This is a genomic window from Methylophaga sp. F-2 (assembly GCF_056859315.1).
Window position 1 is genome coordinate 57672 of record NZ_JBSXOF010000011.1, and the last position, 40972, is coordinate 98643.

42 protein-coding genes (1 of these 42 running past the window's edge) are annotated in these 40972 nt (G+C 39.6%); 10 read left to right on the forward strand and 32 right to left on the reverse strand.

Annotation, left to right across the window (positions count from 1 at the left end; all coding sequences use genetic code 11):
* The 8 genes from traD to AC13DA_RS01410 all read right to left on the reverse strand — a co-directional run.
* A protein-coding gene (gene traD, locus AC13DA_RS01375; RefSeq protein WP_482945817.1) for a type IV conjugative transfer system coupling protein TraD crosses the window boundary here: on the reverse strand, positions 1–313 show its 5' portion. Its footprint begins 1745 nt before the window's first position; the window shows 313 of its 2058 coding nt (coding positions 1–313); it begins with the start codon at positions 311–313; its stop codon lies beyond the left edge, outside the window.
* A complete protein-coding gene (locus AC13DA_RS01380) occupies positions 310–792 on the reverse strand; it encodes an integrating conjugative element protein (protein WP_482945818.1) in 483 nt (160 codons plus the stop codon). Before AC13DA_RS01380 ends, traD begins: the two co-directional genes overlap by 4 nt.
* Positions 792–1406, reverse strand: coding sequence for a transglycosylase SLT domain-containing protein (locus AC13DA_RS01385; RefSeq protein ID WP_482945829.1), 615 nt, complete (start codon positions 1404–1406; stop codon positions 792–794). The genes AC13DA_RS01380 and AC13DA_RS01385 overlap by 1 nt, the downstream gene beginning before the upstream one ends.
* Positions 1297–1773 (reverse strand): hypothetical protein, encoded by a 477-nt coding sequence (locus AC13DA_RS01390; RefSeq protein ID WP_482945830.1) that lies wholly within the window; start codon positions 1771–1773, stop codon positions 1297–1299. The genes AC13DA_RS01385 and AC13DA_RS01390 overlap by 110 nt, the downstream gene beginning before the upstream one ends.
* A gap of 27 nt (positions 1774–1800) precedes the next feature.
* On the reverse strand, positions 1801–2577 hold the full coding sequence (locus AC13DA_RS01395) for a TIGR03759 family integrating conjugative element protein (RefSeq protein ID WP_482945819.1): 777 nt from the start codon (positions 2575–2577) through the stop codon (positions 1801–1803).
* Entirely contained in the window at positions 2561–3442 is an 882-nt protein-coding gene (locus AC13DA_RS01400; protein ID WP_482945820.1) for a hypothetical protein, read from the reverse strand. The genes AC13DA_RS01395 and AC13DA_RS01400 overlap by 17 nt, the downstream gene beginning before the upstream one ends.
* The gene (pilL2, locus tag AC13DA_RS01405) at positions 3442–3951 is read right to left on the reverse strand and encodes a PFGI-1 class ICE element type IV pilus protein PilL2 (protein ID WP_482945821.1); all 510 of its coding nucleotides are present in this window, start codon (positions 3949–3951) and stop codon (positions 3442–3444) included. Before pilL2 ends, AC13DA_RS01400 begins: the two co-directional genes overlap by 1 nt.
* A gap of 83 nt (positions 3952–4034) precedes the next feature.
* Positions 4035–4859, reverse strand: a complete 825-nt coding sequence (locus tag AC13DA_RS01410; protein ID WP_482945822.1) for an STY4526/YPO1902 family pathogenicity island replication protein — start codon at positions 4857–4859, stop codon at positions 4035–4037.
* Between the two features lie 764 nt (positions 4860–5623).
* Here AC13DA_RS01410 and AC13DA_RS01415 point away from each other — a divergent pair.
* Positions 5624–6319, forward strand: a complete 696-nt coding sequence (locus AC13DA_RS01415; RefSeq protein WP_482945823.1) for a ParA family protein — start codon at positions 5624–5626, stop codon at positions 6317–6319.
* A complete protein-coding gene (locus tag AC13DA_RS01420) occupies positions 6312–6668 on the forward strand; it encodes a hypothetical protein (protein ID WP_482945824.1) in 357 nt (118 codons plus the stop codon). Before AC13DA_RS01415 ends, AC13DA_RS01420 begins: the two co-directional genes overlap by 8 nt.
* 125 nt (positions 6669–6793) lie before the next feature.
* Here the strand turns inward: AC13DA_RS01420 and AC13DA_RS01425 are convergent, their stop codons facing one another.
* Entirely contained in the window at positions 6794–7441 is a 648-nt protein-coding gene (locus AC13DA_RS01425) for a nuclease-related domain-containing protein (RefSeq protein ID WP_482945825.1), read from the reverse strand.
* A gap of 388 nt (positions 7442–7829) precedes the next feature.
* A complete protein-coding gene (locus tag AC13DA_RS01430) occupies positions 7830–8984 on the reverse strand; it encodes a tyrosine-type recombinase/integrase (protein WP_482945826.1) in 1155 nt (384 codons plus the stop codon).
* Positions 8985–9932: 948 nt separating this feature from the next.
* Between AC13DA_RS01430 and AC13DA_RS01435 the strand changes: the two genes are divergently transcribed.
* The 7 genes from AC13DA_RS01435 (at position 9933) to AC13DA_RS01465 (ending at position 19553) form a co-directional block, all read left to right on the forward strand.
* Positions 9933–11222 carry a TolC family protein gene (locus AC13DA_RS01435; RefSeq protein WP_482945827.1) on the forward strand — a complete coding sequence of 430 codons (1290 nt, stop codon included), beginning with the start codon at positions 9933–9935 and terminating at the stop codon, positions 11220–11222.
* A 20-nt stretch (positions 11223–11242) separates the two neighbouring features.
* A complete protein-coding gene (locus tag AC13DA_RS01440) occupies positions 11243–12328 on the forward strand; it encodes an efflux RND transporter periplasmic adaptor subunit (RefSeq protein ID WP_482945828.1) in 1086 nt (361 codons plus the stop codon).
* A gap of 14 nt (positions 12329–12342) precedes the next feature.
* Positions 12343–15471, forward strand: coding sequence for an efflux RND transporter permease subunit (locus AC13DA_RS01445; RefSeq protein WP_474567599.1), 3129 nt, complete (start codon positions 12343–12345; stop codon positions 15469–15471).
* On the forward strand, positions 15468–15929 hold the full coding sequence (locus AC13DA_RS01450; protein ID WP_050797561.1) for a GtrA family protein: 462 nt from the start codon (positions 15468–15470) through the stop codon (positions 15927–15929). The genes AC13DA_RS01445 and AC13DA_RS01450 overlap by 4 nt, the downstream gene beginning before the upstream one ends.
* Positions 15916–16917, forward strand: a complete 1002-nt coding sequence (locus AC13DA_RS01455) for a glycosyltransferase family 2 protein (protein ID WP_007146231.1) — start codon at positions 15916–15918, stop codon at positions 16915–16917. The genes AC13DA_RS01450 and AC13DA_RS01455 overlap by 14 nt, the downstream gene beginning before the upstream one ends.
* 8 nt (positions 16918–16925) lie before the next feature.
* Positions 16926–18386, forward strand: a complete 1461-nt coding sequence (locus AC13DA_RS01460) for an ArnT family glycosyltransferase (protein ID WP_158005173.1) — start codon at positions 16926–16928, stop codon at positions 18384–18386.
* 201 nt (positions 18387–18587) lie between these two features.
* The gene (locus tag AC13DA_RS01465) at positions 18588–19553 is read left to right on the forward strand and encodes a cation diffusion facilitator family transporter (RefSeq protein WP_007146229.1); all 966 of its coding nucleotides are present in this window, start codon (positions 18588–18590) and stop codon (positions 19551–19553) included.
* Positions 19554–19654: 101 nt separating this feature from the next.
* Here the strand turns inward: AC13DA_RS01465 and AC13DA_RS01470 are convergent, their stop codons facing one another.
* The 22 genes from AC13DA_RS01470 to AC13DA_RS01575 form a co-directional block, all read right to left on the reverse strand.
* Positions 19655–20629 (reverse strand): ATPase, T2SS/T4P/T4SS family, encoded by a 975-nt coding sequence (locus AC13DA_RS01470; RefSeq protein WP_007146228.1) that lies wholly within the window; start codon positions 20627–20629, stop codon positions 19655–19657.
* 54 nt (positions 20630–20683) lie between these two features.
* The gene (locus AC13DA_RS01475) at positions 20684–21736 is read right to left on the reverse strand and encodes a type II secretion system protein (RefSeq protein WP_007146227.1); all 1053 of its coding nucleotides are present in this window, start codon (positions 21734–21736) and stop codon (positions 20684–20686) included.
* Between the two features lie 8 nt (positions 21737–21744).
* Positions 21745–22797 (reverse strand): type II secretion system protein, encoded by a 1053-nt coding sequence (locus AC13DA_RS01480; protein WP_007146226.1) that lies wholly within the window; start codon positions 22795–22797, stop codon positions 21745–21747.
* Between the two features lie 3 nt (positions 22798–22800).
* Positions 22801–23292 (reverse strand): type II secretion system protein, encoded by a 492-nt coding sequence (locus AC13DA_RS01485; protein ID WP_007146225.1) that lies wholly within the window; start codon positions 23290–23292, stop codon positions 22801–22803.
* Complete coding sequence (locus tag AC13DA_RS01490) at positions 23293–24447, reverse strand: type II secretion system F family protein (protein ID WP_007146224.1); 1155 nt, start codon at positions 24445–24447, stop codon at positions 23293–23295.
* Positions 24447–24887 (reverse strand): type IV pilin protein, encoded by a 441-nt coding sequence (locus tag AC13DA_RS01495; protein ID WP_050797559.1) that lies wholly within the window; start codon positions 24885–24887, stop codon positions 24447–24449. Before AC13DA_RS01495 ends, AC13DA_RS01490 begins: the two co-directional genes overlap by 1 nt.
* Positions 24888–24900: 13 nt before the next feature.
* Positions 24901–26538 (reverse strand): GspE/PulE family protein, encoded by a 1638-nt coding sequence (locus AC13DA_RS01500; RefSeq protein ID WP_158005172.1) that lies wholly within the window; start codon positions 26536–26538, stop codon positions 24901–24903.
* Positions 26539–26549: 11 nt separating this feature from the next.
* Positions 26550–27065, reverse strand: coding sequence for a hypothetical protein (locus tag AC13DA_RS01505; RefSeq protein WP_040576547.1), 516 nt, complete (start codon positions 27063–27065; stop codon positions 26550–26552).
* Between the two features lie 9 nt (positions 27066–27074).
* Positions 27075–27551, reverse strand: a complete 477-nt coding sequence (locus tag AC13DA_RS01510; RefSeq protein WP_007146220.1) for a hypothetical protein — start codon at positions 27549–27551, stop codon at positions 27075–27077.
* Positions 27541–28428, reverse strand: coding sequence for a hypothetical protein (locus AC13DA_RS01515; protein WP_007146219.1), 888 nt, complete (start codon positions 28426–28428; stop codon positions 27541–27543). The genes AC13DA_RS01510 and AC13DA_RS01515 overlap by 11 nt, the downstream gene beginning before the upstream one ends.
* Positions 28425–30059 (reverse strand): hypothetical protein, encoded by a 1635-nt coding sequence (locus AC13DA_RS01520; RefSeq protein ID WP_040576546.1) that lies wholly within the window; start codon positions 30057–30059, stop codon positions 28425–28427. Before AC13DA_RS01520 ends, AC13DA_RS01515 begins: the two co-directional genes overlap by 4 nt.
* Positions 30056–30619, reverse strand: a complete 564-nt coding sequence (locus tag AC13DA_RS01525) for a hypothetical protein (RefSeq protein WP_007146217.1) — start codon at positions 30617–30619, stop codon at positions 30056–30058. The genes AC13DA_RS01520 and AC13DA_RS01525 overlap by 4 nt, the downstream gene beginning before the upstream one ends.
* Positions 30616–31182, reverse strand: a complete 567-nt coding sequence (locus AC13DA_RS01530; RefSeq protein WP_007146216.1) for a hypothetical protein — start codon at positions 31180–31182, stop codon at positions 30616–30618. The genes AC13DA_RS01525 and AC13DA_RS01530 overlap by 4 nt, the downstream gene beginning before the upstream one ends.
* Positions 31175–31600, reverse strand: a complete 426-nt coding sequence (locus tag AC13DA_RS01535) for a CFI-box-CTERM domain-containing protein (protein ID WP_050797558.1) — start codon at positions 31598–31600, stop codon at positions 31175–31177. The genes AC13DA_RS01530 and AC13DA_RS01535 overlap by 8 nt, the downstream gene beginning before the upstream one ends.
* 129 nt (positions 31601–31729) lie before the next feature.
* Positions 31730–33568 (reverse strand): vWA domain-containing protein, encoded by a 1839-nt coding sequence (locus AC13DA_RS01540; RefSeq protein ID WP_007146214.1) that lies wholly within the window; start codon positions 33566–33568, stop codon positions 31730–31732.
* Positions 33569–33579: 11 nt separating this feature from the next.
* Positions 33580–34587 (reverse strand): DUF3150 domain-containing protein, encoded by a 1008-nt coding sequence (locus tag AC13DA_RS01545; RefSeq protein WP_007146213.1) that lies wholly within the window; start codon positions 34585–34587, stop codon positions 33580–33582.
* Positions 34588–34804: 217 nt separating this feature from the next.
* Entirely contained in the window at positions 34805–36082 is a 1278-nt protein-coding gene (locus AC13DA_RS01550; protein ID WP_040576545.1) for a DUF1173 family protein, read from the reverse strand.
* A gap of 131 nt (positions 36083–36213) precedes the next feature.
* A complete protein-coding gene (locus AC13DA_RS01555) occupies positions 36214–37005 on the reverse strand; it encodes a hypothetical protein (protein WP_040576544.1) in 792 nt (263 codons plus the stop codon).
* Entirely contained in the window at positions 36998–38014 is a 1017-nt protein-coding gene (locus AC13DA_RS01560; protein ID WP_007146210.1) for an AAA family ATPase, read from the reverse strand. The genes AC13DA_RS01555 and AC13DA_RS01560 overlap by 8 nt, the downstream gene beginning before the upstream one ends.
* A gap of 85 nt (positions 38015–38099) precedes the next feature.
* The gene (locus AC13DA_RS01565) at positions 38100–38387 is read right to left on the reverse strand and encodes a hypothetical protein (protein ID WP_473795720.1); all 288 of its coding nucleotides are present in this window, start codon (positions 38385–38387) and stop codon (positions 38100–38102) included.
* An 11-nt stretch (positions 38388–38398) separates the two neighbouring features.
* Positions 38399–39250, reverse strand: coding sequence for a PD-(D/E)XK nuclease family protein (locus AC13DA_RS01570; protein WP_007146208.1), 852 nt, complete (start codon positions 39248–39250; stop codon positions 38399–38401).
* Positions 39247–39522, reverse strand: coding sequence for a hypothetical protein (locus tag AC13DA_RS01575; RefSeq protein WP_040576543.1), 276 nt, complete (start codon positions 39520–39522; stop codon positions 39247–39249). Before AC13DA_RS01575 ends, AC13DA_RS01570 begins: the two co-directional genes overlap by 4 nt.
* A gap of 576 nt (positions 39523–40098) precedes the next feature.
* On the opposite strand from AC13DA_RS01575, the gene AC13DA_RS01580 reads away from it, so the two are divergent.
* Positions 40099–40233: a hypothetical protein gene (locus AC13DA_RS01580; protein WP_272941595.1), complete on the forward strand. Its 135-nt coding sequence runs from the start codon at positions 40099–40101 to the stop codon at positions 40231–40233.
* Positions 40234–40972: the final 739 nt, after the last annotated feature.

Consider the following 40972-nt stretch of genomic DNA (forward strand, 5'->3'; position numbering starts at 1 on the left):
CATGTTTTTGTCCCCATCTAAAACCAAGTCCATAAAACAAATATTTTTTACTCACTGGAATGTCATTTGGCGCCATCTTAAAAAGTGTTTGACGCCGGAGTCCTTTTTGATACTTATAAAGTCGAACAAAGTCTCTGAAATTACGGAACGCATTGTATGTCAGTACACCCCCTACTCCATAAGCAATGGATGGGGTCATCATTATTGACCAGGGGGCTACATAGGAAAGAACAGCACCAGTGGCAGATATGCCTGCAGACCATATCTCAACTTTTGGTCGAAGAAGAACTTCTAGTGTGTGTTTTTGTTTCATTGGGCAATCTGCGTTCGAGTGATAAGAATAGGGTAATGTTTAAGGTTCAGCTGTTTTGACAGTTCACTACCTGACGCGGGAGTAACTTGAAGACCTTCAGATGCATTAATCACATGTTTTAAATCCGAAGGTGAAGTTGAATTCACTATTAAGCCTACCGCTCCGACTTTAATAAGTGCCTGTCTGTGATTCGACACCCATTGGATTGATACTGCATCTGTTCCTATCAGGAATAATGGACTTGGAAGATAAGGGAGTGAAACATTACGCTTAACCACTTTTCCCACAGACATTTCAGGAGTTGTGGGTGTAACAAGACTAGTAATGCTTGGCTTAGGTTTCGTTGAGAGAGCTTTCTGATCAGAAGATAAATATTTATTTGCGTTAATGGTTCTTCCTGAATCAAATAATACTTTCGGTTCAGAGAGAACATTTGTTGAGCTTAACAATAGCAAAACAGCTAAATATAAAGCTCTCATTATTTTGTTGCCCTTATATAGCTAAGTACATTCTGCTGATAACGTTTTGCTCGTGCTGCTCGCTCAGGCGTATTACTTTTTGTGTGATATTCACCAGCACAATAAAACCAGTCTTGTTTTCGTTCGTAACACTCCCTTAATATCCTTGCTCCAATTTGGATATTGTACTCAGGTGATAATGCCATCCAGGGATCTTTTAGTTTGTCTTTGTGCCAATACCAATTTGTTTGCATTAGTCCTATATCTACTAATGTGATGTCATTTTTTAGTAACAGCATAATTGCGGCGTATGCTTTCTTTCTGGTTGGGAAGTAATAGCCTTTACCTCGAACATTGATTGTCCACGGCCAGACTTTTTTTATTTTTGGATTTGTACTTTCTGCACGAGATATTGCATAGAGTAGGTTAGCTGGAACACCCTCCCGCTTTGCTACCTTCGTATATAGAGCGGGAATGGTCTTATTTGAATAGCTTGTTGCGTGAGCTGGAGATACTAAACCAAGGCTAAAGGTTAGAATTATTGATATTACTAAGAATTTCGGGAATATCTTTGTTGAGGATATGCATATGAACCCAGATTCTATTTTTATATTCGTGTTGCATTGGTGATGCAATGATGAAGGCATCATCTTTAATACCAAGGAATATGCACTTGTCATGAAGACTTGCCACCAATATGGCGTGTTCAGATGTATGATCGGGATGTTTGGATTGCAGATACTTAAATATCTGTTGTTGAAAATATATTTTCTCGCCATCAGTTCTTTTGGCAAGAGTAGATAATTGAAACTTCCAGATAAAAAACTCACCTGAAAGCTGTTCGACTATTTTTCCCCAACTAAAACTATATGTTCCAATGTTTACAGCATTAACAATGCTTGTACCATTATTGATTTTTGTGTCTGTGGCATGTTTCTCGACTTCACCATCAAGAAATTTTTTAAAACTATTCAAATCAATAGGTGTCGTATTGGAAGTCATATTGGGTAATTTAATATAAGTCAAATATTATTCTACCCTTTTTACCCCTCCATTGTTATCCACTTTAAATGTTGCAGGTAATTGTCCTTCATCAAGTTGGTATTTCTTCATGAGGGATTGGCCATGATTAAGCGTTAGGCGTCGATTTTTAAGCAGCTCCATATCTACTCTGTTAGTTAATGCCCATTGACGAATAACACTGTTTTCTTTATCACTTGAGTCACTGAAATAGACATCTAAGTGAAGTGTTTTATCAACCAGCATCGATGTAAGTAATTGTTGAATTTTCTTTTCGCACAACTCACATCCTTCTATTTTTGTGACGATGAGCATTTTTCTTTGTGCTAGCCCTGAAGAAATATTTGTTGTCAGATTGTTGTCTATCTGACTACTCGTTTGTAGCTTGCTAATATCTATTAGTGGTTTATCTCCTTTATCTCGCCATGCTTGGTCATATGCACGCTGGAAAGCAAGGACACGTTGAGTATCTTCTTCCATCATATCCGCCCAAAGTCGTGCATACTTTCTACGTTCCATCTCGTTCTGAGCATGGATACCCAAAACTTCAATGGGTGAAATCGTGTCTGGGCTTATGCTACCTCTAATGCCTTTCATCAGCTCCTCATAGCGTGCGTACTCAGCTGCTGATATTCCCCACTTTAGATGCTTTTGCTCACTTTGAGTTATCGTGCTTTCTGTATTTTTTGTACTTACTTCTTTGCTAGATATAGTATCAGCAGCAAAAGTAGTATTAGTTGCCAAAAAAAATACTAGAGCTAAATGTTTGTTAAATGCTGAGTTCAAAACTCTCCCCTTCTTGGTTTCTAACCATGATTCTTTCTTTGCTCACGCTAACTACTTTCCACTCTCCAATCATTTCATTAGTGGCTAGCAGGTGTATCTGGTTTTTATATTCAACCTGGGCGAAAAGCTCACCCCCCCATACGTCGATACCTAATAGTTTTAGTTGATCGATTCTGCTTCTTGTTTTAGGTTGATTTTTTTGAATGGATTCGGGTTGGTTTTTGTTACGATCTGATTGGCTAACTTGAGTCTGTTTATTTGACTTTAGGGTTGCAGCCTTCAACGTTGCAAGTTCATTTTTTAGCGTTCCTAATGAACCTATTAAAGAATTTAATTTATTTATGCTTTTTTCATGCAGCTCTAACCCGCTTTCAATGACTGTGATTTTATCTGCATCTCTATTTTCTATTTCTTTGAGCCTATTGGATAAGAGGTCTACCTCTTCATTAATATCTGATATTTGAATTGAATAACCTTCATCATTCTTAGTTATATTTTTCCTATCAGCAGAAATAATTGTTATTTCGTTTTCAGGCTCTTCACTTACTAAACTGTCTAACTGTCCACTCTCTATATCTTCATATCCATTAGATACAAACTCATCATTCGAAACTTTCAAAATGTCATTTTCATGACTTTCAGTACTCTCCGATGAAAGGCCATTTATTACTTCATCGTTTAAGTTTAAACCTGGTTCAACATCATAATCTTTGCTTGTTTCAAGATATAACGCAGCCGTACCAAGTAGACCAACGAGGATTACTAAACCAACTAATTTTAGCCATACCGGAGGGTTTTTCTTTTTACCAATATCTTTCGGTATCTCTCCATCAAAAACATCATGGTTTTTTGCTTTATCCGTCATTATTTGAACTCTTCTACTGTGTCGAAAGCGATTAATCTATGTACCGGATCGACCTTCATCCAGTAGGCCTTACCTACTAGTACCATTAGTGCATCTTTGAGCATTACTGGCCCTATTCTTCTGTGTATTTCTGGTAAAGGTTTACTTAGGAGTTGTTTTACGTGTTGACCCTGAATTTCAGGTAAAGCCAATGTATATCCACTTCTCAGTAGTAAGAAGTCTATTGCTTGACCAACTGTTTTTTCTTGGACTGGTATTTCAGTATCGACGACAACTTCGAGCAAGTTCTCCTGTTGTCTTGTATTTACTGCATCAGCACTTGAGTATCTGCCCACCCGTATTTGAGTTTCTTTAGGAGGCTCATAGTTGTATCGTTCGATAAAAATATCAGGTACTACAACCTGCGCATCAGATTTCTCAACAGGTTGTGTTTGTTGTTGAAAACTAGGAAGTGTTATACAGCCAGTGATGATTACTGGCAGTACTGCAATGAGTAGTTTTGTACGCAAGATGTATCTCCATCAAATTTGCGTACATCTTCGTTTTCACTGCTAATAAAGGCAATGAATAACCGGATATTGGTCCAAGCCGGTTATGAAACTAAACTTTTATACTTTTCGTCTGATTCTTTTTTCAACCATTCAGACAGTGTTGGCCATAGATGTCGTAAACCAATACTATTTAGTCTTTGGCTCACCACTATACAACGTTCTAACGGTGATTTACCAGTAGCATCAATCCATGAATTCCAAGCAATAATCTCTTCTTCTTCCGTAAGTCTTCTTGGTGGTCCCCCTAGTGTTTTCGGAGCATTTAATGATTTCCTCATTTCTTGAAATAATGCTCTACTCATACCTGTAAGTGTGTGAACCATTGGCCAGGATGCATCTTTTACGATTAGTTGATTTATAGCTTCTTCTTCTCGACGTGACTCTTGAATAAATTCTAATGCCATTGCTAATTTAATTTCATTAGCTGTAATGTCATAAAAGACGATTCCCGTTCGAGCTATTGCTAATGTATTTTGAATGCTCATTTTTGAGAGCTGTGTAATTGTCTTGTTCGAGATTTTAAACAACTGATTAAGTGTTTTACTCTCGGTCTCATGTGCAGCTAATGTAGAAAGATTTCTTAGTAGTTTATGAGTGATATCTATATTCTGGATATCTCCATGTATACGAATACCTTGCTTTCCTTGATTGATTGCTTTTTCTAACAAGATTTCATCGATTGAAATATCGACCAGGTTATAAATTCTAGAAAGCTTAAATAAATCGCTATGAGGGAGACCAGATATCGTTTTTACCTGTGAAGGTGTGAATCCTAATTCAGTAATTCTCTCTTGATCAACTGTTAAAGACGCATCCATTAGCTTAATTAAAAAACTATACGTCATATCCGTGTATAGGCTTTGCACTGCCCTACTCCTCAACTAATTTTTACCTTTTTACTTATATCCTTGGATCTAAGCTGCATTTTCACGCCTTCATTTAACAAATATATGTTTCATTTTTCAATCACAAATATTTCACAAATACTTCTTTTGTGACGAGGTTCTCATATAGTCCTTTCATATTTTCTTCAGACATATATAAGTATCTCTATGTGACTTATCTTCTTATGTTTTTCTATTTTAAATAGCTGTATTAGTTTTATCTGCGCACTTCTTTACAAGCAGGTCGGGAATGCATCCCCTATTGCTGTGGGACTATTTCCTCTCTCTTTGCTTTTCCTTTAATTATATCTATATAGTTAATAATTAGATAGCTATCAGATATCATCTAACTAACTAACAGATAGCTATCCAGATAGTAGAAGGATATCTGCAAGATATCTGAAGGATATTACAAAGATATCTAGTAGATATTTACAATAACCTATGCCGTTTTTATATAGCAATCAAAATGGATATCTATTAATAATAAAAGTGGGCCAGGAAATCTGAGTGAGATATTTATTCACTTCAAACTAATTAGATATTAAATAGATATTAAGATGGTATCAGATAGCTATCTGATAGCTATCGTAAAACTAACAAGCTGATATCGGAACGATATCTGATAGCTATCTATATAAGTGTGGAATTGTAGGTGGATATGAACTAGAATGATTTAAATGGATAGTATTCCGCTATCTAGATAGCTATCTGATAATGATGAAATAGAAGTGAGGATTATGCTTATGCCAACAATAGTAATGGCAAGTTCAAAAGGTGGAGCAGGTAAAACAACTGCAGCGATTACACTAGCTTCTGAATTAGCACGGCAGGGGCAAGACAAAGAAGTTGATATAGCATTGGTTGATGCTGACCCAAATAAGCATAGTGCTAAGTGGGCGAAGAAAACAGGATGTCCTGAAAACTTAAATCTTTATGAATCAGATGAGGCAAGTATTATAGATGACATCGAAAAAGCAGAAGAAGACAATGCATTTGTAATAGTAGATCTTGAAGGAACAGCGAGTATCGCAGTAGCCAACGCTGTAAGTAGAGCAGACTTAGTGATAATTCCATGTCAGGGATCACAAGACGATGCAGATGAAGCTGTGAAAACAATTAAGTTATTACGGCAACAAAGTAAGGCTTTTAGAAGAAAGATTGCTTATTCTGTCTTATTTACAAGAACAAGTGCTGCTATTGTACCTAGAACACTGAAGTATATTGTTAGCCAGTTTAAAGATGCCGGTGTCGATGTATTTAATGTTTCACTTATTGAGAAAGATGCTTATAAAGCAGTGCGTTCGTATGGTGGAATTGTTAATAACCTAGATCCAAAGGAAGTATCAGGAATTGAGGTTACAGCATCAAATGCAAAAGCTTATGCTGAAGAAGTAAAACGCAAGCTAAAAGAAATATTATCAGGAGATAATGATGGCTGAGAGAGCTGGATTAGATTTAGATGACCTTGATGATGAGCTTGATATAGCAGCCTTCGCAGGAACAAAACAAAGCAAACCTAAGGTAAATGAAAAAGAGCTGAGCAAAGTATCGGAAGAGGCCGGGTTTGTTAGTCGACAGCCTAAGAAGAGAAGGCGAAGAGGTGGAAGAACTCTTTATACACAACAAAAGAATTTTAAAATGAGGCCTGATATGCCTGACCTTATTGCTGATGTTGCAGATGAGTTGGGCATAAAGGATTATGAATTGCTTGAACTGGCTCTTGAAGCCTTGCTTACGAAAAAGAAAATGAAGGAAGAGTTAGACAGATATAGAGAAATAACATCCTAATCAGATTCCCTTGATAGAGGGGAGGGCGACACAATAGAGTATGTAGGTGAACATAAGTGAGTACATACTAACAATAAGCGTGTATTGCTAGAAACATATAATGGGAAGTTATTAAAGGCTGCATGTTATGCAGCCTTTTTATTATGTTTAGAATTTAGATAAGCGATATGTCTTTTATCTGTCTCTGGTGTCTCAGATAAACGGTGTACTTGTAACTTGCCTGCAAGAGTATAAACATCATTTATTGAAAGAACATCAGTGGAGAAGGACTCGATATATGCCTTGAGCTCATTGCAATTGAGAACACCTGGAGGCCGCTCCGACTTGAAATCGGCATTACCACTAAAAGAAACTACATTATGCATGAGATGTGTTGGGTAACCTGTGACTGATTCAATCGCTTTCATGTGACTGTAATTTTGTAAAAGTGGGTTTTGAAATGAATGTTTATCAAAATGGGTATATTGATACCACACATTAGAATCCACACTCGCCACAATGGAACCACGATAATATTTTGTCTCAATAACAAACAAACCACGAGTAGTAATTAGAACATGGTCAATTTGACTTGTACCATTTTGATTGTCTTTATCAATTATTGGAAGAGTCAGGTTTGAGAGGAGGGCATAGCATTTATCGGACAATGAAAGTTGGAGCACGTCATTAACAATCTGCTCACCAATATGAACAGCATATTTATTCATTTGATATTTCTTAGTCAAATAAACACCGACAACTAATCCTACAAATAAGAAAGATATATAATCCATTAAACGACCTTTTTGATTTCTTATACACCAGTAATATCATGAAATATGATTGATGCAAGTAATTGCAGTAATAAATTAAGAAACCGCTTTGCGTCGATATGAAACAACGTTTAGTGCTGAAGCTGATGCAGTTGATGTGGCATTGTGAGGTATCATTCGGATTCTACCACCATGATTAAATTGACCTGATTCAATCATCTTTCGAAGATTTTCTTCATTTGTAGGTTGAAAACTATCGTTGCCATTTAGTGTGAAAACATACATTCCAGTCATAGGACCTCTTTGGTATTTATAAGGATGGCAAATGGCACCCTTTGAATTTTTTCCGATGACATCTAGTAAAATTTCGATCATATTGAAGTAATTAGAATAGGTGATACATAGGAGTTTATATTACCTGATTTCGTTTGTGCAGCTGAGCCATTGCACCTTTCTTTGTTTCAGCATGACGAGAATAGCGAGCCGGCATGACGGCAGATTTCCAACCACCTTCATTCATTAGCTGAACCGTCGATGCACCATTTAATGCAAGCGCCTGTGCTGCAGCTACTCTTGTAGAATGTGCAGATATCTCAGTTGGTTCAATTTGTTTTTGAGACAATAATTTATTTTTAGGATCTTCTGAATAGAAACTGGCCAATCTTCTACCAAGACGTTTAAAAATAACACCCACCCGGTCTTTATGCATAGCTTCTAACTGTGTATTGTTTTTAGAAACAGAACGAAATAGCCGACCAGAGGTTATATTACTTTCCTGCAAGTATTCTTTTAATAATGTGACAGTTGTAGGGCTAAGATACCGGGTTTGTCCTTTTCCCTCCTGATCTGTTTTTGACCAGTGAAGCTCGACAACACCATCAAGACTTATAGGATCAAATACTAGATCTTCAATGTTCACTCTTACTAATTCTGAACATCTCATCATGGTGTCAAAAGCAAATGAGAGTAGTGTGATTTCTAGCTTATCTCTAAGAGAACCATCATGAAGTGAAATAACATCTTCAATAAGATGCAAATTAAATGGTTGTGCTTGTTTTTGTGAGTTATCACGATATAAGGCTCTGACTTTTTGAAGTGCAGCCTTAACTCTTCTGACAGATGCAGGGTTCACAAATCCTGAACTAAGTTGGTAGTTGTTGGTAATGTCCATGATCGCATCCAGGTACAATTTGTTTTTATATGAAAGTGAAGCAAGATATCTTTCTATTGTACTTAGAGCTTTAAGTCGATGTTTTATAGTTTTATCAACCAATTCACCATTTATATTTTTAGTAGAAATAGTCTCTGTTATCTCAACAGACATATCATTTAAGAATCTCTCGATATGCTCTGGCGAAGATGGAATAGCTTTGAAATTTGATCCGTAAACATTTTTTCCCCATGCAGTATAGACGGCCAGGTCTGCATCACGAGCCCGTTTACTGTTTGCCGGCACACCTTGTTCGAAGTTTTCCATAACATCTTCTATAAGGTCTCTAAATTCAACTGGTGGTTGATTGACATCAAAAACTGGAATAGGGGCGTTGGAGATTTCTTCTTTCATCTGCAGTAATACCTGGCATCTGCCATTTAATTTCTAAACCTTACTTCAGAATTTAAAATCTGAGTAGTTGTGTGAGGGATAACCGGTCAGATTTTAAATTTCGAACATCAGAGTTTTATTGGCCACAAAAATCACATTAATTTTGATTATACGTAGATTTTTAAAATTATCCACCTGATAAGTGTAATTATCAGGTTGGTATTGGCTGATGGCGCGTAAAAGGGGAACATTTCAGTTAAAATTAAGAGAAGGAAAGATTGAAATAGAACTATGACAGTAAGTCTAACCAATTACTTGAACTCTAGAATACCTATACGAAATTTTATGAAATTATCATCAGTTCATTTTTTATATTGAGTTTGAAAAAATTTAACTGTGCAACGATGGCAAAGAAATTGATTAGTATTTATTACTGATTGAGAGGCTGGCTTGTTCAAAAGCCATTTTTTTCTTGAATTTTGTATTAATTTCTAAATGAGTGTGTTAGTATTAAAATAATAATCAATAGTCCGATTGAACGAATCTGCATTTTTAAAATACTTTATGAAATTTAGAAGTCTTCTATGCTTGCTCATATTCACGATTGCTATGCAGTCGGGCATAGTATTGGCTGAAATTCATAATATCATTCCTGATAGCAGCCCAGAACATACGCACACCCATCAAGATACAGATGCATCATCTGATGCTCTTTCTGATACACAACAAGCTTCTTTTGATGATTGCAGTGGATGTTGCCATAATCATTGCTCACATTTCATCGCGCTGAGTTTTGTGAATGAAAGCTCTATAAATGCTCTCTCAAATCCATCCCCTTCTTGGGAAAATGCTCCTTCCATAACCAGCTCCCCTAGATCACAGTACAGACCGCCTAAATCCTGAACAGATTCCATTCCTCACAATCACTGTGTGATTGTGTGATTATTTATCTGTTACAGGACCATTATCATGTCTATTCAAAAAGGACTTGGTCATGCAATTTCTACGCATGTTCCAAAACTATCCTTGGTTTTACTTGTGGGCCAATTATTCTTTGCTCCTCATGTTTTTGCCAAAACATTATTACTTGACCAAGCTGTCAGTAACACGCTCAAAAATAACCCATCCTTGAGGGTCTTCCCATTACGTCAACAAGGTTTAGTCGGTGAGAAAAAAACTGCCTCTCTGAACCCGGCTATGAATGTTGGTGCAGAAATTGAGAACTTTTCCGGCACTGGCGAGCTAAGTGGCATAAAAGGCTTAGAAACAACGGTATCTCTCTCCTCTGTTCTAGAACTCGGAGGGAAGCGAGCAGCCCGAATGTCACTGGTAGATGAAAAGGCCAACAATGTCGACATTGAAAGTGAAATTGAGTCTCTTGATTTGATTGGTGAGGTAACTCGCCGTTTCACCGAAGTGCTTAATGTCCAGGCTCGTTTGGATCTAGCTATAGAATCCTTGAACTTAGCTAATGAAGCTCTTGAAGAAGTCACTAAACGTGTGAATGCCGCTATAGCTCCAGCTGCAGATATGGGCAGGGCAAAAGCAGCTGTTCAACAAGCTGAGCTAAATATTTCATCAATCAAACAACAACTAAGCGCTTCTAGAATGGCATTAGCCAATTTATGGGGTAGCCTTCAACCAGAATTTTCCGACGTAGCAGGCTCACTATATACGTTCAAACAAGCTAAGCCGTTTGAGCAGTTATTTGAGCTTGTAAAGCAAAATCCATCTATTCGCTTTTATGCAGCTGAATCACGTATTCGTGATGCTGAAATTAGGTTGGCAAAGACGCAAAGTGTCGCTGATCTCAGTTGGTCGGTCGGCATTCGAAGAAATGAAGAGATTAATCAATCGGCATTAGTTGCTGGGTTCTCTATGCCATTATTCAGCGGAAAGAGAGCACAGGGCCAAATTGAATCAGCTCTTGCTGCAAAAAATGAAGTCATTTTCAGAGAAGAAAGTACCTTGCTTTCTTTACATACGCAGCTCTTCAAAGCCTACACCGGGCGCGAGCAATCAATAGTGGCTGTAAACCAACTCAAGAGCGAAATCATCCCTAACTTAAGATTGAGTCTTGAGCAAACACAAACTGCATACCGTCGAGGACTATATAGCTACCTAGATCTTCTCAGTGCTCGGCGCGAACTTCTTCAAGCAAAGCAAGCATTGATTGATTCTGCAACAGCAGCGGTTCGATATGGAATTGAAGTCGAGCAACTAACAGCTGTCCCACTAACAGCAGAAGCCAGTCTTTAGATAAGAGCATAGGAAATACAATGAATACAAAAACTTACAGTTTGTCGAAATTATCTGCAGTTGTGTTATTTGCCTTAGGTCTAATAGTTACGAATCAAAATAGCCTGATGGCAGCTGAGTCACATCAACAAGAAGACAATCACTCACATAATGAGGCAGGACAAAAAGCTCCTTCAGCACATGCCAAAGATGGGGATGATTCAGTCACTGAAGGGCATGATTCAGAGACTGAAGCGCATGATTCAGAGACTGAAGGGCATGGCTCAGAAGAAAACGAACATGATCATGAAGGAGAAAAAAAAGAAGCAGTAAATATGGACAGTGAAATGGCTAGAGCTAACTCCATAGAAACTCAACAAGTTGGACCAGGGACGATTAGTCAAACTACCCGTATCTATGGAACAGCTAAAATTTCTCCCGACGCAGTAAGTCATGTGACTGCTCAATTTCCTGGAAGAGTTACTTCCGTAAAAGTTTCTTATGGGGAGTATGTTAAGAAAGGACAAGTCTTAGCTACCATCGAATCTAACTCTAGCTTGCAATCATACTCTGTCAGGGCACCAATATCTGGCACTATTACTGCCAAGCATGCCTCATCTGGTGAAATAGCTAATACAGAAACACTATTCACTATTACAGATAGCCAATCTCTCTGGGCGGAACTAAAAGTATTTCCATCACAATCTAGTTTAATTAAACCTGATCAGGAAGTTATCTTAAGTTATGGTGACGAAACCTTTATTTCTAATATCCATCAACTCATACCCAATGCAGTAAACGAGCCCTATATTCTGGCGCGAGTCCCTATCAAGACTAAATCAACACAGTTATTTCCAGGAATGCTTCTTCGTGGTGATGTAGTTGTAAATCAAAAGCAAGCTGCATTACGTATCCCGAACACTGCACTTCAAGAATATGAAGGCAAAAACGTAGTGTTTATCAAGGATGCCGAATCGTTTGTACCCAGACCAGTGGAGCTTGGCGTCAACGATTACTCACATGTGGAAGTTTTAACTGGACTAAACCTCGGTGATGTAATTGTTGTTGCCAATAGTTACTTACTAAAAGCTGACCTTGAAAAGTCAGGTGCAGCACACAGTCACTGAGCCCGGAGTATTTAATGATTGATTCAATATTGCAATTTTCGATTGCGAGACGAGGCCTTGTCTTGTCTCTGATTTTTTTGATTTTAGGTATGGGGATTTGGAGTTACCAAAAACTTCCAATAGACGCTGTTCCTGACATCACTAACGTTCAAGTACAAATTAATACAAAAGCACCGGGTTACTCCCCTTTAGAAGCAGAACAGCGGATAACCTACCCGATTGAGAGAGCGTTGTCCTCTCTGCCGAAATTGGATTACACACGGTCAATATCTGCTTATGGCCTTTCTCAGATAACCGTTGTGTTCGAAGAGGGAACAGATCTCTACTTTGCGAGAGATCGGATCAATAACATTCTTGTATCCGTCAAAAGTGATCTGCCAGATGGTCTGGAACCAGAAATGGGACCGATTGCTTCAGGATTAGGGGAAATATTTCAATATACCGTGTCAGCATTGCCAACAGCCTTGCAAGAAAACGGTCAGGAATATGATGAAATGGCCCTGAGAGAAATACAAGATTGGATTATTTCCCCCAGACTTGAACTCGTGCCAGGAATAACTGAAGTCAATACGATGGGGGGGTATGAAAAACAATATCATGTCCAACCATTCCCCGAAAAAATGCTGACCTACAAAATCAGTATGGCTGACATACAGCAAGCTCTAGCTGCCAATAATAACAATCGTGGTGCTGGATACATTGAACGTAATGGTCAACAACTTCTGGTTCGCTCTCCTGGCCAACTGAAGTCTATAGAAGATATTCAGAATGTTGTAATTAAAACGTATCAGAACTCACCTGTAACCATATCTGCTGTAGCTGATGTTGATCTTGGGAAAACATTAAGAACTGGTGCGGCTACTCGAGATGGTAAAGAGACTGTTTTAGCCACAGCAATGATGCTGATTGGTGAAAACTCTCGAGAAGTAGCTGATAGTGTTGCCAGAGAACTGAAAGAAATACAAAAGTCTCTTCCAGAAGGCGTTATTGCTGAACCAGTATATGAAAGAACAATCCTTGTAGATAAAGCAATTGCAACCGTTCAAAAGAATCTAGTGGAGGGTGCACTATTAGTTATCGTTATCTTGTTCTTGCTGTTAGGCAATATTCGAGCAGCATTGATCACTGCTGCTGTTATTCCTATCACAATGTTAGCAACTATAAGTGGAATGGTTGAATTAGGAATCTCCGCCAATCTGATGAGCCTTGGAGCACTTGATTTCGGATTGATTGTCGATGGCGCAGTGATAATCGTCGAAAATGCTGTCAGAAGATTAGCCATTGCACAACATGATAACAACGGCTTATTACCTCTTAAAGAGAGGCTTCAAGTAGTCTTCGAGTCTACGAATGAAGTTATCAGACCAAGCTTGTTTGGTGTGATGATCATCACTGTGGTCTATATCCCTCTTTTCACTTTAAGTGGTGTTGAAGGAAAAATGTTCCAACCCATGGCAGCAACAGTAGTAATAGCTCTACTTGCTGCAATGCTCTTTACACTGACAATTGTACCAGCTGCTGTAGCCATGTTCATGCAAGGGAGGGTCACAGAAAAAGAGAGTCCATTTATTGTTGCTGTGAAGTTTGCATACAAACCGCTACTTTTGTTCAGCATTAAATTTCGCTGGTTCATTGTACTAGCCAGTATGGCATTGATGGCGCTTGCTATTCAGACTGCTAGCAAAATGGGTACGGAATTTATTCCTCAACTCGATGAAGGCGACATTGCCCTGCATGCGCTTCGTATAACAGGAACAAGTTTGAAGCAATCAATCGAAATGCAGGAGTTGTTGGAGAATAAATTAAAGTCATTTCCTCAAGTTGATAAAGTATTTGCCAAGATAGGCACACCAGAAGTAGCAACAGATCCGATGCCACCCAATGTGGCAGACAACTTTGTCATGCTTAAACCTCGCAGCGAGTGGCCAAATCCAGACCTGAGTAAGGAAGACCTTGTTAAACAAATGGAGTCTGCAGTCGAATCATTGCCAGGTAACAATTATGAGTTTACACAACCAATAGAAATGCGCTTTAACGAGTTAATTTCAGGGGTGCGGGCTGATTTAGCAATCAAAGTGTTTGGTGATGATTTGGATACGATTCGCCAAACAGCAGAGAATGTCCTACAAGTCGTACAATCGATTGATGGCAGTGCAGATGCTCGAGTCGAGCAGGTAAGTGGACTACCTCTACTTTCTGTAGAACCAAAACGAACGGAACTCGCTAGGTATGGATTGTCTGTTGACTCGATTCAAGATCTACTGGCATCTGCAATTGGTGGTACAGATGTCGGCTTGATATATGAGGGAGACCGACGCTTCAATCTAGTTGTTCGCTTGCCCGAGTCTATTCGATCTGATATTGCAATGCTTGGTTCTTTACCTGTAACACTTGATAGTGGCGAGTATGTGCCTCTTTCAGAGGTGGCAACTATCAAAATCACTGATGTTCCAGCTCAAATATCTCGTGAAAGTGGAAAGCGACGCGTCGTAGTTTCATCGAATGTTCGAGGTAGAGACTTAGGTGGCTTTGTAAGTGAGGTTCAGGCTGAGGTAACAGAAAAAGTCAAACTTCCGAGCGGATATTGGATTGAATACGGTGGAACGTATGAGCAATTGCAATCGGCTAGCCAACGGCTCTCAATTGTAGTTCCAATCACTTTGTTACTGATTTTTGGTTTGCTAGTAACGGTGTTCAGTTCGTTCAAAGATGCTGCAATTATTTTCACCGGCGTTCCTTTAGCCCTAACCGGCGGAGTTTGCGCGCTCTACTTACGTGATATGCCATTGTCGATTTCTGCTGGCGTAGGATTTATCGCTCTTTCTGGTGTGGCTGTTTTGAATGGGCTAGTAATGCTGTCATTTATTAGAGATTACTGGCGCCAGAACGGAAATTTAAACGAGGCTATCATTGAGGGTGCTATGACACGCCTTCGCCCAGTTCTAATGACTGCTCTAGTTGCGAGTTTAGGATTTGTTCCCATGGCTCTAAATGTTGGAACCGGTGCAGAAGTTCAAAGGCCACTCGCAACAGTTGTTATTGGTGGAATTATCTCTTCCACCATACTCACTCTGCTAGTACTGCCAGCTCTATATCGGATCATTCATGGACGTGACTCCAAACCATCGGAAGTTATGGCATGAATTTGAGAAAGTTATCAGTCATCCACACGACACCATCTTCAATGGTCTGCGTTGACCAAAGAAAAATTCCAAACGAAGATGAAAATTATTTCAGCAATTTCAAGCGGTTTCTCCTTTCAGGAGGAACCGCAACCATGGCTCATTGGATAAGTATGTATATATTTATTCAACTAGGGGCGAATGCATTAATTGCTACTTTTTTTGGATATTTAATCGGGTTACTTACTAATTACTTTTTCCAGTATCACTTTGTATTCAAATCCTCTGCACCACATTATTTTTTATTCCCTCGCTACTTAGCAGGTGCGGTACTTGGTGGAGTCACAAACTATGGTGTTTTTAAAGCATTACTTGAATACGGTAACGAGACTCTGTTTGCACAAGTTATAGCTACAGCAAGTGTCACATTCGTGAATTACTTAATCTGTAGAAGGTATGTTTTCAATGAAAAAGACTAAACCATGTATCAATGACGCAAGGAGTCATTTAATAACTATTTTGATTCCTGTATTCAATGAAGAGGCCGTACTCTCCAAATTGTTGCAGACGCTCGACCAAGTTACGGGCTCTATGCCATATAAGTTCGAATTCTTATTTGTTGATGATGGCAGCAGAGACAATACTGTAAATAAATTAAGGTTTGCAAAAAATAGATTCAAGCAAATTCGTATTTTAAGCTTATCTCGTAACTTCGGAAAAGAAGCGGCTGTTACAGCTGGGTTACAATATGCAAAAGGGGATGCTGTAATCTTAATTGATGCTGATTTACAAGATCCCCCGCACTGTATCCCAGAAATGGTTTCCGCTTGGAAACAAGGAGCAGACGTTGTTTTGATGAAGAGACGATCACGTCATGGGGATGGTTGGGCTAAAAGAACTTATGCATATTTATTTTATCGATTTATAAGCTACATCAGCGATATTCCTATACCTACAGACACTGGCGACTTTAGGCTCATGAGTCGTCAAGTGGTTGATGCAGTAAACCAGCTTCCCGAGAGAAATAGGTATATGAAAGGAATTTTTGCATGGGTGGGGATGGATACTAAAATAATAGAGTTTGACCGTGAGCAGCGTGCAGCTGGAATTACTAAATGGAATTATCTTAAATTATTTACACTTGCTCTGGATGGAATAACTTCATTTTCTTACAAGCCACTTCGTATCTCATTTTTTTTGGGTATTGCTCTCTTAGCCACATCAATTCTATCTATGTTCGTCAGTAATATAGGCACCACATCTACTCATGAAGTGATTGATTATAATCTACTATTTTGTCTGATTACATTCTTCTTTGGATTACAGTTTTTATGTTTAGGTGTTCTCGGTGAGTATATTGGGAAGATTTACACAGAAAGTAAACAACGTCCCCTCTTCATAGTTTCTGAATTTATCGAGTCGCACGATGATAATTCAAGATCTAAGCAGAGAATTATTAACTTATGAACATTAGTATGAGAAATCTGTTTTTTATGTTAAGCACTATAATGCTTGCAAGGTTATTTTTGGCCTGGCTTATTCCATATGCAGATACTACTGAAGCTAGGTACGCAGAAATAGCAAGACTAATGGTTCAGACTGGAGACTGGATTACCCCGTGGTTTGATGAAGGAGTACCCTTTTGGGGTAAACCTCCACTTTCATTTTGGTTACAGGCTTTGTCATTCAAATTATTTGGTATATCTGAGTTTGCTGGAAGATTTCCAGCCTGGTTAGCGAGTCTTGGAATAATTACGATAATTTATCAAGTGGGCTTACACCTGCACAGACGGCCTTTTTCTGAGTCGGCAAAGCATTATGCATTAATAGCCGGGTTAATATATGCAAGCAGTACTCTGGGGTTTATCAGTGCAGCTACAGTAATGACTGATGCATTTTTTGTGTTAGGCACGACACTCACGATTGGAAGCTTCATCATTAGGCTTCGCAACGGTAGTAACCTTTGGTCATGGTTATTTTTTATAGGGTTGGTGATTGGAGCATTATCGAAAGGTCCGTTAGCGTTTGTCATTTCAAGTGGCCCAATATTAGTCTGGGTCATCGTAAACAATGCTTGGATACGATTATGGAGACTGTTGCCATGGCTAAGAGGCATTCTTCTAGCAATACTCTTAACACTTCCGTGGTACGTACTTGCAGAAATAAAAACTCCTGGGTTTATCGACTACTTTATCATTGGTGAACATTTTAAGCGCTTCGTCATTAGTGGCTGGGAAGGTGATTTGTATGGCAATGCACATGACTTCCCAAGAGGGACGGTCTGGCTATATTTGATAATCGCATTTCTACCATGGCCTTTGTTGATGCTCTATCGATATTTTGGCTCTCTGCGTAGAGGCAATTTAAAACCCTCTGTATGTAAATCTGAGCTCCCTGATACCAGACTCATTTTATTATCGGCAATATTAGTCCCCAGTGTGTTTTTTACATTCGCTGGCAATATTTTGTGGACATATGTTCTTCCAAGCTTGCCTTTTCTAGCTCTTGCCACAGGGGGATTGGTGGCAAATGACTCAAGGGTAACATCCAACTTCTGGACAAGTATGTCGTTGACACTCCTTATACCATTAGCTTTTTCTGTCTATGGTTTATGGTTAGGTTTAAATCCTGACAATATCAAATCAGAGAAAGGACTAATTGTTAGAGCAGAAGTAATTTCAGAAAAGGGATTGGAGAATGTTTTTTATGTTGGCAGATTACCTTTCTCAGCGAGGTTTTATAGTTCAAATAAGGTGAAGTCAATTAATCAATCTACGGTGATTAATGGTTTATCAGTAAGCCCTGGAAACTCCATATTTTTAGCTGTTCGAAAAAAAGATGTAAAAAATCTAACTGAAAAAGGAATCATCAGTTCAGCACTATATGAAAATAAGAGATATATGCTTTTCAAATATACTTTGAAGGCTGATGAGTGAGTTTGATAAGTTTAATATATATATTTTTTAATAATAAAAGAAAACAAATAAACAGAAAGGATTAAGTAGTAAGTTTTAAACCAAGATTAGATTAAGCATTCTTTGAAAAGCGTATCTAACTTTCATCTGCTGTTATTATTACTTATAGCTATGTGAAGCTAGCAGTTGCTGGCCTAATCATTGAATATCAGAGAGTCTTTTATGCCACATTCTCATGAGTCCATGCTAAACAACCAAAATGAACAAAAAGTCTTTGTGTCTTTCTTGTTAATTTTTTCATTTATGATTGTAGAAATTGCCGGAGGTATTATCTCCGGGTCACTTGCATTGATTGCTGATGCTGGTCATATGTTTACAGATGCTGCGGCATTAGCTCTGGCATATATAGCTTTTCGAATAGGAAGGAGAAAGCCGGATACAAGGCGAACCTACGGTTACTCTAGATTTGAAGTTATTGCTGGCTTCATTAACTCTGTGACACTGTTTATTATTGTGGGTTGGATATTTTTCGAAGCTTGGGAGCGAATTCAGGAGCCGCCCCAAATTCTGAGTGGCCCCATGTTAATCGTTGCTATAGCAGGCCTCTTAGTTAATATTCTCGCGTTGTGGATACTCTCACGTGGTGATAACGAGCACGTCAATATTAGAGGTGCTATTGCACATGTGCTTGGAGATTTACTGGGATCGATAGGGGCTATAATGGCAGCTATCATTATCTATTACACAAATTGGACACCAGTTGACCCAATTCTCTCCATCATCGTCTCTCTTCTTATTTTGCGAACTGCATGGAAACTACTCCGTCAATCTCTACATATTCTTCTTGAGGGGGTACCTGAAGGTGCTTCCCCAGAAGAGATAGAAAACCATCTAATGAAGACTATCCCAGAAATTGAATCTGTCAGTCATATCCACACGTGGCAGATCAGTTCAGGGCGCAGGATGGCCACTCTTCATGTACGGCCAGTGGAAAGTGAGCCTGCTCGTAAAATAGAGCAATTAGTTGAAAGAGAACTACGATCGCATTTCAATATTGATCATGCGACAGTTGCGCTTGATTGGCGTCAAGAGAGTGTGATGTGCAGCCTTATTGCTGATGATTCTAAAGATCATGAAATATTTCAGCCAAGGCACAATCATGAAAAGTCAGACAAAACTACTAAGTAGATACGTAACTTACGCTGTCTGTTAAAGCTTTATCTTCTGAAACTAATCAAGGAAGACATAAACAAACATTTATGGCCTTAACTGTTTGTTTTAGAACCAGATTAAAAACGTTGAATGTTTTTGCTCCATCTGGTGACTTCTTCTGGATGAAGTTGACCTGATATGACTAACTTGTGAGCAAATTCAGACAGTGTTTTTCGTTTCTGCTGATACATTTCGTGGTTTAATCTTGGAAGTGCTGTAGTTCCTTCAGTCAATATACTTCTTACTTGTTGAGTGACCCTGATACTCTCGTATATACAGTATGTATTGCCATCCACACCGTGAACTAAATGCTGACAAATTATTCCTTGTAAGGCTTGAGGGAATAGCTGGTCATGTTGATCGTCAAGTAACGCAAACATTCTAGTTATAACATCAGCAATGTTTTCAGCATGTAAAGTTGCAAATACTCTATGACCGGTTAGACCAGCCTGGACTGCCGCCTCAGCAGTATCAGGATGTCTAATTTCACCTATGACAATATTCTTAGGAAACTGTCTCATTGCTTCATGAACACCTTCAAAAAAGCCATTTACGGTTACACCGACTTCTCGCTGTGTAATAAGAGGGTTTGTATGCATGTATTCGATTGGCTCTTCAATCGTTACTGTTTGACCTAAGCTTTTTGATTGACTGAGATAATCTAATATCGAAGCCATCGTCGTTGTTTTACCCCCACCAGTAGGGCCTGCAATCAATACGAGGCCTGTTCCCTGAGTCAAAGGCATGATCTCATTAGGGATAAATTTTAACTCCTCAACTAAATGAGGAATTTTGCTCGGATTTCGTCTTAGTGCACATCCCCATCCATAGGCTGAGTTGTATACTTGACAACGCCATCTGTCACCATCCCATTCTATTGAGGGATCATTAACCTCTGTTGGTTTATCAGGTTTATAAACATCAAGTATTTCCTTATATAAACCTGATAAGGTTTCCCACTGCTCTCCCTCTTTGATGATTTGAACATCATTGCCTATTGTAGCCACAGCAAATTCGCTATAAATTTTTAAATCATTTAAGTTAGGTTTCATTTATTCTTAGCTCATTTTTTTCTAATATTTTGGCTTATTTACGAAGTAGTATTTTTAATCAAACTTCTGGCAAGTTAATAGTGCAAGATTTACTGGCCGATTCTCATTAGCTGTAGGTACTACTCTGGAGGCATCAAAATTTGCAGTATAGTGCTGCTCTGAACCATTAAAGTCTTGTGGGTTATAACCACTTGATTTGTAGAAAGCCCCTCTTGCATTAGCATATCCACCACTAGCAATACCGCTGCCTGTAATATTTCTGATGGCATCTCCTTGGGTGCTTCCAAGGTTCCTCCCAAGATCTAACCCACGCCCTAAATCAAGAGATCTTAAAAACTTACCCCTGGCATCAATTGTTCCCTGACTTCCATCGGCTACTTTCCAGCCATCAGGACAAGAATCTAGATAGAAATGTGCGAGCATTCCTTCAGGACTACCAGCAGCACCTGTCCATACACCTTGGTTACAACTGAGTATTAGTCCACCATTGTTACGAGCAATGAGGCCATTTTTTGAACATGAGCTTCCTTTTGTAACTACTGAGTTTAGGAGAACAGTTTCAGTGCTAATTTGGTTAACATCTTCGATATCATTGTTATCTAAATTCAGATTTCCGGTCATAGGACGTGACCCATCTCTGGGGAGAAGATGATCTAATGCCGGTATGGATGAAGGTAGAGGAACTGAAAAGCTAATTGATTTTCCACTAGCATCGCTAGAAGGTAAATAACTAGCAAGAATCTCGGCCTCTGCAGAGGTTTTAGTCTCTACTTCAACAAAAAAACGACTGCCGTTAATGCTAGAACATAATGTTGAGTAGCTTGTTTCATAGATGGAAATATCACTTAAACTACCTAGATAACCGTCATCTCGCATAAGCGAAATTGCTGAACGACATTGATTATCTTCATCTGGCCATTTTAAGTTTTGCTCGGCAGCATAGTTCTGAGCACTAGTAGCAATATCTGATATTTCGCTCATGGTGATTCTTACTCGCTCATCCTTAAGCTCCACTGTTTTTTGGTAGATATATGGCCCAACCAAAATGCTGGTTATCATCATTACCAACAACAGCTCTATCAATGTGAAGCCTTTATTAGTTCTCATACTATGTTTCATGAACTACAAACAAGAGAATACTGAATGACTGCTGAAGTGTGGCGAAGCCGGTTGTCGGAAATATCTCTTACCCCTGCCATCACTTGCCAACCATCAGCTCTTAAGTTGTAGTAATGAGAGAAATGTCGACTTCTTTTGTAACCTCCATCATTTTTATATGGAACACCCGATAGTGAGATGACACATTGGTCCGGGGTAAAACCATCAATAGGTTTTACTACTTGACCATGTGAAGCCGTGCTAGCCTTAAGCTGAACGGACGAACCGCCACGAGTCCAAACTCCTGATACACAGGTTAGAAGCTCACCATTAATTGTTGTGCCAATCTGTTTTGTTTTGCATGCATCACCGAGCACATAGCTGTTTTCAAGACTAGCCACATCCATAGATACATTATTCATGTGCGATGAATTATTCAGATCAATATAGTAATCAGGGTCATCTTTATCGAGTATCTTGGTAGTTATGATTCTATCTGCTTCGATATCGCCTTTAGCTGTTGCATCATTGATATTCACTATATTGTTATCACCTAAATCTAGATCACCTGTCATCGGGCGTGAGCCATCTCTTGGTAGCAAGTGTTCTAAGGCAGGTATAGATGATGGTAGTGGGATTGAATAGCTAACCGTTTTTCCTGTTACTACACTTGAAGCAAGGTAACTCGCTATAATTTCAGCTTGTGAAGTAGTTTTGGTATCAACTTCAACTGAGAATCTGCTTCCTGGACTGGACGTGCATGTAGTTTTATAAGCTGTGTCAAAAACTGAGTTATCACTGAGACCACTTAAATAGCCCTCGTTCTTCATTAATGAGATTGCTGAACTACATTGATTTTCTTCATCTGGCCAGGATAAGTTTTGTTCTGCGGCATAGTTTTGAGCGCTGGTACCAATATCCTGAATTTCACTTAATGTAATTGCATCCAGCTCTTCTTTGTACTTAACCTGTTTTTGATATACGAAAGGCACAATGAGAACACTGACGATCAACATGCTTATCATCAGCTCAATGAGAGTAAAACCAGCTTGGTTATTTATTTTTTCCATTTTTTATTCCAAATAAAGAATATGCTTATTGCCACGCACATGCATAAGTCTGGTGTAGTTATCTGGACTAACTCGATGGGTGTAAGTTAGAGACGTTCCCGTACCTGATGATTTAGCAATAACTTCAAATGGATTAATGCCTTTTAATGGAACAGTGGTCGTAACCTGTGCAGCTTTTCCCGTTGTCGTTATAAGGTAAGATTCTGACCAATGATTCTTTTTATCAGATGTTGACGACATGCCAATGTTTGTAACGTCATAGGATTCAAGAAAGCTAGCCACTGCTTTGGTAGTGGAATTATTGAACTGGTCACCGCCTGGTAGTTGACGAGCAAGTTCAGCAAAGCCTGCTATGGCCTTCATTTCCTCAACAGTTGCTATGACTCGATAACTGTCCATACTACGAATGGCTGTCGGCAGTAGTGCTACTGCAATAATTGCCATCACCATCAAGACAATTAGCAATTCAACTAAAGTAAAACCTTGCTGCTTCACTTATCCAGCCCTTGAAAAGAACATTGGCGCGTAAAAGCCTAATGCCATTAATAGAACAGATATAGAGCCAGAGGTTAGTCCAGCTTTAAGTGCTATACCTGAAAAGCGTTTACCTGTGACTAGAATTTCAGTCAGTAAAAGTCTTCTCACTCTAGCCAGTAATTTTCTCCTTGCCTCATCATGTGCGTCATCGAAGCTTTTCAAACCTAATATGAGGCTGGATGACCAGTAATTAGAGAAAAGACTGGCCGGGATAGTAGAACCTGCATTAACTCCTTCTTGAATAGTTTCAGTAGCTCTTTTATTTTCACCGCTTAAATTCTTTGAGATTAATTCCAATGACTTATCGTTATCGATACCTGATAGGTAAAGTGGAATCCATGTGGATAGAAAGTTTGCTGACCGTCTAGACTTAATTAGCTCGCTTAATGATTTCGCGATTGGAAATTGCCTAAACCCAACAACGTTTTGCCATAGGTATGTTAATAAGCTGATGATGCCAGCAATTATTACTATAAAAAGTACGGTTTGCTCAGTCATGAAATGGTAGAAACCAGCTATTAAATGCGTTGCTGAATTATCTTTAATTGCTGGAACATCGATCATATTTTGGGCAGCATCACCGAGTGCTAGACTAGATATAAAGATCGATAGCAAGCCACCAATGAGATAAAAAACGCCCACTTTCATGTCGGCGCCACTAATTTTCTGCAGTTCCAGATCCTGTTCAATGTTTTCTACAGCAGAATTCAGGGATTCACTTAGACGCCCTGACTTTTCACCTGCTATAACTAGCAATTTTACGGTCCTACTAACGCCAAAAATTCCTAGGTAATCCGAGACCTTACTCGCATGATTCAGTCTAGGATCATTTCTGAACTTTTTAAGGAAGTCCGCAGAATCGACGATTTCCATAATACCTTTTGCCACCTTTGCCCCTGAATCAACAAGGGTTGCAACTTGAGCAACTAAAAGTAGCTGCTCCGATAACGCTAACTCTGTTCTACCAAGCTTTAGATTGAAAGGGATAGGAATGACTGACTCTATAGTGTCTCCCAAACCTGGAATATCGTAGAGTTCTTCTTCAGTATCAGTTTCAAAAAGCTGCCATCTGCTGCTGCTATCCAATTGAAGAAACTTAACTAAAGCTTGCATTACGGCATTGCCAGAGAAATTGTTACTGCAGAAGATGAGTTTGTGGCATTGCTGATATGATCCACATCGCTTGAGTTTAAGCGTTTAGCTAGCATCTCTGCAGATACTGAATCTGATGTAGGTAGATTTAAGGTAAAGGTATTTCCAGAAATACTCACCGTCCAATCTAGATCCCAGGGTGTTTTGTCATCAAGTCCAAAAGTGACCAGTTCATTCTTGTTACATTGAGAATATGAACGATTCATTCTGTAACATTGAGATGCAGCAGAGAAAAAATCACGTTCAACGAAATAACTTGCTACATCTACATTCGTTGTTCTAATCCATGATTGGTAACCTTTCAGCCCTAAAGAGGCTAAAATACCAAGTACAGCAACTACGATCATCAGCTCAACTAGTGTGAAACCAGTTTGGCTTTTCGTTCTTTGATAATTACTCATTTTTTTCTCCAGATTAAAGTAAGTTTGTTTCTCGACCATAAGTGAAATGTTGACCGTATGCAGCGAGGGTTGAGAGACGTGATTCGAGCTCCTGGATGGTCGTTTTATTTTCTTTTACGAGAGAAATTCCGTTGTCCCACATAGTCATGTATTGATTGTTTCTATGTGTTTTTTCGATTTCATGAGCAGGACTATTCTTAATAATCTCTTGTTGTGTCCATGGGTCGACTATCATTAACTCCGATACAACACTTCTACCCGAATAGCCGGAATCACAATGTTGGCAACCTTTAGTATTGGCAATGCTAATTTTTTCACTTTGCATTGGTGCATGTCTCAAAGAACCGTACTTAGCCGAAACTTCTGTGTTAGCTCCAAATGGCTCCTTAGTACTGCAGTGAGGACATACATTTCTTACCATTCTTTGAGCTGATATCGCTAAGAGACTATCTGCAAGTGTAGTTGGGTCGACTCCAAGGTTGATAAGTCGGGGAATTGCCTGGACAGCACTGTTCGTGTGCAAGGTTGTTAATACCAAGTGTCCGGTCATTGAAGCTTCGATAGCCAGTTTGGTGGTTTCTAAATCACGAAGCTCACCGACAAGGATAACGTCTGGATCTTGACGAAGTTTCGAACGTAGGGCACTGGCAAATGTCATTCCTGAGGAAGAGTTGATTTGTGACTGTTCAACTCCTTGAAGCTCAATCTCTACTGGATCTTCAATCGTTTGTAGGGAATCGCCAGGCCTTAATTCCTGGATACGTTTAAGCATGGCATATAGGGTTGTCGATTTACCTGAGCCTGTAGGACCGGTAATGATTATCAAACCTTTCGGTGACCGACAAAGATGATTTAAGGTTTGCACCTCAATATCTGGAAATCCGATCTCCTCCAGGCTTCTTAATTGACCGGTTGGATTTAATAGTCGTAGCACAAAAAAGTAATGTGCTTCTCCACCTTGAATGACCGGTGACGCTGCAAGACGTACTTCTATCGATCGCCCGTTCCATTCATGACGAAACTTTAGATCTAATGGCGTTGTAGGGCTACCGCCTACTGTTGATGCTTTTGCAAGTATTCGATTTGAAAATGAGCCATAATCATCCATTGCAATATCATGCTTGTAGACAGTCTTTACACCGTCGACCCTAAATTGAATTGATATGTGATTGTTGGTCCTGGGAGATATATGAATATCGCTGGCTCCTTTATGTAGAGCCATTTCAATCATTTTGTTTATGTTTTTATCTAGGTCATTTTCATTTGAGTTCTTTGGTGATGTATCGAAGATACTCCCTTCCAGAATTCCAATTCCCTCGAAGTGATAAACGCCTCTGCCTCGACTATCAAGCAGTTCTTCCAATTCGGGGCTAAATGGGTTTGCTATGAACAGAATGTCATTGGCAATACCCCAACCATTTCCAGAAATAATGAATTCGCCATGCTCAGACTCTGAATATAGTTTCTGGTTTTTATGTATTGAAAAGGCTTTAGCAATATCAGCGGTTGAAACGCTTTCAGATACTAACGTCTCGAAAATCATCGATTCATTTTCAGGTGCTTGCCAATGTTTAGCATGTAATTCTGTAGTAGCCTCGATTTCAATCAGGATTTTTACTATTTTCTGGAATAAAACTTCTGTATTAGTCATTAGCATTTCAATTACCACCGTAATAAAAGAGTTTTAATTGTGTTTGGGTTACGTAGATTTTTGAGTCGTACTTTTGATGCATCGATGTGAACGACTTGCCATTGACCAACCTTGTTACCTACCATTGCCCATTCACTTTTTCCGTTATATTTAAGTTGAGCACTTTGGTTTTGAATGGCTTCAAGCACAGGAGTATCTGAGCCATTCATAACTGGCGTTGATATAAGGCCCTGAATATCTTGAACATCATTAAACTCAGTATTTTTTGGCTGAGACTTTTCTACAGGTTCCATGATTTCTAAAGTCGTTCCAGAGCTACAATCAATCCCTAAGTCTCTACACTCAGCTAGGAGTAAGGCCCTGTCGTGATTCTCCTTAATGATTTCTTTTTGCCTTCTCAATTCTTTTAAGGCTTTTTCATGACTGATCTGCTCTGGTGTCAATGAAATGGAACCCTCCGCTAAAGCTGGATGTTGGATTAGAGCCATTAAAATAGGGAGCATTGCCAATATGTATGTCTTCTTCATCTTTACCTCTTAATTAAAGTCTATGATTCCCATTGCGGCGAAACTAAGTCCCATTACCTTGTTATCAATCACGGCTTGACCGTACATAACTGGTAATTCATTCTGGATTTCCAAAGCAGCTGCAGCTACGTTCTTGCTGGTTCCCTGTAAAGAGCCGAACCAAGCCTGACCGCATGGAATATCCCCCTCGGAAAACTTTGCATCTTCGATTTTTTCAATCGAAGAAACCTTGACGTTGTATTGGCTGGCGATTGACTGAATGTTGAACCAGATTGAATCTAGCTTCGGAAGGTCTTGCTGGACTGACATTTCCTCGATTTCAGTCTCATACATACTTATGAGTGCTTTGGTTTTTTTGAAATCAGGATCAATCCGTTCAGCTTCATTACTTAAGACATACCAACATGTACCTATGCTGGTCACAATAAGTAAAAGGACGAGACTGCTGTACTGGTTTAGTCTTTTGAGTAAGGCTTTAATTTTCATTTTTGTTCACCCAGGTTATAACCGACTGCTCTGGAGAAACGCGAACTGTTTGAATATCACCACTTGCCAGCATTGATATTCGAGCAGCATTAACATTCGTGTTCTTAACAAATACTTTTACAATTTCATTTGATTTCAAGCTGAAACTTGCTGATAAGGCTTCATCATGTAGAGAGTCGGTAACGTTGTAGAGCTTAGTAAGCGTTTCTTTTTGTGAGGGTATGTTGTAGCGTTTTCTCTTTGCCAGAGATGCGAGTTCATCTTGAGTCACAGTCAATTTGTTTTCTAAAGCAGAAAACAACTGAGCTTGTTTTTCATGCTGAATATCGAGGAACGTATCCATGGCCAACCCACAAGCAATAATCAAGACTACAGTCATGGTAGATCTCTGTTGATTGCTTTTTTTCTTGGCTAGAGATTGTTTAACTATCTCTTTTTGAGTTTTGAGCTGTTCAGCAGGTAGCTTGAGAGTGCTTTCATCAGAGTTCAGAATGATTGCGTCATCGAGACTAAATTCTTCCGTCAAAGCAGAACTAGGTAACGACTGGAGTTCACTATTGAAAATGGAACCTGATTGCATTACACCGCTATTGATGTAAAGGTAATAACCGATATCTTTACTGTCGTTTGTATAAAGGACTTGGAGTTTTTGGTCTAAATCAATAACGCCTGAAGCAATTAATGTCTGCCATAGACCATATACTTTGGCATCAGGATTTGCCTCCCGAGTTTCAGTTAGAACTGTCTCTTCATACCAAATATGCAGAGAACCTTCATCCTGTCGAGTGTATTTTTCAGAGGGTGCCTTACCAATAACATCACGAATTAAAACAACTTCTTTGCCTTCAATGGAGAGACGAATATTTGCTGCAATCATGCGCCCACTTCCCTTGGAGTCACAACAATGACAAGTTCAGTATTTTCCTCTTCGAATGAGGCGCTACCGAGTGCTTTTGAAAGCGCTTTGTTCTTAATAGGTAGATTCTTAGCGTTCTGCAGCATTCTATTTACTACAAGACCGCCTAAATAGATCGGGCTGCCACTCTCTGTGATGACTTGTGTGGCCATTTCTTGGAGAGCTATATTTGGAGTTTCATATATCTCACCAGCCGACTTAATTGGTGTGGTACCAGCAATGGTGCTTAGAAATGGAACAATGTTGACAAGAATTTTTCCATTATCTAGTAACTTCGGTGTAACAGCGATTTTTATACCCACATTTACACGTGATAGCTGGGTAGTAATAGCCGTATCAGAAGCGGCATTAGAACTGTTACCTGTACTAAGGGGTAAGAACTCAACATTTGATACAAAACTAAACTCTTGAGTACTTCCTAGGTAGGCTGTATAGCCATTAGTAATAGTTAATCTTGGTTGGCTTTGAACTGATACTGAACCTTGTTCACGAAGAGAATTGATAACTGAGTTTAACGTTACATCTCCAAATGGAATTGAAGCAGCAAATGACCAGGTTCCTCCATCCACTATGGATAAAGCTTGTGAGGCACTTCCACTCAGTGAAAGCGTTTTATCATCATTGGCATATACAGCACTCCAATCAATACCATAGCCATGACCATTAGTGGTTTTGACATCAAGAATGGCACCTTCCATGTAGATCTGACGCTGGCTTTGAGTTGACAACCTGCTCAAATATTCATCAAGTCTGTGAATCTGGCTTGGCTTGCCGAAAGCTGTAATTTTGCCAATACGTTTGTTTCCAACAACCCATGGCTCAATGAAATAAGGATTCATTTCATCATCAAGACGATTGCCAAGCTCATTAAGCATGGCAATAGGATCATCACCTTCTCCAAGTTCTGGAATTAATGTCTTCTCATTCTGAGAATTTGAAGAGTCTGAGTTTTCGTTTATTTCTAGGCCAATTATTCTTTTTGCATCATCAATTAGAGATTGCCATGACTCATCTGAACGAGTTGTGGTTAGCTGAGTCCCACTTGCCTCATTAGAAGTGAAATCTGCCATTTGACCTGCATTTCCTGAATTATTACTGGGTTGACCAGTTGCCGAGAAACCTGATTTTGTCTCTACAGTCGGCATATCGGATAGTGCTGCTAAATCCCATGATTTTGTCATGACAGAAGAAACATATAGCGTCACATCACTACCAGTCTCCTGAAGCTCAATAAAGTAGTCAGTGGTTCCTTCAACCTGAGATATATAATCCTCAATTTTTGCGTTTTGCGTTTTCACGCCAATCTTCATTGCTAAATTGACACCAGCATCTCTTGCAATGACATTTGCCCGAGAAAGAGAGCTTGGCGAAGTTAAAGCATCTATAACCGAAATCTTAGGGTTATTGATGGTGACTCGTTCATCCATCAGTTGTTTCTTTGAGGTAGTTATGCTCACGAAATTACTTGTGCGTGGGGCGCTTTCAACTGTGGATGGGACAGGGTTGGCTCTTGAGGTACGGACTTCCTTTTCTGGAGGCATAGCACAACCACTTAAGCTAACAAGTAGTAGAGCGATAATGGACTTCTTCATTTCTTGCCTCCATGGGTAACAACAATAAGTGGTTTAGGCTTCATGTTTCGGTAAGCCAAGAAAGTGAGGCCTTGTGGTTCCAAGATGTCTTTTAATGCTTGCTGGTATGTAGTTTCACCACTAAAGCTCACTTTGGTTTCATAAAGGCTTTTGTCTATTTGAAGATCTACTACCCAACCTGGTGGAGTTAGTGAGCGGATACTAGAAGGAAGATTTTTGTCCCTAAATGATATTTGCAACGATTCGTTAAGCTCACGTAAAGGGAGATCACTAATCTGCTTAACTTTTGTAGCATTTTCAGGTGATACTGAAGGAACATCACCATTTCTTGTACTTGGCATCTTGGGTACCAAGAAACGTTCTTTAGAGTTGGCAGTCTTTAGCTCCTGAGGTTGATTCTCTTTTAGCTTTTCATTCTGTGCCGTTTTCTCAAGCTTGGCTGTATACCTCAGTCTTTTATCTGCATAAGAGGCACTATTCTCAGTAGGTGTAAGAATATCTGCGTGGATCGGTGACGCAGCTGAGATTAGTAGTGGTATTAAAAGCATCTGGGCTTTCATTGTGTCTCCTTAGATATTTGGCGGCTTGAAAACTGCCAGTCGTCACAATTAATTTGTTGGGGGCAGCTAATGCACATTGATTTGTGTTTGGCGTTAGATGGTGATGCTTTCCCTTTTATGAGTGCATCAGTTCTGTCGAACTCATTGATGACGTCGTGCTCGGAAAGCAGGTTTTGTTTGATGTACTCGACACCGTCAGGCGTTACTACCCTGAAATAAGCATAATCAGCGATATTCATACCGTTACGGGATAGAATCACCTTGTAAGTGGAAACCTGAACAATATCTTTAAAATAAACACGGTGTTTAGCTCGGGTTTTACTATCTACAAGAACGTGTTGTCCTGAAATCACTCTATAGAGCTGATCAAGAGTGCCGTGCATTTTCCGGGGCAAAAGTGTGCTTATGTAGTGTTCTGAGTGAATAAGACGAGCCTGAGATAATTCTCTTGGCATATTCTCTTTGAGAATAAATCTACGGCGTTTTTCACGTCTTCTAGCATCAATCCCATACAGAGAAAGAATTAATAAAACGACTATTACCCCATAAAATGCTTCAGCCATTTCTACTCACCTTTTTTACAATCCAATTGATGAAAGGCTTTATTAATGATCTGACAAAAGGGTAAGCCTGAATTAAACGAACAATGCTTGGTGACAGCTCATAGTAGGCACTAATAAAAAGGTGTCCCCAAATTCGGTTTATGAGAAAGCTGTCTCGAAACTGCCTTAGCTGCTCCGTCTCTTTAGCTAATGGTCCATAGAGCTCAGTTGCAATGAAACAGCGGCTATCTCGTCTCGAACCATATCGCTGTGCTTCGAGATGATGTCTAAGATGTTCTTCTTCACCTCTTTCTCGACGTTGTCTTTGAACATCTGTTTCATGACGACCATATTGCTGATCAAGCACAAGCTGCTTTTCACAGAAGCTACGCTGAGCAATCTTGGTTGCTGAAATAAATCCTTTAGTGTTTTTCTTCATGGCTCGCATTAAAAAAGGTTTAATGCCTAGCCTCAACGAATAACCGGATATTGGTCTGAGCTGGTTATAAAAAAAAGCCCCAAAAAGGGGCTTAATGATTGATAGGTATAGCTTAAAGGCAATATCTAGTTAGGCAGCGAGTACTGTCTTTTCTAGTAGTGAGAATGTCGCTTCCGCAAGCTCTCCCACATGTTCTATAGAGACATGCTCTTTACCAAATAACAGTGACATCATTTTTCTATCTACATTGATGCCAATGCCATACACCTCAATACCACCCTGTCTCAAGTTGTAAACTAACTCGATACAGTCTTGCATATCATCTGGAACACCATCAGTTACCACAAAAAGTATTTTTCGTTCTTCTTTTTGGGCAAAGAGGTTATCTCCAGACCAGATCAGTGCAGGAAGTAATGGAGTACTTCCTTCTGCTTGAACCAATGGGTAATAACCCGCAGTTTGGTCCATAGTCTGATTTTGTCTTGTTAAGACGGTTACAGAGCTATCCAGATAACCTGGAAACATTGCTGATCCTACTGACAAATGTGGTATTTTCTTCATCGCAGCCGTCAGTGACAATGTAACGTATGCAGCAATAGACATGTCATCTTCCATTGAGTAAGACTTGTCGAGTAGTACTTGCACTGTTGTATTAACTGCTTTCTTTCGACTTGTCGATTTAAACACCGATAAATTACCTGCTTTTATTCGATGCAACTTTCGATCATTCAGCCTACGCCCATTCCGTGAAGTCTTTCGCTTCACTTTAGTTTGGGCTTGAACCAATTGGACCAGTCTGGAACGCAATGCAGCAGTAGCTGCTTGTGCTTCATCAAGTGCCTGTTGGTGGTCGCCCGGTGATGTTAGATTTGCAATCTGAGTTGGAGCCAAACTAACAGCATAGTTACCACGCTGGTTTGCCGCCTCTTTAATCTCATTTTCAACGAGGTGTTCAAATGCATCACTAATATCACCTGGCAAGTCACTTGAGTCACTCTCTGTTGTTGCCAGAATGTCTTTCATGAACTGCAAGGCCGTATCAAACTCTTCTTGTGACATTTCTCCAACAGAACTGGATGAATAACCATTACTGGCGTCACCGTTATCGTCTGATATGTCGTCGTTGGACGATGTGCTTAAACCTGATAAAAAGTCATCTGATTCGTCACTTTGACTTGATGGTGTATCACCATGATCGTCATGTGTATCATCGTCCCCTTGATCTAGACCTTCTTCTGACTCACCGGTTGATTGGCTATCATCAGTTTGTATGTCTTGATCTTGTGAATCATTGCCGGCTTGTTTCTGCTGACTTTGATCACTGTTTTGAGGTGGTGTGGTGCGATTACTTTCCTCTTCAAGAATTTGGGCAATCTCTTGAGCCAACTTAACGACATCACCTTCATTCTTTGCAGCTGACAATCTAGCCATAACACTATTAATCCGCGTCATAGATAGTGGTGTCATTACACTTTCGAGAAAAGCTTGAGAGTTCTTTGCATGGTCATTTAAAGCTGTTTGACCAAGCATTTTCGAACGCCCTTTGTGTAACACATAACCGCATAATGTTGCAGCAGGTGAACTATCAGTAGTAACAGTTTGGAAGAAATCATCCTGAACAAGCTTTCGAACTAAGTTCGAAAGCTTTTTGTATGCCCCCGGATAATCCCGGATTATGCATTTCTCCATTCTGATATCTTCCATGATTCCAATTAGCTTTCTCACAATAGGAGAGAACTCTGCGTAATCAATACTGAAATCACTGTAACGTATATGACCTGCTTCATGGATGATATAGCCAAGACCTAGTGTTTCAACTCCAGGATCTTGCAAAGGCAGAGAAGGTAAATAAATAACATTACCATCTGTCCAGGCATGACTTGCATCCAGTTCCACTTTTACACCCATGTTACGCCCCAGTGCCTTTGCAACAATGGGGAGTGATTTAACCAAAGTTGATTGGTTCATAACTTACTCCTTTAGAAGCAAAATAGCGCTGGCTGCGCGACTGGTTTAGGGATAGAGGGAGTGTTGACGTTAACTTCTGATTCCTCAGTAGTATCAAACTCAAACTCTTCGTTTCTGGCAGTGTCTGCCGGTTCCGAAAGGATTAAGTTTTCTTCATCATTTTCCTCAATTTGGTCGAACACATCGTTTTGATGTTGTGGTACCTGGTTAATGAAGTCCGTCATGCGTTTTGACGAGCCCAATAAGTTTAGTAATCCACATACCGATGAGAGATCGGCACCTTCAATTGGTCCGGATTTTGGCATCGAGTTAAGAACATCGTTCACTCGCTTAATGAGTACATTCACTTTATTACTGATATAGCTCAGTGTTTTGAGCTTGTTCAATATCGTGCGAATGGGCGATAACGCTTTTTGACCGGTCTTGTCTCTATTTTCATAGGACGCAACCCACGCATCATTTGCCATCTTCTCGATTTCCAATAACAACTGTCCTAACAAGCCATTCTGCTCTTGTATCAGACCGTCATTCATTAGTGCTCCTTGGCCACCACTTGAGATTTTGTAAGCTTGATATTCAAACTTGAATCGATTCTCAATTTCTCCGCGACTCATCATGGAATTTCTTAACCAATCCTCCCATTGAGGATGATCATTTATCCATTCAATATTGGATTGCTCATAGCTATCCAAATATTCGCTGATTAACATGTGATGCTCGTCTTTTAATTCCTGCAATCTAGCTAGTAATGTTTCTCCAGCTTCGATCGACGTTCCATAAGCACCAAACGCTTTGAGACAGACTTTTTCACATTCCCGATGAATGCGTTTCCCTAAACTGTTAATGCGCTTCAGCTTCTCAGGATCAGCAATTGCTTTAGTACCAGGGGTGATGAGGTCTTCAGGTGGGGTCTTGCTTGGATCAGCATATCGTTTTAATTCATCACGTGTCAGAGTTTTCTTGCCCTGCCATGTACGATAGTTGATATGAATCCAAACTGTTTGATCTAATACTTCCATTAGGTTTCTCCTTATTAAAACGAAAAAACCCGAATAGAAATACTAGTCCCCCGAATGAGGAAAAAATATTTCCCATTCGGGTAGTTGAGACTGGCTAAATTATCTGGGCCAGTTCCAGTTCTTACTCATCAATTCAATGACGAGTCAGAAACCTAGTTCATTGAATGTTATTACGATGCCCCCGTGCATGCAAGACTACTAGTTCACAAATTTAGACTTACACTTCCCATTGATGATCTGAGTAAGTAAAGCTTGTCAGGTTAGGTACGCTTTCTCCTTGTGTTTCCATATCCCAAATCCAATATTGGCCATACTTATTCTTCCATCTGCTTATCGCTATGTGCCTTTGCTCAATCTCATTCTCAGAAGCAAATGTTCTGAATATTGCCATAGGTGTAGGTTTGTTAGGATTATCCACTAGCAGATAATTCGGATAGACAGTGTTCTTTGAACCATCAAAACGCATTGTTTTAATGAATTTATGACCTTCCATGATAAGTTTCTCAGTCATTAATCTGTCTTGCTCAAAGTAGGTTGGGATCATGTGAATATCAGCTAATAAAAAACCAATATCTTGTATGTGGAGCACATCATTGCTATCCCGACTGACCACCATCATTGTATAGACCAGTCTAGGATCATCGGTATCATTCAGAATGGATAACACCAAGCTATTTTCCATTTTTTTCATAACATGCTGGGTTCCCCAGTATTTCACTGCATCACTTTGATGTCTCAGCATAATGGCTATCGAGTTCTGCTGTATGTTGACTTTACGAATCCCACCTATGACTACCATGTACTTTGTTGAAATACTGGTAGAAGTCATAATCCGGCTAAATTCGGCCCTTCTTCGCTCATCAATTGCTTCTTTAGAAGCATCATTAAAATGTTCCGGAATATAAATAACATCAGCGATATTTGTCCGTTTTGTGTAGATTCGTTGTGCAACATCCAACAAACGATTTCTGGCCACCGCCCAGATCCGGCGTTTATTAAATCCTGGGTGCCATCTGTTTAACTCAGCTTCTTCCCACATTAATGCGAGAAGTCCAGACAAAGACATCGCATCACGCTTTGAGCTCTGTGTCTTTGGCTTGGGTGGAACAAGTGAATCAATATCACTTTCCTCCTTAGCTGCTCTGTCGACCCTTTTATAAGCCAATGGCGCTAGGATCTTTAATGATAATGTTCCATCACTTTTTGTTTTGATTACATCATTTTCATATGTGATTCTGCCGCTATCTTCAGTCTCCATTTCAAATGATGGACACTCAGGAGAATGAAGTGAACCGGTGCCAGGATTTCTTGCAAGAAAATATCTTGTCCTATGCGATATGTACATGGGCGGCATTTTTTCATTGCACTCGCAGCGGGGAGTGATATTTCGAGTTTTGAATGTCGCAAGTACTCTCTGAGCCTCTGCTTCATTGTCTGCTAACCAATCACGAGTATAAGCAGTGCCCTGGTCAAAACGAATGCGAATTGGATTCATACATTAACCCTAATTTAGACTAATTCACATTGCACTCTATAGAGCTATGAGATTGATTTGAATAAATAACCGGATATTGTGGAAAGCTAGTTATAAAAAAAGCCGCCCCTAAGGGACGGCTTTTTTGGCTGTTAAAAACAAATAGCTGCCGGCGTACTGACATCCTCATTAGATAGAATGGGTACAGGCTTTGCAATAATACCAATTGCCTGTGCTAATTCACGAACATACTTTGACGGTAGCTCTAATGCTTCTGCAAAGTCAGCGGGTAAGCCTCGTTTGCTTGGCATTAAATCCCGCGAGTTCTGTCCTTTGAACGCTACGGCTGAAATTGAGCCATCAGGAAGCTTCTTAGATAATCCCACTAACAACAACAGCTGTAATGAGCTTTCTATTTTTCCTCCACCAATAACCTTACCGTCTGTTAGAAAGTTTAAACCATCATCTTTAATGATTTTCCATCCTCTACTTGGCAGTAAGCCATCACACGAGATGATGGATCCCTTCAGGTTACTGTCATATTCAGCCGATAACAGCATTTCATTAAAGCCATTGTCAAAGCTATAGGCCACAATGTCATCAACAAGTGATTTCAATGCGGTTTCAACTTCAGCTTGGTCTATCTCCGACATACTCCATGATTGCTCTTCGATATCTTGAGCCATCGTGACATTGCCTTTGTCGTCGATGCGTGCTTTACCAATCTTTGAATAGCCATCATTCAATTTTTGTTTAACACGCTCCAGCTGTTCACTCCAGGCATCCACATTTTTGTCTAGTTTAAGTACTCTAGTGCGAAGCTTGGAGCCGGTCTTACCAAACATCACGGTAAGTTCGTTTGACGCTGTGACTTTGATTACCCAGTCTTTTGTCCCTTGACTACTAGGGCTGTCTTTTCGGTAAAGCTCATATAAATCAGTCATTGAGTGGATTACCTCCATTAGTCCATGTTGCCTTTGTAGTTTCAGAAGCCCATGCATCACCAATGTGTAATTCTGCAACTTCGATGATAGCGGCTCGCGTTGGTCGGTCAGCTACATTAAGTAGAGCCCGATCCATTGCGTAAGCAATAGGTGAAACATCTATTGCACTACTGAATCCATGATAAGCCTTAGTCATGTTAGCCCAGCGTAAAAGTGTTCGAGTACTCATGGTTAATGGAATCCGATTTTCACCTTCGGTATGCAGAGATCGAATGTCATTGGCAACATCAATCATTTTTTCTTGCAACTCGTCAGATAAATCCGGTACCACAGACTTCAGAATAGTCATTTCCACTTCTTTTTCTGGGTAGCCCACAGATACTTTCCAGAAACGATCAACAAATGCTAAGTCTTGCTTATTAGCATTACTGTAATCGTCACTGGCTCCAGCCATATTTGTATTACCTGTGGCAGCAAAACAAAATGCATTGTCAGGTTTTACAACATGATGGCCAGCCGCATCCAGAACTAAGGGACGTCCTGCTAATACTTCATATAATCCAGTTAAGACTGCATCATCTGCTCGGTCAATCTCATTGAGCACAAGTATTCCAGGTTCATTTTCTGCACCCATCGCCAGTGGAACAACACCATACATAAATACGGTATCTCCACCAACGATTTCGGTACGCCCCATCAAAACATCAAATTCCATCCCTTCATATATCGTTTTTTCATACATCGGTATATTTAGTAATGCACAGAAGTTGACTAAAGCAGCTGATTTACCCGCACCAGTAGGTCCGAACAAATACATGCCATCTTTATTGTTTCCAGATAGGTTCATGTTCCACCAGACCATAAGGTCTCGTAAAACACTTTTGTCAAAACGATAATTTTCTTCAGCTGATGGAACATACTGAGAACCAGGTTCATATCCAGTGATGAATTGACCTACAGCAGCATCAATGCCGAATGTTAAACCGATATCGTATTGCATCGTTTTCATGTGTTATCTCCTAATTTGAAATACCACTACCCCTAAAGGGGCGGTGGTAAAAACCACCCCTTTGGGTGAAACGATTTCTAACTATTTACATAGCTAAATATTTTTTAATTGTTTCGCGGTTCGCTTCTGGATCTTCAATCCCTATCATCTTGCAACAAGTTGCAAAGCTAAAGGGGCGATTATCATTAACGATAGGTTCATCTATCCAGGACATTAATTCTTGCCATTGTTTACCTCCTCTAACAGAGTCTCTCAATAACTTAATGCTTCGAATATAGAACTTTTCGTGCAGCTCCTCGGCCAGTTCTTGGGTTAAATTCCATTCATCTGGCTCTAAGGGAAGGAGATCGAAATTGAGTGCTAATTGCATCACTTATCGCCCTCCTATGCTGCCAACTGCAGGGCAGACATCGCCCTATCAGGAATAGACAAATCTTCAGTGCATCCCTCGCTGCATAACCTACTAAAGTTACACATTGAACAAGGGCTGTTAAAGGCTCCAAGCGGACTGCGGTTAAACCGTCCGTTGTTGTAGTCGTTAACAAACCACTGACAGGTTTGAATATATTCTCTAACTCGATTTGTTGGTCTGCGGTCGACTATTTGGGGTAGATGGATTACTGGGTCTTTTTTCTTGTGCAAGCACATGAAACCAACCTGGTCGGCCTGTTCTATACCTAATGTCTCTGCATGACTATCTACTAGCAGTTGATAAGCCGTTAATTGATCTGATTGACGAACAAACAAATCATCGTAGGCGACACCTGTTGTTTTGATGTCTAAAATGATGATTCTGCCAATCTGATCCATAGCGATTAAATCGAGATATCCTTTTAAGCTATCTTTCGGTGATATCTGAACTGCGAGTTCAACCTGCAATGCAGGTGAACCGTCTGGCATGATAAAAACCATTAGTCCGGACTCTTCCCATTTAACTGGAAACTTGCCAGCCATCGCAGCGCCCATCTCTTTCAGTTTGTTCTCCGACTGTGTGGCCGAATACTCAAGTGAAACTGATGTTTGCTTTTTCCAATGTCTAACAAAGACATCTTCAATTGAAGAAATCCGTGTACCTAGCGTTACTGCTTTTAAGTAATCCATAACGGTGTCATCCACCGCTTTACCAAAAGCAAGGTTTGCTGAAGTAACCTTTGGTCTTATACCCAACTTATAGTGGTACCAGACTTGTTTCATACAAGTCTGCCCTTTTTGAACGCGACTAGGACTGAGGATCATTGCTCACTCCTTTGCCATAAAACCCGCTTCTCTACTAGGAAAGCATGCGAATATCTTTTTGCTCGTTTAAGTTGGGATCTGCTGAAAAGGTTATAGCCCACGACTGCTCGTGCCTTTTCGAGAATGATTACTAACTTGTCTCCAGCCCAATATGCTCTGGAAACATGGTCGTCCTTCTTTTCAACTTTTGATGGTCTAAATTCTGCATTTGTCCCCGCCCGTTGAATAACATCTTTCAGGACTTCATCACGTCTCAGCTTTTTAAACTCCATTTGTGCCTCCTTGAATTAAAAATCCTTCGGAATGGCACAGACAAAGCTATCCCTAGAGGGCAGTGTATGTGCCCTGAAGGGTGATTGAGTGCTGGATTAAACGGTCAGCAAGCCGCTTTCAATCGACAATTAAATGTCGATCAGAAACCTTTAATCTGGAGGCACAAAAAAACGTACAGCTGTGCAGACACACAAAAGATTTCTGTCGGAAATAAAGTTACTTCAATCGGATTTGCTCTATTGAGCTGTGAGTACGGCCAGTGGACGTATCTTGGTGAGCTTGGCGGGAGCCAAGTATCGCGAGTAGCGATATTGATTACGAAAGTAGCAATTTACCAGTGTGATGTCAACGCTTCAATCAGTTCTGCTTAATTATTGACCAACCAGTATTTTCCCTATACTTACAAGGCATTTCTGATGTTACTGACAAGGTTATCCACAGAAAATGTGAATGAAATATTACTACGACCAATCATTAAATTTGATACGAGAAAAAAGCGTTATTTCTCAAAAACAGTAAATAAAGATGAGCCTTGTTTTTATAGGCCGTTTTTTTATTTTTTTAGGAGAACCTTAATGCATAGACATAAAAGTGAAACAGAAAGTCAAAGAATGATGTTGTGGTATGAAGTTATTGAAAAGTTAATAGAAATCTACCAATATTGTGATAAACAAGGCATCATCGATATGCTTATGTCGATCTTCATGTAAACATGGATACAAAAGCCCCCAAAACCAATATCAAAAGGTAATGGGGGGATTCATTGACTCGTAAAGCGGTAGGCTCTTTTACTTGTACCCGAAAAACAATACGGATGCATCACTACAATCATCATCCACTTTATTATGTGGTCTCAGAATAAGAGTATGTATATCATCCCTTATCTAAATCAAATTGGAACGTTGTCGTCATATTAGAGATATAGGTAAAAACGATTGCCCCTTCTTTAGATATATAGTCCCACAGTTTTAGGTAGCTAAAGATAAAAACATGTCAACTTTATAAAAGATTAGCAAGCGATTATTTGATTGAGCATAACTAAAATCAAGTTTATTTTGAACTATGATTATTCATTTCAACTAGAACAAGGTGCTTTCTGATTTCCGACTAATCACATGCACAAATACCAACCAACTATTTACTGTAGTTTATAGAGTTTTATTAAATGGTTTAAGTAGAATCTGAGTATTATTCTCGCTTCGATAATTATGAACTAGTTTGTTATTTAGGTGCTTTAGAAAAGCTTTTTTCATGTTGTAGAAATTCTTGTCTTCTCGTTACAGTATGTCGAAAACGATTTTAAATAATTGGGTATACGGATTTAATGGTTGATGGGGCACCTTCACCCCATCAATCTGATACCACCCTCAGATGGTTGATAGATCGACTCCGTAGTTGAGTTCCTCTGCGAAGTCCGGCAGTCCGTAACCGATGGTTTTCTTGTAGAAA

What these genes read in the sequence shown, in the direction of transcription:
- AC13DA_RS01525 (WP_007146217.1), bottom strand. Translation starts at nt 30,619, where the DNA reads ATGAAAGCCCAGATGCTTTTAATACCACTACTAATCTCAGCTGCGTCA.
- AC13DA_RS01400 (WP_482945820.1), bottom strand. Translation starts at nt 3,442, where the DNA reads ATGACGGATAAAGCAAAAAACCATGATGTTTTTGATGGAGAGATACCG.
- AC13DA_RS01545 (WP_007146213.1), bottom strand. Translation starts at nt 34,587, where the DNA reads ATGGAAGTATTAGATCAAACAGTTTGGATTCATATCAACTATCGTACA.
- AC13DA_RS01455 (WP_007146231.1), top strand. Translation starts at nt 15,916, where the DNA reads ATGAAAAAGACTAAACCATGTATCAATGACGCAAGGAGTCATTTAATA.
- AC13DA_RS01500 (WP_158005172.1), bottom strand. Translation starts at nt 26,538, where the DNA reads ATGACTAATACAGAAGTTTTATTCCAGAAAATAGTAAAAATCCTGATT.
- AC13DA_RS01555 (WP_040576544.1), bottom strand. Translation starts at nt 37,005, where the DNA reads ATGACTGATTTATATGAGCTTTACCGAAAAGACAGCCCTAGTAGTCAA.
- AC13DA_RS01510 (WP_007146220.1), bottom strand. Translation starts at nt 27,551, where the DNA reads ATGAAAATTAAAGCCTTACTCAAAAGACTAAACCAGTACAGCAGTCTC.
- AC13DA_RS01505 (WP_040576547.1), bottom strand. Translation starts at nt 27,065, where the DNA reads ATGAAGAAGACATACATATTGGCAATGCTCCCTATTTTAATGGCTCTA.
- AC13DA_RS01460 (WP_158005173.1), top strand. Translation starts at nt 16,926, where the DNA reads ATGAGAAATCTGTTTTTTATGTTAAGCACTATAATGCTTGCAAGGTTA.
- AC13DA_RS01570 (WP_007146208.1), bottom strand. Translation starts at nt 39,250, where the DNA reads ATGATCCTCAGTCCTAGTCGCGTTCAAAAAGGGCAGACTTGTATGAAA.
- AC13DA_RS01470 (WP_007146228.1), bottom strand. Translation starts at nt 20,629, where the DNA reads ATGAAACCTAACTTAAATGATTTAAAAATTTATAGCGAATTTGCTGTG.
- AC13DA_RS01445 (WP_474567599.1), top strand. Translation starts at nt 12,343, where the DNA reads ATGATTGATTCAATATTGCAATTTTCGATTGCGAGACGAGGCCTTGTC.
- AC13DA_RS01380 (WP_482945818.1), bottom strand. Translation starts at nt 792, where the DNA reads ATGAGAGCTTTATATTTAGCTGTTTTGCTATTGTTAAGCTCAACAAAT.
- AC13DA_RS01580 (WP_272941595.1), top strand. Translation starts at nt 40,099, where the DNA reads ATGCATAGACATAAAAGTGAAACAGAAAGTCAAAGAATGATGTTGTGG.
- AC13DA_RS01450 (WP_050797561.1), top strand. Translation starts at nt 15,468, where the DNA reads ATGAATTTGAGAAAGTTATCAGTCATCCACACGACACCATCTTCAATG.
- AC13DA_RS01475 (WP_007146227.1), bottom strand. Translation starts at nt 21,736, where the DNA reads ATGAGAACTAATAAAGGCTTCACATTGATAGAGCTGTTGTTGGTAATG.
- AC13DA_RS01440 (WP_482945828.1), top strand. Translation starts at nt 11,243, where the DNA reads ATGAATACAAAAACTTACAGTTTGTCGAAATTATCTGCAGTTGTGTTA.
- AC13DA_RS01415 (WP_482945823.1), top strand. Translation starts at nt 5,624, where the DNA reads ATGCCAACAATAGTAATGGCAAGTTCAAAAGGTGGAGCAGGTAAAACA.
- AC13DA_RS01550 (WP_040576545.1), bottom strand. Translation starts at nt 36,082, where the DNA reads ATGAATCCAATTCGCATTCGTTTTGACCAGGGCACTGCTTATACTCGT.
- AC13DA_RS01515 (WP_007146219.1), bottom strand. Translation starts at nt 28,428, where the DNA reads ATGATTGCAGCAAATATTCGTCTCTCCATTGAAGGCAAAGAAGTTGTT.
- AC13DA_RS01425 (WP_482945825.1), bottom strand. Translation starts at nt 7,441, where the DNA reads ATGGATTATATATCTTTCTTATTTGTAGGATTAGTTGTCGGTGTTTAT.
- AC13DA_RS01575 (WP_040576543.1), bottom strand. Translation starts at nt 39,522, where the DNA reads ATGGAGTTTAAAAAGCTGAGACGTGATGAAGTCCTGAAAGATGTTATT.
- AC13DA_RS01390 (WP_482945830.1), bottom strand. Translation starts at nt 1,773, where the DNA reads ATGACTTCCAATACGACACCTATTGATTTGAATAGTTTTAAAAAATTT.
- AC13DA_RS01560 (WP_007146210.1), bottom strand. Translation starts at nt 38,014, where the DNA reads ATGAAAACGATGCAATACGATATCGGTTTAACATTCGGCATTGATGCT.
- AC13DA_RS01540 (WP_007146214.1), bottom strand. Translation starts at nt 33,568, where the DNA reads ATGAACCAATCAACTTTGGTTAAATCACTCCCCATTGTTGCAAAGGCA.
- AC13DA_RS01465 (WP_007146229.1), top strand. Translation starts at nt 18,588, where the DNA reads ATGCCACATTCTCATGAGTCCATGCTAAACAACCAAAATGAACAAAAA.
- AC13DA_RS01490 (WP_007146224.1), bottom strand. Translation starts at nt 24,447, where the DNA reads ATGCAAGCTTTAGTTAAGTTTCTTCAATTGGATAGCAGCAGCAGATGG.
- AC13DA_RS01430 (WP_482945826.1), bottom strand. Translation starts at nt 8,984, where the DNA reads ATGAAAGAAGAAATCTCCAACGCCCCTATTCCAGTTTTTGATGTCAAT.
- AC13DA_RS01495 (WP_050797559.1), bottom strand. Translation starts at nt 24,887, where the DNA reads ATGAGTAATTATCAAAGAACGAAAAGCCAAACTGGTTTCACACTAGTT.
- AC13DA_RS01535 (WP_050797558.1), bottom strand. Translation starts at nt 31,600, where the DNA reads ATGAAGAAAAACACTAAAGGATTTATTTCAGCAACCAAGATTGCTCAG.
- AC13DA_RS01435 (WP_482945827.1), top strand. Translation starts at nt 9,933, where the DNA reads ATGTCTATTCAAAAAGGACTTGGTCATGCAATTTCTACGCATGTTCCA.
- AC13DA_RS01530 (WP_007146216.1), bottom strand. Translation starts at nt 31,182, where the DNA reads ATGGCTGAAGCATTTTATGGGGTAATAGTCGTTTTATTAATTCTTTCT.
- AC13DA_RS01480 (WP_007146226.1), bottom strand. Translation starts at nt 22,797, where the DNA reads ATGGAAAAAATAAATAACCAAGCTGGTTTTACTCTCATTGAGCTGATG.
- AC13DA_RS01420 (WP_482945824.1), top strand. Translation starts at nt 6,312, where the DNA reads ATGGCTGAGAGAGCTGGATTAGATTTAGATGACCTTGATGATGAGCTT.
- AC13DA_RS01520 (WP_040576546.1), bottom strand. Translation starts at nt 30,059, where the DNA reads ATGAAGAAGTCCATTATCGCTCTACTACTTGTTAGCTTAAGTGGTTGT.